This is a genomic window from Enterococcus sp. 2STP (assembly GCF_032465635.1).
Lineage (GTDB): Bacteria > Bacillota > Bacilli > Lactobacillales > Enterococcaceae > Enterococcus_B > Enterococcus_B lactis.
In genome coordinates this window covers 1-57,671 of the sequence record NZ_JAWDJH010000001.1, presented here as the reverse complement: position 1 = coordinate 57,671, position 57,671 = coordinate 1, and the positions used below count along the sequence as shown (strand labels likewise).

51 protein-coding genes, 3 pseudogenes and 1 riboswitch (1 of these 55 running past the window's edge) are annotated in these 57,671 nt (G+C 38.9%); of the genes and pseudogenes, 13 read left to right on the top strand and 41 right to left on the bottom strand.

Annotated features, from left to right (window positions below; translation table 11 throughout):
• The 12 genes from typA to chvE all read right to left on the bottom strand — a co-directional run.
• On the bottom strand, nucleotides 1–1,238 hold the 5' portion of the coding sequence (gene typA, locus RWU19_RS00265; protein WP_002292204.1) for a translational GTPase TypA. Its footprint begins 592 nt before the window's first position; 1,238 of the gene's 1,830 nt are visible here — the first part of the coding sequence; its start codon is at nucleotides 1,236–1,238; its stop codon lies off the left edge, out of view.
• A gap of 166 nt (nucleotides 1,239–1,404) precedes the next feature.
• Complete coding sequence (locus RWU19_RS00260) at nucleotides 1,405–2,172, bottom strand: inositol monophosphatase family protein (protein ID WP_086286067.1); 768 nt, start codon at nucleotides 2,170–2,172, stop codon at nucleotides 1,405–1,407.
• 5 nt (nucleotides 2,173–2,177) lie between these two features.
• A complete protein-coding gene (locus RWU19_RS00255; RefSeq protein WP_002292206.1) occupies nucleotides 2,178–2,453 on the bottom strand; it encodes a UPF0223 family protein in 276 nt (91 codons plus the stop codon).
• Nucleotides 2,454–2,613: 160 nt separating this feature from the next.
• The gene (lpdA, locus tag RWU19_RS00250) at nucleotides 2,614–4,020 is read right to left on the bottom strand and encodes a dihydrolipoyl dehydrogenase (RefSeq protein WP_002289686.1); all 1,407 of its coding nucleotides are present in this window, start codon (nucleotides 4,018–4,020) and stop codon (nucleotides 2,614–2,616) included.
• A gap of 7 nt (nucleotides 4,021–4,027) precedes the next feature.
• Complete coding sequence (locus RWU19_RS00245; RefSeq protein WP_002335658.1) at nucleotides 4,028–5,671, bottom strand: dihydrolipoyllysine-residue acetyltransferase; 1,644 nt, start codon at nucleotides 5,669–5,671, stop codon at nucleotides 4,028–4,030.
• Between the two features lie 24 nt (nucleotides 5,672–5,695).
• A complete protein-coding gene (locus RWU19_RS00240; protein ID WP_002292208.1) occupies nucleotides 5,696–6,673 on the bottom strand; it encodes an alpha-ketoacid dehydrogenase subunit beta in 978 nt (325 codons plus the stop codon).
• A 2-nt stretch (nucleotides 6,674–6,675) separates the two neighbouring features.
• On the bottom strand, nucleotides 6,676–7,785 hold the full coding sequence (gene pdhA, locus RWU19_RS00235; RefSeq protein WP_002292209.1) for a pyruvate dehydrogenase (acetyl-transferring) E1 component subunit alpha: 1,110 nt from the start codon (nucleotides 7,783–7,785) through the stop codon (nucleotides 6,676–6,678).
• A gap of 460 nt (nucleotides 7,786–8,245) precedes the next feature.
• Nucleotides 8,246–9,670, bottom strand: a complete 1,425-nt coding sequence (locus tag RWU19_RS00230; protein WP_123838097.1) for a PLP-dependent aminotransferase family protein — start codon at nucleotides 9,668–9,670, stop codon at nucleotides 8,246–8,248.
• Nucleotides 9,671–9,804: 134 nt separating this feature from the next.
• Nucleotides 9,805–10,782, bottom strand: coding sequence for a GMP reductase (guaC, locus tag RWU19_RS00225; protein WP_002287992.1), 978 nt, complete (start codon nucleotides 10,780–10,782; stop codon nucleotides 9,805–9,807).
• A 256-nt stretch (nucleotides 10,783–11,038) separates the two neighbouring features.
• Nucleotides 11,039–12,244 (bottom strand): multiple monosaccharide ABC transporter permease, encoded by a 1,206-nt coding sequence (gene mmsB / locus RWU19_RS00220; RefSeq protein ID WP_123838098.1) that lies wholly within the window; start codon nucleotides 12,242–12,244, stop codon nucleotides 11,039–11,041.
• Between the two features lies 1 nt (nucleotide 12,245).
• Nucleotides 12,246–13,772: a multiple monosaccharide ABC transporter ATP-binding protein gene (mmsA, locus tag RWU19_RS00215; protein WP_002336378.1), complete on the bottom strand. Its 1,527-nt coding sequence runs from the start codon at nucleotides 13,770–13,772 to the stop codon at nucleotides 12,246–12,248.
• 53 nt (nucleotides 13,773–13,825) lie between these two features.
• The gene (gene chvE / locus RWU19_RS00210; RefSeq protein ID WP_002306852.1) at nucleotides 13,826–14,914 is read right to left on the bottom strand and encodes a multiple monosaccharide ABC transporter substrate-binding protein; all 1,089 of its coding nucleotides are present in this window, start codon (nucleotides 14,912–14,914) and stop codon (nucleotides 13,826–13,828) included.
• A gap of 219 nt (nucleotides 14,915–15,133) precedes the next feature.
• Here chvE and RWU19_RS00205 point away from each other — a divergent pair, with 219 nt between their 5' ends.
• From RWU19_RS00205 to RWU19_RS00195, 3 genes are read left to right on the top strand one after another with little or no spacing between them, the layout of a single operon-like run.
• A complete protein-coding gene (locus RWU19_RS00205) occupies nucleotides 15,134–16,150 on the top strand; it encodes an ABC transporter substrate-binding protein (RefSeq protein WP_024635303.1) in 1,017 nt (338 codons plus the stop codon).
• A gap of 13 nt (nucleotides 16,151–16,163) precedes the next feature.
• Nucleotides 16,164–17,615 carry a sensor histidine kinase gene (locus tag RWU19_RS00200; protein WP_002342667.1) on the top strand — a complete coding sequence of 484 codons (1,452 nt, stop codon included), beginning with the start codon at nucleotides 16,164–16,166 and terminating at the stop codon, nucleotides 17,613–17,615.
• Entirely contained in the window at nucleotides 17,608–19,173 is a 1,566-nt protein-coding gene (locus tag RWU19_RS00195; RefSeq protein WP_123838099.1) for a response regulator, read from the top strand. The genes RWU19_RS00200 and RWU19_RS00195 overlap by 8 nt, the downstream gene beginning before the upstream one ends.
• Before the next feature lie 134 nt (nucleotides 19,174–19,307).
• Here RWU19_RS00195 and RWU19_RS00190 read toward each other — a convergent pair whose 3' ends face one another.
• The 10 genes from RWU19_RS00190 to purC form a co-directional block, all read right to left on the bottom strand.
• Nucleotides 19,308–20,222: an aldo/keto reductase family oxidoreductase gene (locus RWU19_RS00190; RefSeq protein WP_086286074.1), complete on the bottom strand. Its 915-nt coding sequence runs from the start codon at nucleotides 20,220–20,222 to the stop codon at nucleotides 19,308–19,310.
• Between the two features lie 122 nt (nucleotides 20,223–20,344).
• Entirely contained in the window at nucleotides 20,345–21,619 is a 1,275-nt protein-coding gene (gene purD / locus RWU19_RS00185; protein ID WP_002292221.1) for a phosphoribosylamine--glycine ligase, read from the bottom strand.
• Nucleotides 21,620–21,634: 15 nt separating this feature from the next.
• Complete coding sequence (purH, locus tag RWU19_RS00180; RefSeq protein WP_024635308.1) at nucleotides 21,635–23,170, bottom strand: bifunctional phosphoribosylaminoimidazolecarboxamide formyltransferase/IMP cyclohydrolase; 1,536 nt, start codon at nucleotides 23,168–23,170, stop codon at nucleotides 21,635–21,637.
• Nucleotides 23,167–23,745 (bottom strand): phosphoribosylglycinamide formyltransferase, encoded by a 579-nt coding sequence (gene purN / locus RWU19_RS00175; protein WP_123838100.1) that lies wholly within the window; start codon nucleotides 23,743–23,745, stop codon nucleotides 23,167–23,169. The genes purH and purN overlap by 4 nt, the downstream gene beginning before the upstream one ends.
• On the bottom strand, nucleotides 23,742–24,794 hold the full coding sequence (purM, locus tag RWU19_RS00170) for a phosphoribosylformylglycinamidine cyclo-ligase (protein WP_185022579.1): 1,053 nt from the start codon (nucleotides 24,792–24,794) through the stop codon (nucleotides 23,742–23,744). The genes purN and purM overlap by 4 nt, the downstream gene beginning before the upstream one ends.
• 22 nt (nucleotides 24,795–24,816) lie before the next feature.
• Nucleotides 24,817–26,256: an amidophosphoribosyltransferase gene (gene purF, locus RWU19_RS00165; RefSeq protein WP_123838101.1), complete on the bottom strand. Its 1,440-nt coding sequence runs from the start codon at nucleotides 26,254–26,256 to the stop codon at nucleotides 24,817–24,819.
• Entirely contained in the window at nucleotides 26,241–28,463 is a 2,223-nt protein-coding gene (gene purL, locus RWU19_RS00160) for a phosphoribosylformylglycinamidine synthase subunit PurL (protein WP_123838102.1), read from the bottom strand. Before purL ends, purF begins: the two co-directional genes overlap by 16 nt.
• Nucleotides 28,464–29,135: a phosphoribosylformylglycinamidine synthase subunit PurQ gene (gene purQ, locus RWU19_RS00155; RefSeq protein ID WP_070770610.1), complete on the bottom strand. Its 672-nt coding sequence runs from the start codon at nucleotides 29,133–29,135 to the stop codon at nucleotides 28,464–28,466.
• A gap of 1 nt (nucleotide 29,136) precedes the next feature.
• Nucleotides 29,137–29,391: a phosphoribosylformylglycinamidine synthase subunit PurS gene (purS, locus tag RWU19_RS00150; RefSeq protein ID WP_002309490.1), complete on the bottom strand. Its 255-nt coding sequence runs from the start codon at nucleotides 29,389–29,391 to the stop codon at nucleotides 29,137–29,139.
• Nucleotides 29,391–30,119 (bottom strand): phosphoribosylaminoimidazolesuccinocarboxamide synthase, encoded by a 729-nt coding sequence (purC, locus tag RWU19_RS00145; RefSeq protein WP_002292230.1) that lies wholly within the window; start codon nucleotides 30,117–30,119, stop codon nucleotides 29,391–29,393. The genes purS and purC overlap by 1 nt, the downstream gene beginning before the upstream one ends.
• A gap of 255 nt (nucleotides 30,120–30,374) precedes the next feature.
• On the opposite strand from purC, the gene RWU19_RS00140 reads away from it, so the two are divergent.
• Entirely contained in the window at nucleotides 30,375–30,752 is a 378-nt protein-coding gene (locus RWU19_RS00140; RefSeq protein WP_002329120.1) for a hypothetical protein, read from the top strand.
• A 180-nt stretch (nucleotides 30,753–30,932) separates the two neighbouring features.
• Here RWU19_RS00140 and purB read toward each other — a convergent pair whose 3' ends face one another.
• From purB to RWU19_RS00070, 14 genes are all read right to left on the bottom strand, one after another.
• Nucleotides 30,933–32,228 carry an adenylosuccinate lyase gene (gene purB, locus RWU19_RS00135; RefSeq protein WP_002306865.1) on the bottom strand — a complete coding sequence of 432 codons (1,296 nt, stop codon included), beginning with the start codon at nucleotides 32,226–32,228 and terminating at the stop codon, nucleotides 30,933–30,935.
• A gap of 12 nt (nucleotides 32,229–32,240) precedes the next feature.
• The gene (gene purK / locus RWU19_RS00130; protein WP_002309493.1) at nucleotides 32,241–33,365 is read right to left on the bottom strand and encodes a 5-(carboxyamino)imidazole ribonucleotide synthase; all 1,125 of its coding nucleotides are present in this window, start codon (nucleotides 33,363–33,365) and stop codon (nucleotides 32,241–32,243) included.
• The gene (gene purE, locus RWU19_RS00125) at nucleotides 33,358–33,846 is read right to left on the bottom strand and encodes a 5-(carboxyamino)imidazole ribonucleotide mutase (protein ID WP_002315162.1); all 489 of its coding nucleotides are present in this window, start codon (nucleotides 33,844–33,846) and stop codon (nucleotides 33,358–33,360) included. The genes purK and purE overlap by 8 nt, the downstream gene beginning before the upstream one ends.
• A gap of 232 nt (nucleotides 33,847–34,078) precedes the next feature.
• A complete protein-coding gene (locus tag RWU19_RS00120; protein WP_002292241.1) occupies nucleotides 34,079–35,386 on the bottom strand; it encodes a nucleobase:cation symporter-2 family protein in 1,308 nt (435 codons plus the stop codon).
• A gap of 2 nt (nucleotides 35,387–35,388) precedes the next feature.
• Complete coding sequence (locus RWU19_RS00115; protein WP_002292242.1) at nucleotides 35,389–35,970, bottom strand: xanthine phosphoribosyltransferase; 582 nt, start codon at nucleotides 35,968–35,970, stop codon at nucleotides 35,389–35,391.
• 114 nt (nucleotides 35,971–36,084) lie between these two features.
• A riboswitch (purine riboswitch) is annotated at nucleotides 36,085–36,182 on the bottom strand.
• 352 nt (nucleotides 36,183–36,534) lie between these two features.
• A complete protein-coding gene (locus tag RWU19_RS00110) occupies nucleotides 36,535–37,827 on the bottom strand; it encodes a Gfo/Idh/MocA family protein (RefSeq protein WP_123838103.1) in 1,293 nt (430 codons plus the stop codon).
• On the bottom strand, nucleotides 37,824–38,447 hold the full coding sequence (locus RWU19_RS00105; protein WP_104866741.1) for a hypothetical protein: 624 nt from the start codon (nucleotides 38,445–38,447) through the stop codon (nucleotides 37,824–37,826). Before RWU19_RS00105 ends, RWU19_RS00110 begins: the two co-directional genes overlap by 4 nt.
• Nucleotides 38,448–38,449: 2 nt before the next feature.
• Nucleotides 38,450–39,286: a carbohydrate ABC transporter permease gene (locus RWU19_RS00100; RefSeq protein WP_002292245.1), complete on the bottom strand. Its 837-nt coding sequence runs from the start codon at nucleotides 39,284–39,286 to the stop codon at nucleotides 38,450–38,452.
• A 15-nt stretch (nucleotides 39,287–39,301) separates the two neighbouring features.
• Nucleotides 39,302–40,189 (bottom strand): sugar ABC transporter permease, encoded by an 888-nt coding sequence (locus RWU19_RS00095; RefSeq protein WP_316002785.1) that lies wholly within the window; start codon nucleotides 40,187–40,189, stop codon nucleotides 39,302–39,304.
• Nucleotides 40,190–40,204: 15 nt separating this feature from the next.
• The gene (locus RWU19_RS00090) at nucleotides 40,205–41,488 is read right to left on the bottom strand and encodes an ABC transporter substrate-binding protein (protein WP_123838105.1); all 1,284 of its coding nucleotides are present in this window, start codon (nucleotides 41,486–41,488) and stop codon (nucleotides 40,205–40,207) included.
• Between the two features lie 940 nt (nucleotides 41,489–42,428).
• Complete coding sequence (locus RWU19_RS00085; RefSeq protein ID WP_002293277.1) at nucleotides 42,429–43,118, bottom strand: hypothetical protein; 690 nt, start codon at nucleotides 43,116–43,118, stop codon at nucleotides 42,429–42,431.
• A gap of 17 nt (nucleotides 43,119–43,135) precedes the next feature.
• Entirely contained in the window at nucleotides 43,136–43,753 is a 618-nt protein-coding gene (locus RWU19_RS00080) for a glycoside hydrolase family 73 protein (protein WP_002315168.1), read from the bottom strand.
• A gap of 9 nt (nucleotides 43,754–43,762) precedes the next feature.
• On the bottom strand, nucleotides 43,763–44,587 hold the full coding sequence (locus RWU19_RS00075; protein ID WP_002329114.1) for a D-alanyl-D-alanine carboxypeptidase family protein: 825 nt from the start codon (nucleotides 44,585–44,587) through the stop codon (nucleotides 43,763–43,765).
• Nucleotides 44,580–45,140: a hypothetical protein gene (locus tag RWU19_RS00070; protein ID WP_002293272.1), complete on the bottom strand. Its 561-nt coding sequence runs from the start codon at nucleotides 45,138–45,140 to the stop codon at nucleotides 44,580–44,582. The genes RWU19_RS00075 and RWU19_RS00070 overlap by 8 nt, the downstream gene beginning before the upstream one ends.
• Nucleotides 45,141–45,313: 173 nt before the next feature.
• Here RWU19_RS00070 and RWU19_RS00065 point away from each other — a divergent pair, with 173 nt between their 5' ends.
• A complete protein-coding gene (locus RWU19_RS00065) occupies nucleotides 45,314–46,270 on the top strand; it encodes a Gfo/Idh/MocA family protein (protein WP_002293271.1) in 957 nt (318 codons plus the stop codon).
• Between the two features lie 430 nt (nucleotides 46,271–46,700).
• Here the strand turns inward: RWU19_RS00065 and RWU19_RS00060 are convergent, their stop codons facing one another.
• Complete coding sequence (locus RWU19_RS00060) at nucleotides 46,701–47,657, bottom strand: aromatic acid exporter family protein (RefSeq protein ID WP_002315171.1); 957 nt, start codon at nucleotides 47,655–47,657, stop codon at nucleotides 46,701–46,703.
• Nucleotides 47,658–47,761: 104 nt separating this feature from the next.
• Between RWU19_RS00060 and RWU19_RS00055 the strand changes: the two genes are divergently transcribed.
• On the top strand, nucleotides 47,762–48,364 hold the full coding sequence (locus RWU19_RS00055; protein ID WP_010732731.1) for an FUSC family protein: 603 nt from the start codon (nucleotides 47,762–47,764) through the stop codon (nucleotides 48,362–48,364).
• A gap of 86 nt (nucleotides 48,365–48,450) precedes the next feature.
• Here RWU19_RS00055 and RWU19_RS00050 read toward each other — a convergent pair whose 3' ends face one another.
• Together RWU19_RS00050 and RWU19_RS00045 are read right to left on the bottom strand one after the other, a co-directional pair.
• Entirely contained in the window at nucleotides 48,451–49,950 is a 1,500-nt protein-coding gene (locus tag RWU19_RS00050; protein WP_002292923.1) for a flotillin family protein, read from the bottom strand.
• Nucleotides 49,951–49,965: 15 nt separating this feature from the next.
• Complete coding sequence (locus RWU19_RS00045; RefSeq protein ID WP_002292922.1) at nucleotides 49,966–50,490, bottom strand: NfeD family protein; 525 nt, start codon at nucleotides 50,488–50,490, stop codon at nucleotides 49,966–49,968.
• Between the two features lie 298 nt (nucleotides 50,491–50,788).
• Between RWU19_RS00045 and RWU19_RS00040 the strand changes: the two genes are divergently transcribed.
• The 7 genes and pseudogenes from RWU19_RS00040 to RWU19_RS00015 all read left to right on the top strand — a co-directional run bounded on the left by RWU19_RS00040 (nucleotide 50,789) and on the right by RWU19_RS00015 (nucleotide 56,324).
• Nucleotides 50,789–51,538 (top strand): histidine kinase, encoded by a 750-nt coding sequence (locus RWU19_RS00040; protein WP_042958814.1) that lies wholly within the window; start codon nucleotides 50,789–50,791, stop codon nucleotides 51,536–51,538.
• Nucleotides 51,529–52,308, top strand: a complete 780-nt coding sequence (locus tag RWU19_RS00035) for a sensor histidine kinase (protein ID WP_047937444.1) — start codon at nucleotides 51,529–51,531, stop codon at nucleotides 52,306–52,308. The genes RWU19_RS00040 and RWU19_RS00035 overlap by 10 nt, the downstream gene beginning before the upstream one ends.
• Nucleotides 52,283–52,998 (top strand): annotated as a pseudogene (locus RWU19_RS00030) (response regulator). The gene RWU19_RS00035 and the pseudogene RWU19_RS00030 overlap by 26 nt, the downstream one beginning before the upstream one ends.
• Nucleotides 52,999–53,588: 590 nt before the next feature.
• Nucleotides 53,589–54,440 carry an Rgg/GadR/MutR family transcriptional regulator gene (locus tag RWU19_RS00025; protein ID WP_123838107.1) on the top strand — a complete coding sequence of 284 codons (852 nt, stop codon included), beginning with the start codon at nucleotides 53,589–53,591 and terminating at the stop codon, nucleotides 54,438–54,440.
• Nucleotides 54,441–54,914: 474 nt separating this feature from the next.
• Entirely contained in the window at nucleotides 54,915–55,679 is a 765-nt protein-coding gene (locus tag RWU19_RS00020; protein ID WP_123838108.1) for a hypothetical protein, read from the top strand.
• Nucleotides 55,680–55,713: 34 nt separating this feature from the next.
• A complete protein-coding gene (locus tag RWU19_RS13955; RefSeq protein WP_123838109.1) occupies nucleotides 55,714–56,118 on the top strand; it encodes a thioredoxin family protein in 405 nt (134 codons plus the stop codon).
• A 32-nt stretch (nucleotides 56,119–56,150) separates the two neighbouring features.
• A complete protein-coding gene (locus RWU19_RS00015) occupies nucleotides 56,151–56,324 on the top strand; it encodes a hypothetical protein (RefSeq protein WP_185022592.1) in 174 nt (57 codons plus the stop codon).
• 145 nt (nucleotides 56,325–56,469) lie between these two features.
• On the opposite strand, the pseudogene RWU19_RS00010 reads toward RWU19_RS00015, so the two are convergent.
• Nucleotides 56,470–56,821: pseudogene (locus RWU19_RS00010) on the bottom strand (hypothetical protein).
• Nucleotides 56,814–57,368: pseudogene (locus RWU19_RS00005) on the bottom strand (type VI secretion protein ImpB); the annotation flags it as partial. The pseudogenes RWU19_RS00010 and RWU19_RS00005, both read right to left, overlap by 8 nt.
• Nucleotides 57,369–57,671 lie beyond the last annotated feature (303 nt).

The following is a 57,671-nucleotide window of genomic DNA, read 5'->3' as shown; positions in this document are numbered from 1 at the left end:
TCTGGTGTATCGATTTGTACGCGTTCAAACGGTTCGCATTTTACACCGTCGATTTCTTTTTCAATAACTTCTGGACGAGATACTTGCAATTCGTATCCTTCACGACGCATGTTTTCAATCAAGATAGACAAATGCAATTCTCCACGACCAGAAACAGTCCAAGCATCTGGAGAGTTTGTTGGTTCAACTCGCAAAGATACATCTGTTTGAAGTTCTGCCATCAAACGTTCTTCAATTTTACGAGCAGTTACGTATTTCCCTTCTCGACCGGCAAATGGTGAATTATTAACTAAGAAAGTCATTTGCAATGTTGGTTCGTCAATGTGAAGGATAGGTAACGCATCTTGATGATCCACAGGAGTAACTGTTTCACCGACAAAGATGTCTTCCATACCTGAGACAGCAATCAAGTCTCCAGCTTTTGCTTCTTGAATCTCTAGACGTTTTAGTCCAAAGAAACCAAATAATTTCGTTACACGGAATTTCTTAACTGTTCCGTCTAATTTAATTAATGCTACTTGGTCGCCTACTTTGATTGTTCCTCTAAATACACGTCCGATTCCGATACGACCTACATAATCGTTGTAGTCAAGTAATGAAACTTGGAATTGTAATGGTTCGTCGCTATTATCGACAGGAGCAGGAATTTTTTCAATAATCGTGTCAAAAATAGGTGCCATTGTTGGTTCTTGATCTGCTGGGTCGTCTGATAAGCTTGACGTACCATTCAGTGCAGACGCATAAATCACAGGAAAGTCTAATTGATCATCATCTGCTCCCAATTCGATGAATAGTTCAAGAACTTCATCTACAACATGCTCAGGACGAGCAGAAGGTTTGTCAATCTTGTTTACGACAACGATTGGTGTGATATGTTGTTCCAATGCTTTTTTCAATACAAAACGTGTTTGAGGCATTGTTCCTTCATACGCATCTACGACCAACACAACGCCGTCAACCATTTTCATGATCCGTTCTACTTCGCCACCAAAGTCCGCGTGTCCTGGAGTATCCATGATGTTTACGCGAATTCCTTTATAGTCTACAGCTGTGTTTTTGGCTAAAATCGTGATACCACGTTCTTTTTCTAGCGCATTTGAGTCCATCGCACGTTCTTGCAATTGCGTATGTGCGTCTAATGTATCTGATTGTTTTAATAGTTCATCAACTAATGTTGTTTTTCCGTGGTCAACGTGGGCAATAATTGCGACGTTACGGATATCGTTTCTATAATTCAATGTAACTAACTCCTTTTTTATTGGTTCTTTATGACAGGGCAAATTTTACTCGACTGCTAATTATAGCAGACTTTTTTCATGAAATATAGTAAAATGTTTTCATTTTTTCGAGAAAATTAATCTTTTGCCCGTTTTTATCATTTTTGTGAATGATTTCTACCTTTTTTCAGCCTTCTTTTTTCAAAAGGTCTGCGATTTCTGCATATGCACAAGGAGTACCTGCTAAATAGTATTCCCTTTTGTCAAATGTCAAAGGAGTGCCAAAAAGACCGCTTGTTACCATACCAAACTCTTCCAATAAAACATTCCCCGCTGCATAATCCCAAGGGCTGAGGTTCGAAATGTAAGCAATATGGTTTCCTTTCAAGATTGCGGCTAGTTCAAGCCCTGCACACCCGTACATACGTGTTCCCATGCTGCTTTCCGCAATCTCTCGGATTCCATATTTATTATGACCGAAAAGATAGCTATTCACACCAAGTAAGCCTTCTGATAAAGATTTATTTGCTGGTCTAGGCATTGGTTTATCATTTTTATAGACACCTATTCCTTTTCCACCCCAAAAAAGCTCATTTCTCATGACGTCATAAATGAAACCAAGTTTTCCAACACCGGATTCATAAACAGCGAGCATGATACAAAAATTTTCCCCTTCAATCACGAAATTCAATGTGCCATCAATAGGATCAATGATAAAGACTCTTCCATCGAGATCTGCTAGTTGATTACACCCTTCTTCTTCTGCCAATATTTTCGCCTCTGGATCATAGGAATGGATTTTTTCGATTAGAAAATTCTGGATGTTTCGGTCGACATTTGTCACTAGATCCGTTCGATTTGATTTTTGCGAGATCGTTAATGTTTGTTGAGAAGATTTGATTTTCTCACCAGCTTCTTCTAGCCAGGATTTGATATGATCAATCATCTGTTCCATTTATCTCACCCGTTCATTCTCAAAGTTTTGTTTGGATTTTTTTTTGCTTGCTGCACTGTTCGATATAAGGAGTACCCGGAAGCTTTTTCAAATTCCCGTCCCAACCGTTTTTCTTCTCCGATGGATTTGACAACTGTTTTGAACTGCTGATAGGTCTTCAAAAAAGCTTCATTGTTTATCCCTTTTTCATTCGCACGTTCCAGATCTTCCCACATCTTCATTACAATGACCATTTCATCTGTTGTCCAGTCTAAATCAAGTGGATACTGATATTCTTGCATCTTCAACTCTCCTATTTCATATTCTTCTTTAGTGTAGCATAGGAGACGGTAATAAACCAAGAAGTTGTCGTATTATTAAGTTTACATAATTAAATTATTGATAATAAAAAAGAAAAAACGCAACCGATTTCTCAGTTGCGTTTCGCCTGTATTATTCAAATCAAATATGGATTGGCAAGCCTAATGCTAATTCCGAAGCATCCATGACGATTTCGCCAAGAGATGGATGCGGATGAATCGTCAAGGCGATATCTTCAGCGTTCATTCCTGATTCGATTGCTAAAGCTAATTCAGAAACCATATCGCTTGCACCGACTCCCCCGATTTGTGCACCAATCAGCACGTTATCTTCGATCGTCGTAACTAGACGGATGAATCCTTCTGTTTTACCAAGCGATAATGCCCGACCGTTCCCTGAAAATGGGAATTTGTATGCTTTTGCTTCGATACCAGCATCTTTTGCTTCTTTGATCGTCATACCTACAGAAGCCAATTCAGGATCAGTGAAGGCTACTGCCGGCATTGCTTTATAATCTACAGCTACTTTTTTGCCAGAGATTGCTTCAGCAGCGATTTTTGCTTCATAACTGGCTTTGTGTGCTAATGCCGCCCCTGGAACGATATCACCGATGGCATAGATATTAGGTACGTTCGTACGTCCTTGTTTATCTACCGTAATCAATCCTCGTTCTCCTACTTCGACTCCTGCTTGTTCTAAGCCCATATCATCCGTATTCGGACGACGACCTACAGTGACCATCACATAATCAGCAGTAACGGATTCTTCTTTCCCGTCCACTGCATATTTCACTGTCACGCTGTCACCGTTATCGACTGCTTCTTTCGCCATTGCATTCGTTACGACTGTTACACCTTTTTTCTTGAAATCATCTTCTACTAATTTTACTAGATCTTTTTCGTAAGTTGGTAAAATTTGTGGTGAACCTTCAAGGATCGTTACTTCTGCTCCTAAGTTTGCGTACGCTCCGCCCAATTCGGCACCAATCACACCGCCACCGATGATCACAAATTTCTTAGGTACTTCTTTCAATGCTAATCCGCCAGTAGAATCTAACACACGTCCTCCGAATTTAAATCCTGGAATCTCGATTGGACGGGAACCTGTTGCGATGATTGCGTTATTGAACGAATAAGTTTGAGCTGAATCTGGATGGATGACGCGTAGTGTGTGATCATCTACGAAGAACGCTTCTCCTTCGATTGTTTCAACCTTATGTTTTTTTAATAGGAAACCAACACCAGAAGTCAACGTATGGACAACTTTGTTTTCTTTCCATTCTTGTGTTTTCGCAAAATCTAGTTTGACATTTTCACTAGTTACTCCAAACATTTCAGAATCTAGTGACTCTTGATAATGGTGTCCTGCAGCTATCAGTGCTTTTGAAGGAATACAGCCGACATTCAAACAAACACCGCCAATATACTCTCTTTCAATGATTGCTACTTTTTGTCCCATTTCAGCAGCGCGGATGGCAGCTACATAGCCACCAGGTCCCGCACCGATTACAACTGTATCTAATTCTACAGCAAAATCTCCAACTACCATTTGTTTATCATCCTTCCATCATTAATAGCTCTGGATCAGCTAAAAGACGTTTGATATTATTCATTGCTTGTTGCGCAGTTGCTCCATCTACGATACGGTGATCGAAACTTAATGACAGTTTCATCACACGACCGACAACGATTTCGCCTTCAGCATTTACGATTGGTTGTTGTGCAATCGTTCCTACACCTAAAATAGCTACTTCTGGATAGTTGATGACTGGTGTAAACCAACCGCCACCTACAGATCCGATATTGCTGATCGTAATCGTTCCATTGCGCATATCTTCTGCAGATAGTTTGCCGTCATGAGCTAATTTTGCTTTCTCATTGATTTCGTCTGCAATAGCAAACATTCCTTTGCGGTCTGCATCTTTCACATTTGGTACATATAGTCCGTGATCCGTATCAGTTGCAATACCGATATTGTAGTAATGTTTATAAACGATTTCTTGGTTTGCATCGTCGATAGATGCATTCAATACTGGGTATTTCTTAACAGTCGCTGTTAAAGCTTTCACGACATATGGCAAGAAAGTAAGTTTCGTACCATTTGCAGCAGCAACTTCTTTAAATCGTTTCCGATTATCCCATAGTTTAGACACTTCTACTTCATCATGCAATGTCACGTGTGGAGCTGTATGCTTACTGTTGACCATTGCTTTAGCAATAGCTTTACGTGTTGGTGTCATTGCTACACGTTCTTCCAAGTCTCCTAAGTTGGACTTGAATGGTTTTGCTGGTGCAGATGGTTTGCTTTCTGCTGCAGGAGCTGCTTCTTTCGGCGCTGCCGCTTCTGGCGCTTCCGATTTCGCTGGTGCACTGCTTGGACCACCTGTCAAGAAGTTTTCGATGTCCTCTTTTGTTACTCTGCCACCTTTTCCAGTTGCAGTTACTTGTGAGATATCTACATCTTTTTCGCGGGCAAATTGACGAACAGATGGCATAGCCAATACACGTTTATTTGGATCGGCAGCTTCAACGACACTTGCTGAACCTGATGTTTCTACTTTTTCTTTTGGTGCTTCAGCTGATGGCGCACTAGTTGATGGTGCACCATTGTGTCCAGGAGCATCGATTTCTACTAACACGTCCCCAACATTTGCTACTGTGCCTTCTGGGACAATCACGTTTTTAACTGTCCCGGTTACGGGTGACGGGATTTCTTCTACTGATTTGTCGTTTTGAACTTCTAATAGTGTATCATCTTCATTGATCGTATCTCCTGGTTTGACGAACCATTTGACGATTTCACCTTCTGCAATTCCTTCACCGATATCCGGTAACTTGAATTGGAAGACTCCTTCGCTTGACGATCCAGCTGATTCTGTATCAACAGTTGGTTCAGCAGCCGGGTTAGCTGGAGTTTGGGATTCTGCGGCTACACCACTGTCCCCTTCATTGTCTTCGTGTCCTGGTGCATCGATTTCTACCAATACATCCCCAACATTTGCTACTGTACCTTCTGGAACAATGACATTTTTAACCGTTCCTGTTACAGGTGAGGGGATTTCTTCTACTGATTTGTCGTTTTGAACTTCTAATAATGTATCATCTTCATTAATCGTATCTCCTGGTTTGACGAACCATTTGACGATTTCACCTTCTGCAATTCCTTCACCGATATCCGGCAATTTAAATTGATAAGCCATGACTTTGTTTCGTCCCTTCTTTTCTTAAAATTCCGCGATTTCTTTTACTTTGTCTTCGATATCTTTTGCATTTGGTAACCAAACATTTTCTGCTTGTCCAAACGGGAAGACTGTATCAGGTGCAGAAACTCGTCCGATTGGGGCTTCTAATGAAAGGATAGCGCGTTCTGAGATTTCAGAAACTACTTGCGCAGCAACACCCGCTTGTCGTTGCGCTTCTTGGACAACGACTACGCGACCTGTTTTTTCCACGGATTGAATGATCGTTTCTACATCTAATGGCGCAACTGTACGAAGATCAATGATTTCAACAGAGATATTTTCTTTTGCAAGATTGTCTGCTGCTTTGATTGCTTCACGCACCATTGCCCCGTATGTGATAACAGATACATCTGTTCCTTCACGAGTAACTGCTGCTTTGTCCAAAGGAACTTCGTAAGCTTCATCCGGCACTTCTTCTCGGAATGAGCGATATAGTTTCATGTGTTCTAGGAAAACAACTGGATCGTTACTTCTAATAGAAGAAATCAATAGTCCTTTTGCATCGTAAGGATTTGATGGGATCACTACTCGAATACCAGGAGACTGGGCAATCAAACCTTCTAAATTATCTGAATGCAGTTCTGGTGTATGAACACCGCCACCAAATGGTGAACGAATCGTGATTGGTAGATTTCTAGTACCGCTCATTCGGTATCTTGTACGAGCCATTTGAGCTACTACTTCATCCATTGCTTCGAAAATAAAACCAAAAAATTGGATTTCAGGAACTGGACGAAATCCTTCCAACGCAAGTCCGAAACTCAACCCTGCGATTCCAGATTCAGCTAAAGGAGTATCGAATACTCGGTCTTCTCCGAATTTTTCCTGCAATCCTTCAGTTGCCCGGAAAACTCCTCCGTTTTTCCCAACATCTTCACCAAAAACAACGACATTCTCGTCATTTTCTAGTTCAAGTGCTAAGGCATCGGTGATTGCTTGGATCATTGTTTTTTGTGCCATGATTATTTCGACTCCTTCGCTTCATAAATTGCAATTTGTTCTTTGATTGATTGTGGAGATACTTCGAACATGTTTTTCAAGAAATCTGAAACCTTTTGTTTTGGAACTTTGTCGGCTTCTGCGATAGCTGCTTTGATTTCTTCTTTAGTTGCTTCAATCACTTGTTCTTCTTTTTCTTCAGACCAAAGTCCTTTTTCCGTCAGATATTTACGGAAGCGGATCAATGGATCTTTTTTCTGCCATTCGTCATCTGTGTCTTTTGTACGGTAGCGGGTTGGATCGTCCCCAGATAGTGTATGTGGTCCGTAACGATAAGTTAGTGTTTCAATTAGGACTGGTCCATTTCCGCTGATTGCCCATTCCCGTGCCATTTTAGATACAGTATATACTGCAAGCGGATCCATTCCATCGACTTGAATTCCTGGAATCCCAGCTGCGACAGCTTTTTGTGCAAGTGTTTTTGCTGCGGTTTGTTTTTCACGAGGTGTAGAGATCGCATACCCATTGTTTTGGATATAAAATACAGCATTTGCATGGTAAGCACCAGCGAAATTGATTGCTTCGTAAAAATCACCTTGTGATGAACCGCCGTCACCAGTATAAGTGAAGACAACATTTTTCTTGTTGCGTTTCTTCAAACCTAATGCAACACCGGCTGCTTGTACATATTGTGCACCGATGATGATTTGTGGTGGTAGAGCTTTCAATTCTTCCGGATAAGAATTACCTGCAGCATGTCCTCTAGACCATAAAAATGCTTGTGATAAAGGTAAGCCGTGTTTTACTAATTGAGGGACATCTCGATAACCTGGAAGAAGAACATCTTCTTTATCAAATGCATACGCACTGGCCAGCTGACTTGCCTCTTGTCCGGCAGTTGGTGCAAAAAAGCCTAGGCGTCCTTGGCGGTTCAGCGCTGTGGAACGTTGGTCTAATACACGAGACCATACCATGTGAGTCATTAATTCAACGAGTTCATCATCGGATAAATCAGGTACTAAATCTTTGTTAACTACGTTTCCATCTTGATCAAGTGCTTGATATACTGGGAAATCTGCATTGACTTCATCTAGCAGTGCTTGGAAGTCGATCGGTGCTTTTTTGTTTGCCATTTGTCACACATTCCTCTCTCATCTATAAGAAAATCTCTTCATTCTGCGATTGAAACAGCGAATAAAACTGTATCACTATTTAACCGTCTTCATTAATAAATTATCATGGATTTATGAGAAATACAAGCTAAAAGCACAAATTTTCACGATGAAAGGAAATTATGCCAATCCGCATATTAACAGCATTAGTGAATATAATCACAATAAGGAAAGCGTTTTATATTTAGACTGTGTTTTTTCTATTTTCTAATCAAACTTATAATGATCTGTTTCTATTTAGAAACGCTGGTGTTATACAGTTTTGCTGCAACTATTTATTTTCTTAAGACATCGTGAACGGTTGTACAAAAAGTGCTTTTTTCCCTAATACTTTGTCTCGTCTTCTTTTTAAGAAAAAAAAGAAACAGCAGGAAATTTAAATCCCAGCTGTTATATTCTTTAATCTTTTTACCTTGTGAAATTATTCTGTTAACCACTGTTCTAAAATTTTCATCTTTGAATAAAACAACGATATGTTGGCTTCATCTAGACGACTGTAATTGATTCTGATTCCATTTATATCTTGCCCAAAAAGTAGACTTGGTGCGATTCCTAGACCCATATCTACTACTTTTTCTGCTAGTTGGGGGTCCAGCTTTTTTCCATCCCAAGTGATCCAAGCATAATAACCACCTAGAATCGAATGAAGCTTGAAAAACGATTGAGACTCCGCCCAAATACTTATCAGTTGGCTTTTTTCTTTCAATTTTTTTCTTACATCCAACATTTTCAAATCAATTGCTTCATCAAATACATTAGTGGCCGTGATTTGTGTAAGGATGTTCATCGGAAACTCCATCATTTCTTGCGCTTTAGCGAGTTGCAAGATAAAGGTCTCTGGTCCGATCAACCAACCGATTTTCGTTGTTTTTCCTAAAATCCTAGATAACGAACCGACATATAACACATTATCCGGATCAATCGTCCGTATAGGAAGAACTTCATCTTGCTTTAGAAATGAAAGGTCCGTAAATACATCGTCTTCAATAATCGGAAGCCGATACTGCCGACACAATTCTACTAGCTTTTCTCGTCGCTTTTGGCTCATCACTTTCCCTGTAGGGTTTTGAAAATTGGGGTTGATAAGCACTGCTTTCAATTTATTTTTATGGATCGATTCTTTCAGTTTTTCTAAGTCGATCCCTTCTTCATCCATCGGTATCCCAAATAAACGCGTTCCTGAAGCTTTGAAAAGAGGTAATCGGTAAAAAAAAGAAGGTGACTCTACAGCTATCCCCTCTCCAGCAGAAAGAATCGTTTGTAAGATCAAAAAGATTGCTTGCTGGCCACCACCAGTCACCAGAAGCTGGTTTAGGGAAAAGGTCAGTTCAAATTTACTTTCCAAATACCGTTTGATTTTGTTACGTAACGGAGTATAGCCTAAAAGATCCATTTCTTTTTCTTCCGCTAAGATTTCTTCAAGAGAATAAGAAGGAAACTCAAAATTCGGCAAAAGCTCATTTGGCATCTCACTCGCATATAAGTCAAGGAACAATGTTTTTTGGCTCTGCTTTGCTTCTTTTATTTTTTGTTCATACCAATCCGTCTGTTCATAGCGAGGTGAGATCATTTGTCGCCAATCGATTCTTGGAACGGCGAATTTCCCCCATTCAGTCTGATTGACGAACCAACCGCTACCACGTTTACTTGTTAATACGCCAAGCTCTCTAAGTTCTTCCAATGCATGAACAACGGTGGAACGATTTACACCAAAAAATTGCCCTAGTTTTCGTTCCGATTCAAGTTGATCTCCAGGATTGATTCTTCCACTTTCGATTTCTCTCATGATCTGTTCCATGATTTGACGATAAATCGGTCCTTGTTTCTTCTCTACTTTTTCCCACATAGTCCTCTCTTTTCTGTTGTCCATTCTTTCTATTGATTTTACCGAATTTACGAGAAAAAAGAAAAGCTTTTTTTGCAAAACATAAAAAACGGAAGGTTCTGTTATGAACCTTCCGCTGATATTTTGCTCATTATTTAGATCGTATCTCCGTTAAAAATCGAATTTTTCACGATGACATAATCAACTTTCCGAATGGCTTCCAGATCTCTTCCTCCAGCATACGAAATAGATGATTGAAGGTCTTGTTGCATTTCCACTAGTGTATCTTTCAAAGATCCTTTATGCTGGATCCAGATTTTCTTTCCTTCAACATTTCGTTTTTCACCTTTTTGGAATTCTGAAGCAGAACCAAAGTATTCTTTATATACAATTCCGTTTTCGACTTTTGTTTCGCCAGGAGATTCCTCGTGACCGGCAAACAATGAGCCAATCATAACCATTGTCGCTCCAAAACGGACAGATTTTGCAATATCGCCATGTGTTCTGATCCCACCGTCAGCGATGATCGGCTTGCGAGCTGCTTTCGCACACCATCTAAGAGCGGCCAGTTGCCAGCCTCCAGTTCCAAAGCCTGTCTTGATTTTTGTAATACATACTTTTCCTGGACCAATCCCGACTTTTGTTGCATCTGCGCCCGCATTTTCCAATTCACGGACGGCTTCCGGTGTACCAACATTCCCGGCAATCACAAAAGTTTCAGGCAAATATTTTTTAATATGCTGAATCATATCAATAACTGAGTTAGCATGTCCATGCGCGATGTCGATAGTGATATAATCAGGATTTAGCGATTCTTCTGCCAACTTCTCTATAAAGGAATATTCCTCTTTCTTGACGCCAACACTGATCGAGGTAATCAATCCGCGCTTTTTCATTTTTTTGATAAACGGAATTCGAGCTGCTTCATCAAACCGATGCATGATATAGAAATAACCATTTTCCGCTAAGAATTCTGCAATCGTTTCATCAATAATCGTCTGCATGTTGGCAGGCACTACTGGCATTTTGAATGTATGTTTGCCTAATGTGACCGTTGTATCACATTCAGAACGGCTATTTACGATACATTTATTAGGAATTAATTGAATATCTTCGTAATCAAATACTTTCATTACATTATCCTCCTGATGTTCACATCCAGCAAAACACGAACATTATTAATTTAATCAAGGCTTTTTTTAGCGCCCTATGTAATTTAACTCAATTAAGCGAAAAAATCAAGAGCAAAAAGAGAATTTATACGAATGGTAAAAAAACATACATTATTTTTAGTCTAAACAAACGAAGCAATGAATGTTCGCTTTTAGCGAAAAAAAGACTGTGACAAATGTCTTGTCACAGTCTTTTTTCTGAATAAACGGTGTTCTCCTACGCTGTCCGTTTTTTCTTGTTATACAAGTCTAATACAACGGCTAAAAGCAAGATCAACCCTTTGATTGCCTGCTGCCAATCTACCCCGACGCCTAAAATCGACATGCCATTGTTCAATACACCCATGACCAAGCCACCGACAATCGCACCCATAATCGTTCCGATGCCGCCGGATGTTGAAGCACCGCCAAAATATACTGCCGCCATCGCATCTAGTTCCATCGAAGTACCCGCTTGAGGTGTCGCCGCATTTAACCGAGCAGCTAAAACTAATCCAGCTAAAGCTGCCATGACTCCCATGTTGACGAAAACCCAGAACGTGATCCGCTTTGTTTTGATTCCTGATAATTCAGCCGCTTTTCGATTTCCGCCCGTCGCATAAATCTGGCGACCTGCTACTGTTTTATTTGTCAAAAAACCATATGCTGCGACGATCAAACCGAGAATGATCAAAATGATCGGATATCCTTGATAAGAGGCAAAGATGTAAGTTATCCCTAGTACAACGACTGCTGTAAATACCGCCTTTACCAAGAAAGCTGCTGGAGATTCCACTTCAAATAAATGATTTTTCCGACGATTTCTTGTTCGCCATTGTCCAACAACTAACACGATGGTGATGATCATTCCTAAAATCAATGTCAAGAAGTGAAGGTTGCTTCCTTTGCTTAAGTCTGGTAAATAACCCGTAGACATTTTTTGGAAAACAGCTGGAAAAGGTGCTAGAGATTGACCGCCTAGAACAACTTGTGTCAGTCCACGAAACATCAGCAATCCTGCTAAAGTCACGATAAACGCCGGTATCCCAGCATAAGCTACCCAAAAACCTTGCCATGCGCCGATCAGCCCGCCTACTGCAAGACAAGCGATGACTGTCACCCACGGGTTCATTTGGCGATTGACCATCATCATGCCCGCAATTGCACCAACAAACGCCATCACTGACCCTACCGACAAATCCACATGACCTAAGAGCACAACTAATAACATCCCTGCAGCTAGTACTAATATATGACTATTTTGCAAAACAAGGTTAGTTATATTCAACGGACGCCAGAAAATACCATCCGTCATCAATTGAAACGCAATAAGTAGTCCCGCTAAAATGATCACCATGCTGTAGCGACCAAAAAGATCAGCTGCTCTACTTTTCAAATTTAGTTTTTTCTCTTTTTTATCCGTAAGATTTTTTGCTTGTTCCAACTTAACCCACCTCTTCTTTCGTCATTAATTTCATCAAGACTTCCTGATCTGCCTCTTCTCGCGAGACTTCTCCTGTAATACGTCCTTCGTTCATCGTATAGATTCGATCACACATTCCTAAGATTTCAGGAAGTTCAGAAGAGATAAGACAGACAGCTTTGCCATTTGCTGCCATTTCTTCGATAATCGTGTAGATCTCATATTTTGCCCCAACGTCTATCCCACGGGTTGGCTCATCTAAAAAAAGAATATCGGGTTGTGTCATCAGCCACTTGGATAAAACGACTTTTTGTTGATTCCCACCACTAAGACTACTGACAATTTGATGGATGGAGTTTGTTTTTATACGCATCTTTTTCCGGAAATTTTCTGCCTCAGTTACTTCTTTTTCTTTATCTAATACTCCTTTTTGACTTATTTTATCCAAACTGCTCAGCGTCACGTTTTCCCGAATATCCATCAGCAGATTCAGTCCTAAAGATTTTCGATCCTCCGAGACATAAGCGAGTCCGTTTGCAATGGCTGAAGGAACGGTCTTAACTGATATCTCTGTCCCTTCCTTTAATATACGTCCGGATATCTTGCTTCCATAAGAATGTCCAAATAGACTCATAGCGAATTCAGTTCTGCCCGCTCCCATCAGCCCAGCTATTCCTACAATCTCTCCTTTTTTCAAATGCAAGTTGATATGGTCGTTTATGATTCGCTCATGATCAAGAGGGTGATAGACCGTCCAGTCTTCTACTTTAAAATAAACTTCTCCAATATCCGGTTTTCTTTCAGGATAACGATCAACTAAATCTCTGCCCACCATCCCGCGAATAATATGCTCTTCGCTGATCATTTCATTTTCTAGCGTCTCAATCGTCTGTCCATCCCGTAAAATGGTGATTCGATCTGCGATATCCACGATTTCATTCAGCTTATGTGAAATAATGATGGAGGTTACACCTTGCTCTTTCAATTCTCGTATCAATCTCAGCAAATTCGCGCTTTCTTCTTCATTCAATGCAGCGGTAGGCTCATCCAAAATCAACAGACGGACGGATTTTGATAATGCTTTAGCTATTTCAACTAGTTGCTGTTGCCCTACGCCGATCTGGGATACTAGAAGATTCGGGTCGATAGACAAACCGACTTTATTCAGCAATTCATACGTTTTCTTTTCTGTCAGTTCCCAATCAATCACGCCTCTTTCTGCTTGTTCATTTCCGAGAAAAATATTCTCTTTTATTGAAAGATAAGGACTTAGTGCTAATTCTTGATGAATGATGACGATGCCTTTTTCTTCACTATCTTTCAAATCTTTGAATTGACACAGCTTTCCATCATAAAAGATTTCCCCGTCATAGGAGCCATACGGATACAAGCCGCTCAAGACATTCATCAATGTTGATTTTCCCGCTCCGTTTTCTCCACACAATGCATGGATTTCCCCACGTTCAATCATCAGATTCACACAATCTAACGCTCGGATTCCAGAAAATTTTTTGGTGATATCTGCCATTTTTAAAATACAATCCGCCATAATTCTTATCCTCTCTCTGACTTAGATCTCTTTAGTTCCTTGTTTGGTTCCTCTTAATTTTTCAGATCGGATTCTTTATAATAATCTGTGTCGATCAGCTCTGCTTGATAATTATCTTTATCGACAGATACTGTATTTGCTAAATACGTAGGAACAGTTTTCACCCCATTATCATAAGTTTCAGTATCATTGACCGGAACCTCTTCTCCATCACTGATTGCTTTGATCATTTCAATCGTATTTTTTGCTAAGATACGTGTGTCTTTAAAGATCGTTTGTGTTTGTTCCCCGGCAATGATCGATTTGACGCCAGCAACTGTCGCATCTTGTCCAGTAATCACAGGTAAAGGTTTACTTTCACTCCCATACCCCACGCCTTTTAATGACGAAATGATCCCTAAACTTATTGGGTCATATGGCGACAAAACAGCATCCAATGTTTGGTCAGTATAATTTGCGCTTAACAGATTATCCATCCTTGCTTGCGCCGTAGAACCATCCCAGCGAAGCGTAGCGATTTGACTGAAACTCGTCTGTCCAGATGGCACGACCAACTGACCGTTGTCCATATATGGTTGTAAAACAGACATCACTCCGTTGTAATTAATTAGTGCATTGTTGTCGTCAGGCGAGCCACCAAATAATTCAATCGTGAATGGCCCTTTTCCTTCTTTCAATCCTAAGTGCTCCTCAATATAAGCTGCTTGCGATACACCTACTCCAAAATTATCAAAAGTCGCGTAGTAATCGACATTTTCTGAATTCATCAGTAAACGATCATAGGCAATCACCTTGATATCTGCTTCTTTTGCTTTAGCTAACACATCAGTTAAAGCCGAACCATCGATAGAAGCAATCACAAGTGTATCTACCCCTTTTGTAATCATATTTTCGATTTGTGCTACTTGATTTTCTACTTTATCTTCTCCATATTGAAGATCTGTTTTATAACCCAGTTTTTCTAATTCCGAGACCATGTTGTTCCCATCAGCGATCCATCTTTCTGCTGATTTGGTCGGCATAGCGATTCCTACATACCCCGTACTATCATCTGCAGATCCTGAATTGCCACACGCACTTAATAGAATGCTTGCGGTCAAAATAGCGATACTCCCAAGAATCTTTCTAAATTTGTTTTTCATTTTTTATCCCCCATTCCGATTGATACACCGAGTATAGCTAATAAAGAAAGCGTTAACATTGATTTTTTTATGGGATTTACTTTAAATTTTTTAGGTGTACTTTTTTTGTCTTGGATTTTTTTAAGTTTCTTGGATTTTTTTCGATTGATTCCTTTTGACTTTGATTTTCCCTTTTATCTGATAAGATAGTACTAACAAATCCAGATGGAGTGATCTAAAGTGAAACGTGTTTTATTTTTTTTAGCTCTTATTGTAATCGCTTACCAAATGATAGGGTGTACACCTAGTACAAAGGAAGCACCTGACCCACTAGTCGTTGGTTTTTCGCAATCAGGAACGGAGAGTAGCTGGCGGAAAAAGCATACTGAATCAATTATCACTGCGCTTGAAAAAGAAGATTACCAAGTTCTCTACCGAAATGGTTACATGAATCAGGAACGGCAAATCCAAGATATACGGACGTTCATTGCCTATAAAGTAGATATGATCATTTTTACTCCTTTGCAAGAATCCGGGTGGGACTCTGTATTAAAAGAAGCCAAGCGAGCAGGGATCCCTGTCATACTTGTCGACAGACATATTCAAACGAATGATCCCGAGCTTTTCGTCACCCACATCGGTCCCAGTTTCAAAGCAGAAGGAAATCGGGCGGGTTTATTTGTCAGCAATCACTTCACAAATTCAAAGAAACAGGAAATCAGAATCCTAGAACTTGCTGGTTCAGAGAACTCCACACCGACCAAGCTACGCTCCGAAGGATTTTTGGAATCAATCAATCGTAAACCAACCCTAAAAAAAGATGGAACCATCGACCATAAACCTCCAATGACTATTGTTCACCGAATTGTCGGTGATTTTATTCGGATGAAAGGAAAAGACCAGATGAAACGATATTTAGAAACAAATGATTTATCCGAAATCGATGTATTATACAGCCATAGTGATGAAATGACTCACGGTGCTTTAGCTGCGATAAAAGAAACATCAATCAAACCTGGAGAAGATTTGATCATTGTAACGATTGATGGACAAGAAGATATGATCGAGAAGCTACGCTCAGGAATCGTCAATTGCGTAGTCGAGTGTAAACCTGATGTCGGCTGGTATGTAGCCAATACCGTTACTCGTTATTTTGGAAATCTTCAAACAGGAAAAACATTACCTAAAGATATTTTTATTTCCGAGACTGTCTTTTCCCAGCAGAATATAGCTAACATCCCAACCAGAAATTATTGACTGGAGAAGTATCATGACCAAAAATTTAAGCATAAAACAGATTTTTGCCCAAGCAAACAAAGCCATGCTTCTATTTGCTGTTATCCCTTTGCTACTGAGCATACTGTTATATTCGCAACAGCTTTTGATTTATCAACAGACGATCGCAAATATCCAAAAAGCAGATGCAATTGCTTTGAAGGTTGATCAAAAAGTTTTGGAAAGTATGTGGGACTTGATTTCTGGCCAAGTAACCGTAGATGAGTTCAATGAGGAAAATATCCTAGAAGAACTTAGGAATGATATTCGAGAGATCAAAAATAATACAAATACACTTAAAGAAATTAGTACGTTAGATGTATCGTTACGTACGATCGATACATTGGAGGATTATCAAGCTGAGCTCATTCATCATATCTTGGCAGAAGATTTTATGGATACCAATGAACAGATCATCAATCAGGTCGATTCTGTCACTCAACTACTGTCAGATATTTTACAGGATTTTGTTCGTGTGGAAATCGACTTAGCAAGTCAAAAAAATACGACGCTTGTCCGCTCGCTCATTTTATTAACGATAGTCGAATTGGGGGTTCTTAGTACTATTTTTTTCTATGCGAAAAAGAATCGCCGCTTTTTAGAGCAGAAGGTCCAAGAGCCGATCAATCAGCTGATCACAATGTCCGAACAGCTTTCTTCAGGAAATCTTGGATTTCGTTTAAACATGCCAGAAACACAAGAACTACAGACACTTACCGCTAGTATGAACAAAATGGCGGAAGATCTAAACCAGTCTTTACGGGAGAACGCTTTGAAACAATACCATTTAGCACAAAGTGAAGTTCGTGTATTGCAAGCTCAGATCACTCCTCATTTTATTTATAACAGTTTGGATGCCATCATTTCTTTGATCGAACAAGACTGCTTTGAAGAAGCTCTGACTATGACCCATGCACTTTCCGGCTTTTTTCGTACGTCTTTAAGCAAAGGACAAGACTGGATTCCTCTTGAAAAAGAAATCAGCCATATCAATGATTATCTGGTCATTTTAAAAATAAGATACGGACATATGCTTGACTATAAGATTGATATACCAGAAACACTTTTTCCTGTTTCTATTTTAAAGATGATCTTGCAACCATTGATCGAAAATGCTGTGTACCATGGAACAAAGTACGTTCGTCACAAAGGATTTATTCGTATTACTGCATGCAAAATCGACGAAATGATCCAATTCAAAGTCATAGACAACGGTATTGGCATTCCTGTAGAAAAACTAGCAGAAATACGTAAAGAGTTAGCCAAAGGGATCGATTCAGATTTCAGTATCGGCTACGGGCTTTACAACGTAAACAAGCGTCTCCTTCTCTATTACGGAAATAATCAAAAACCTATCACGATTGACAGCAAATACCGAGAAGGGACAACTGTCACACTGACGATTCCTATATCTCCCAAAACAATTGGAGGAAACAAACATGTATAAAGTTTTTATCATTGAAGACGAATACCTCATTCGCAATAACTTGCGGGAACAAATAACTGCCCTTGGTTCTTATTATCCAATCACTTATGTCGGGGAAGCTGGAGATGGTGAGATGGCACTGTCTTCGATTATCGACTTACAGCCCGATATCATTCTGACTGATATCCAAATGCCATTCATGGACGGTTTGACTTTTTCAAAAGAAGCAAGGAAACTGCTTCCTTGGACTCGCCTCATATTTATTAGCGGATTCGACGATTTCGATTATATGAAAGGGGCAATCCAAGTACAGGCAGATGATTATCTACTTAAACCAATTAAAAGCAACGAATTGAAACAAGCAATAGAAAAAGCAGTGACTGCGTTAGACTTGCAGCAAAAAGAAACGCACCCTTCTTCTGATCTTGTTTTCGAATTGAAAAAAAATCATTTCTTGAACGGTTTGTTCAAAGGCTCACTTACGATCAGTGAAACATTGAAACTTGCTGAATCTTTCAATCGCTCTTTAGCAGGGAAAAAAATGACCGTATTATTAGCAGCAAACCAAGTCAGTACAGACTTTGAAGATTACGCTCATCTCAGTGATTATTTGAAGTTTTTATTTAGGGAGAATCAACAAGTGATTTTTTCTGCTGTTTCCTCTCGATTCATCAAATTTTTAATAGTTGATCCTCTTGAAGAAAATGTGATCGAGACCAGTTATCAGGTAGCCCAAACGTTGGTCCATGAATTAGAGAAGGGACAAAAAAATAATTTTTCAGTCGCCATCGGTCCTGTCGCAGAAAGAATCAGCGAATTACCTGCATCTTTTGAGATCACGCAGATGATACTTGAAACTGCCAGTTCCCTTAAAGATCAAATTATCAGCTATGAGGATTTGATTAAAGAAGCAAAACTTCCAGTTGATTCTGTCTTTTACTTTGATCTCTCACTTGATTTGTCTTCATTATCGAAAAACGAAGTATCTAAGTACATCGAACACTTGACGAAACCACAAGGCACACCAATCCGAACACGATTATATCGTTTATTTGTCTTGACTAAGCTACTCCAGCATGTCCGCCTGAAAGAAAAGGAAATCCCGCAAGAAATGGTTCATTGCACATCCACTAGCCAACGCTTAGCAATCAGCGCCGACGACTCGCTTTACCGTTCGACTGTTTATATGTTCATTTCTTTCTTAACTGCTCTGCCCTCACAGCCTTCAAGGAACAAATATCAGCCAATTTTGAACCATGCATTGGATTTTATCAAAGAAAATTTTACCGATCCAGATATGTCCTTAACTTGGGTCGCTCAACAAGTTGCATTAAGCCCCTCTCATTTCAGTACGATTTTTTCTCAATCGTTTAACCAAACATTCATCGATTATCTGACAGAACAAAGAATCGAATTAGCAAAAAAATTATTGCAGCAATCAGACTATCGTATCTCAGATATTGCTTTTGAGATTGGTTATAATGACCCTAACTATTTCAGTTATTTATTTAAGAAAAAACAAGGGATTTCCCCAAAAGAATATCGGACACAGCTTTTCCTTGAAAACAAAAATAAATAATAAATAAAATCCGTATAGCGATACTCTTTCCCGTTGGCAATAAAAAAAAGGCGGAATATCTCGAAGCTGAAAATAGCTTTCAAGATATTCCGCCTTTTTAATTGATCGCAACGTTCACCTGCTTATGACAACTTTTAAGGTAAAATGTTTCCAGCAGCACGGTACAATTCGTACCAATCTTCCCGAGACATATTAATTTCTGATGCTTGAGCGATTTCCTTGATTCGCCCTACGTTCATCGTACCGGCGATTACTTGCATATTGGCTGGATGGCGCAAAATCCAAGCAGAAGACAAGCCAGTTGGTGTCGTTTGATATTTAGCTGCTAGTTCTTCTAATGTTTGGTTTAATTCAGGGAATTTTTCGTTCCCGATAAATACACCTTCAAAAAATCCATACTGGTATGGCGACCACGCTTGGATCGTCATATCATGCAAACGGGAATAATCAAGTACACTACCATCATGGTCGATACTTGCTTCATCTGTCATATTGACATGAATCCCTTGATCGATCATTCCAGTATGTTTCAAGCCAAATTGCAGCTGATTAGCTACTAATGGTTGACGAACATATTTTTTCAGCAATTCGATTTGCATTGGTTTTTGATTGCTGACACCAAAATAACGGACTTTACCTGATCGTTCCAATTCATCAAACGCTTCAGCTACCTCTTCTGGTTCCACCAATGTATCTGGACGATGAAGAAGTAAAGCATCCACATAATCCATTTTCAGACGGGTCAAACTTTTTTCCACAGATTCAATGATATGTTTTTTAGAAAAATCAAACATCACACCTGGAACGATTCCACATTTTGTTTGAATAAAAAGATCTTCTCGTTTGATTGATGTTTTTGCTAGAGCATCTGCAAAGATTTCTTCACATTCACCGTTCCCATAAATATCTGCATGGTCAAAAAAATCAATGCCGTTTTCATAAGCTGTCTCAATCACTTTTACTGGATCTTCCGCATTGTTGATACGCATACAGCCTAAGATCACTGCAGCTGCTTTCTGATCAGAAGTACCTAATTGAATTTTTTTCATCTGAACTCCTCCTTATTTATATACACAACAAAAGTGTACCACACTCTTTATGAAAAGGCTTCACTAAAATCGGCGCTTCCGACTATATTTGTTGTATTTTTTTATAAATGGAAGCAGCTGATTTACTTCACGACCAGTTCGCTATTGGCAGCTTTTTCTCCAATATCTGTACGATAAAATGTTCCATCTGTCGTTTTATCCATTAACGCGGTGTAGATTTTTTCCTGTGCTTCTTTGATCGTCTCACCGTATGCTTCTACTAGATAGAGGCGTCCTCCTGTTCCAACTAGTTTGCCGTTATTTGAGGAAACTCCAGCATAGTAAACAGAAAGCTCTTCTTCCAGAAAATCTGGTAGAACCATTCCTGTCTCATATTCTTCGGGGTAACCGGCAGCTGCCACCACAACGCCTACATTGTATCCTTCTTGCTGCCACTTTAACTCTACTGCACGATTCTCTAATAAATCATCGATTACTTGTGCAAAGTCACTCTTCAACCGAGAAAGAACGACTTGCGTTTCAGGATCACCGAAACGCGCATTGAATTCGATCACTTTTGGTCCTTCCTTCGTAGCAATCAAACCCGCATATAAAACACCCGTGAAAGAGCGTCCTAGTTCTTTCATTCCCAAAGCCGCTGGTTTTAAAACTTCTTCCACAGCTTTTTCAATCATCTTTTTTGGAATTTGCGGTACTGGTGAATAAGCACCCATCCCGCCTGTATTTGGCCCTTTATCGTTATCAAATGCCCGCTTATGATCTTGCGAAATGACCATCGGATACACCTTGGTATCACGGACAAACGCCAAAAGGGAGAATTCTTCTCCTGCCAAAAACTCTTCTACGACGATTTTTTTGCTACTGTTCCCAAATCGATGCTGGTTCAACATTTGTTCTGCCGCATCCAGCGCTTCTTTCACTGTTGTAGCCACGACTACACCTTTTCCAGCTGCTAAGCCATCCGCTTTCACTACGATTGGCGCACCGTTTTCTTTGATATACGCTGCTGCTTTTTCGTAACATTCAAAACTTCTGGATTTAGCTGTCGGGATCTGATACGTCTCCATCAATTGTTTAGCAAAACTTTTCGAACCTTCGATCAGAGCTGCTGCTTTTGTCGGACCGAAGATTTTCAATCCTTCCGCCATAAAATCATCGACGATCCCATTTAATAAAGGAACTTCAGGACCAACGATACTCCAATCAATCGCCTCATTCTTAACAAAATGAATTAATGCTGAATGATCTTGTTCACTGATAGCGACACAATTGATGCCATCCTTTGTCATTCCAGGATTTCCTGGCGCACAATACACAGTATCCACCTTCGGACTGTCTAAAAGTTTTTTACTTATTGCATGTTCACGACCACCTGCACCGATCACCAAAATGTTCATTTATCCGACTCCTCTCTAATGTCTAAAATGCCGAACATCAGTAAAGACCATTGCTAGATCGTATTTATTCGCCATATCAATAGAATCTTGGTCTTTGATACTTCCACCTGGCTGAATGATTGCTTTTATACCATGTTTGGCTGCATATTCAACTGAATCATCCATTGGGAAATAAGCATCGCTAGCTAAAACTGCACCTTCCATTTTCTCTTGCGCTTGTTCAATCGCAATTTTTACTGAACCGACTCGATTCATCTGCCCGGCTCCGATTCCTACTGTCTGACGTTCGTTTGCCAGTACGATCGCATTAGATTTCACATGTTTGACAGCTTTCCAAGCAAACGCTAATGCTTTTGCTTCTGCTGGAGTCGGCTTACGTTTTGTCACGACTTTCCATTCTTCTTCGTTTTCCATTGCCAGATCTTGATCTTGTACAAGAAGTCCACCTAAGACTGAGACCGTTTCTTCTCGATTTTGATTTTCTTCTTGCGCAAAGTCTACTGTCAGTAATCGGATGTTTTTCTTTTTTTGCAGTAATTCCAAAGCTTCTTTTGTATAAGAAGGGGCAATGATGATTTCTAGAAACAGCTTATGCATCTGTTCTGCTGTTGGCAGATCTACTTCTCGATTCAAAACGATGATCCCACCAAAGATTGAAACAGGATCTGCTTCATATGCTGCTTCCCACGCTTCTAAAATCGTAGATGCTGTCCCAATACCACAAGGATTCATGTGTTTCAAGGCGACTACCGTTGGTTCGTCATATTCCTTCATGATCCGTAACGCAGCATCTGCATCTCGGATATTATTATAAGAAAGTTCTTTCCCATGGAGTTGTTTTGCTGCTGCAATCGAATATTTTTCCAAAAGAGCGGACTGATAAAAGGCAGCGGCTTGATGGCTATTTTCACCGTAACGAAGCGTTTGTTTTCGTTCATACGTAAGTGTCAATTTTTCCGGTTCTTTTTCTTCCACCCAATCCGTCAAGTATTGAGCGATCAGTGCATCATATGCAGCAGTATGACGAAAGACTTTTGCCGCTAGTTTTTGTCTGAAAGAAAGTGAAGTATGCCCATACTGACGTAATTCTGAAAGTACTTCTTCATAGTCAGATGGATCAACAACAGCGGTGACAAATTCATGGTTTTTTGCTGCACTACGGAGCATACTAGGACCACCGATATCAATGTTTTCAATAACTTCTGCTATTTCGACATCTGGTTTCATAATCGTTTCTTTGAAAGGATATAAATTGACACAAACAAAGTCGATTGGTTGGATATTTTCCGTTTCCATTGCCTCCATATGGCTAGAGAGATCGCGTCTTCCTAAAAGACCACCATGGATTTTAGGATGAAGTGTTTTGACACGGCCATCCATCATTTCAGGAAACCCTGTCACTTCTTCGATCGAAAGCGTTTTGATCCCAGCTTGATCCAACGCATGCTTTGTTCCTCCTGTTGAAATGATTTCTACTCCTTGTTCAACCAAACCTTGGGCAAATGCTACAATCCCAGTTTTATCTGATACACTGATCAATGCTCTTGTCATTTCAGATAGCCTCCATTTTCAATAATTTCACTAATCACTTCTGGATAGATCCGATGCTCTACTCTATGGATTTTTTCTTCTAAAGAATCGAACGTGTCCTCCTGTTCGATCCTCACTTTTTCCTGCCGGATGATTGGTCCAGTATCTACACCTTGGTCGATATAATGAATTGTGACACCCGTTTCTTTTACTCCAGCTTCAAATGCATCACGAATGCCATGCAAACCAGGGAATGCAGGTAAAAGAGATGGATGGATATTGATGATTCTTTTATCATAATTTTCCAGCAATACTGGTCCAATGATTCGCATGTATCCAGCTAATACGATCAAATCGATCTTTTTTTCTTTCAATTTATACAAAATCGCTTCTTCATACTCTTTTTTGGAGTCAAATTCTTTAGGTGAAAAACAATCTGCCGGTACATCCAATGCGACTGCACGTTTCAAAACATATGCTGCAGGCTGATCACAAAACAACCAGTCAATCGAAGCTTCCAATCCTTTTTTCGATAAATAATCGGCTAGCGCTTGAAAGTTGCTTCCGTTTCCAGAAGCAAAAACAGCGATCCTCATCGTTCTTCTCCTGTAAATACCACACGATGTTTTTCTTTGGCGATCACTTTTCCGATTTCATAAACTTTTTCGCCAGCTTGCTCAATCTCGTGTACGATTTCTTTTACTTTTGCTTCCTCGACTGCTAAGACCATCCCAATGCCCATATTGAATATTTCATACATCTCCATCATAGGAATCTCACCATATTTTTGTAAACAGCCGAAGATCGGAAGGATCGGCCATGTGCCAAGTTTGATTTCAGCAGCCATAGATTCTGGCAACATTCGCGGGATATTTTCTACAAACCCTCCACCGGTGATATGTGCAGCTCCTTTGATTTTCTTTTCTTTGATCAAGGGAAGCAAGGCAGAAACATAGATTTTCGTTGGTTCAAGTAATACTTCGCCAAGTGTTTTTTTCAATTCTGGCAGGTTTGATGATAAAGAAAGATGCTGCTGCTCAAAGAAAATTTTGCGAACAAGAGAGTACCCATTTGAATGGATTCCGCTAGATGCTATTCCAAGCAACACGTCTCCTGGGTTGATTGTTTCTCCTGTCAATAATTGAGATTTTTCAGCTATCCCTACAGCAAATCCGGCTAGATCATAATCATTTCCTGAGTACATACCGGGCATTTCAGCTGTCTCGCCGCCGATCAGTGCCATATTTCCTTGAACACACCCATCTGCTACACCTTTTACTACATTTTCTAAACGTGTCGGATCATTTTTCCCCGTTGCTAAATAGTCTAAGAAATACAACGGCTCTGCGCCTTGTGCTAAGATATCATTGACACACATCGCTACGCAGTCGATTCCGATCGTGTCGTGTTTGTCTGCTTCGATTGCCACTGCTAATTTCGTCCCTACACCATCGGTCCCCGAAACAAGGACTGGCTCTTTTAATTGAAAGACCGATAAATCGAAACAGCCGCCGAATCCTCCTATAGCGCCCATCACACCTAATCGTTCCGTTTTTTTGACATGCTTCTTGATCCGTTCTACTACTTCATATCCAGCTTCGACATCTACGCCAGCTTTTGCGTATGCATTTGCCATTGGCTTCATATGCTCCCTTCTTGATCTGCTTTTAAAAGAACGATACTTTTTCTTTTAGTGATTCCTGATATTTTTCTTCATAGTCATATAACGGCGTCGGATAATCTCCGTTGAAATAAGCCATACACAATCCTGAATACGGAGCATCTTTTTCCAGACCGATCGATTCGATCAGACCCTCTTCACTTAAAAAACCTAAAGAATCGGCACCGATACATTCTTTGATTTCATCAATCGTGTGATTGGCCGCAATGAGTTCTTTACGCGTTTGAATATCAATCCCATAAAAACACGGATATTTCAAAGGAGGAGAAGCAATCCTCACATGTACTTCTTTTGCTCCTGCTTCTTTCAAAAGATGGACGATCCGTCTGCTTGTCGTGCCCCGAACGATCGAATCATCAACCATGATCACCTTTTTCCCTTCCACTACCCCGCGTACAGCAGATAATTTCATTCGGACGCCTTGCTCTCTTAGTTCTGGCGTCGGCTGGATAAATGTTCGGGCAATGTATTGATTTTTTACTAATCCAATTTCGTAAGGGATACCGCTAGCTTCTGCATAACCGCTTGCGGCTGACAAAGAAGAATTAGGTACACCAACGACCATGTCTGCTTTTACTGGCGATTCTTTTGCTAAATTCCGTCCCATGTTTTTCCGTGCAGTATGCACATTGATCCCTGCGATATTTGAATCCGGTCTGGCAAAATAGATATATTCCATCGAACAAATAGAAAGCTGCGTGTCCTTCGTAAAGCAATCAATCTGGATTCCTTTGTCATTGATGATCACTATCTCACCAGGCTGGACATCTCTTATAAAACGTGCCCCAATAACTTCTAATGCACAAGTTTCCGAGGCAATCACATATGCTCCGTTTTTCATTTGTCCGATTGCTAATGGACGAAAACCATTCGGGTCCAAAGCGGCAATCATTGCCGTTTCTGTCATTAATAAATAGGCAAAGCCACCTTTGACTTCATTTAAAGCACTTTTCAATTTATTTAAAAAATCTGTTTCTTCACTTCGTCGGATCAAATGCATCAATATCTCCGTATCGGAGTTGGAATGGAAGATCGCCCCATTTCCCTCTAACTCTTTTCTAAGGGAACGAGCATTGATCAAGTTACCATTATGCGCTAAGCCGATCGACTGATCATGAAATTTGAATAGAAAAGGCTGAATATTGTCCACACTTCCATTGCCTGCTGTTGCATAACGTACATGTCCGATTGCAGCTTCTCCTGTTAACTGCTGCAATTTTCTTTGATCTTTGAATACCTCAGAAAGTAGACCCAGATCTCGATGACCCATGAGTTTTCCTCGATCATTGGACACGATACCCGCACCTTCTTGTCCTCGATGCTGAAGACTATGGAGCCCGAAGTATGCCACACTAGCGGCGTCTGGATGACCCCAAACACCGAAGATTCCGCATTCTTCATTTAAACTCTTCACTTCATAAGACATACGATTGCATCCTCCCAGCACTTTCTTGCTACTGCTGTTTCTATTTTGATTTGACCGTCAGTTGCTGAAATTTCGATTATCGCTTCATCCGTCACCTTACCTACTAAAAAAGCAGCATCTCCCATCATTTCTTCGAATCGTGTCTGGTTTTCCGGTGCAACTGTCAATACAAATCTTGATTGAGTTTCTGCAAATAATTGAGCAGAGGGCAAGCCAAACTGCACAGATAAACCTAACTGATATTTGAAAGCTGATTCTGCCAGTGCAATTGCCAAGCCACCTTCTGAACAGTCATGGGCACTTTCAATCAATCCGTTTTGGATGGCTGACAATACTAACTCCTGGTTTTTCTTTTCAACGGCTAGATCAAAGTTTCGAATCACCCCTTCGATTCTTCCAAGCTGCATCTTTTGCAATTCACTGCCATCAAAATCTGCAAACGTCTTGCCTAATATATAGATTAGATCCCCAGATTTTTTGAATTCTTGAGTAGTGATATGTTCATGATCCTCGATCAATCCGACCATACCGATCATCGGTGTCGGATAGATTGCTTGACCGTCCGTTTCATTATATAAAGAGACATTTCCTGAAATAACAGGAGTTCCTAACGTTTCACACGCAGCAGCAATGCCGTCAGCTGAAGTCGATAATTCCCAAAAAACTTCTGGTTTATCAGGAGAACCATAGTTCAGGCAGTCGGTGATCGCCAAGGGTCTGCCACCGCTAGCAATGATATTTCTAGCTGCTTCTGCCACTGCTATTTGTCCTCCGACTTTTGGATCCAAATAGAGATAACGAGCGTTGCAGTCTGTGGTCATCGCTAATGCTTTATTCGTCCCTCTGACTCTCATCACAGCCGCATCGCTTCCTGGACAGACAACTGTATTGGTTTGTACTTGTGAATCATAAGTTTCGTAGATTGAACGTTTCGAAGCAATCGTCGGTTGTTGCAACAGATCAAGCAATACTTGTCCAGGTTCTTCAATAACTGGCTGATAAGGAGTCAACTGCTGAAAATCTGCGATTCGAGCTGGTTCTTTCATCTCTTTATGATAGACTGGCGCATCTTCAGCCAGCGCATCGACTGGCAGATTCGCTACTTCTTTCCCTTGATGATATAGACGATATTGCCCGTCGTCTGTTACTTTACCGATAGTGACTGCATCTAGATCATACTTCTGAAATAGTTCTTGGATTTTTTCTTCCTCTCCTGATTTGACACAAATCAACATCCGTTCTTGTGATTCCGATAGCATCATTTCATAAGGCGTCATTCCAGTTTCTCTTTGTGGGACTTCGTCTAATGTCAATATAAGTCCTGAACCAGCTTTTGAAGCCATTTCCGCACTAGATGAAACAAGTCCTGCTGCTCCCATATCCTGTATACCTACTAGAGAATCCGAATGATGCAAGATTAATTCCAAACACGCTTCAAGCAGCAGCTTTTCCATAAAAGGATCGCCTACTTGTACAGCAGAACGTTGCTGTTCTTCTTCTTGGCTAAATTCTTCTGAGGCAAAAGTTGCGCCGTGGATGCCGTCGCGACCTGTTTTTGCTCCTACATACATGATTGAATTGCCGACACCAGCGGCTTGCCCTTTCTGGATATCTTTGTGTTCAATCAAACCTACACACATTGCATTGACTAATGGATTTCCTTCATAACAAGGATCAAATGCAATTTCGCCACCTACAGTCGGTATGCCGATACAATTGCCGTATCCGCCGATACCTGCAACTACTTCTTCTAGTAAATATTTTGTTCTTGGATTATCTAATTCGCCGAATCTCAATGAATCTAGCAGCGCAATTGGACGAGCCCCCATGCTGAAAATATCTCTGATGATTCCGCCAACTCCTGTCGCAGCTCCTTCATAAGGCTCCACGGCTGAGGGATGGTTGTGACTTTCTGCTTTGAAGACAACTGCTAGTCCATCACCGATGTCGACGATACCTGCGCCTTCTCCAGGGCCTTGCAAGACATGAGGTCCACTAGTAGGAAATTTGCGTAGAACCGGTTTAGAATTTTTATAGGAACAATGTTCGCTCCACATAACAGAAAACAGTCCAGTTTCCGTATAATTAGGTATTCTTCCTAAGATATCTTCTTCGATCATTCGATATTCTTCATCAGTCAATCCCCATTCGGCATAGATTCTTTTTTTCTTGATCTCTTCAGCTGTCGGTTCATTCAATGTTTTCATCTATACGGTCACCTTTCCGAAGTTTTTTAAAATGGAAGCAAAGAACCGTTTCCCATCTTCTGATCCTAGCAAGTCTTCTACTGCACGTTCTGGATGAGGCATCATTCCTAACACATTCCCCGCTTTATTCGTAATCCCTGCAATGTTTTCCACGCTGCCGTTGATGTTGTCATTATAAGTAAAGACGATCTGATTATTTTCCTTCAGCTCTTCAAGTGTTTCTTCGTCACAGAAATAATTTCCTTCCCCGTGAGCAACTGGAAGAGAGATTATTTCATCTGCTTCATATTCTGAAGTAAAGGCTGTCTTAGGGTTGACTTTCAATGGTACAGTTTTACAAATAAAATGCAAAGACTCATTTCGTCTCAGTACACCTGGCAACAGTCCAGCTTCTGTCAATATCTGGAATCCGTTACATGTACCGAATACGGGTTTCCCTTCTTCAGCAAAACGAATCACTTCTTCCATGATTGTAGAAAACCGAGCAATCGCACCGCATCTCAAATAGTCACCATAGGAGAATCCTCCCGGCAGTAAAACCCCATCAAATCCTTCTAAAGAGGACTCATCATGCCGTACAAATTCGGCATCAGCGCCCATGATCTCGCGAATTGCCCATAACATATCTGCGTCACAATTTGAACCTGGAAAAACGATGACCGCAAATTTCATGTTATACTTCCTCCATTTTTTTGATTTCATATCGGTATGTTTCCATATTTACATTTGCAAGCAACTTGTCACAAATCGTTTCAATCACTGTATCGATTGGTTCTTCTGTATCAGCAAGTTGTATCTCAAAGTATTTTCCGATACGGATATCTTCGATTGTTTCATATCCCATACGATGGACTGCTTTTTTTACTGCCTCTCCTTGAGGATCTAACACTGAATCTTTATAGGTTACATAAACTTTTACGAAATACATCATACTCGCTCCTTTTCTTCAGTTAGTTCCGATAGACGGTTATATACTTCTTGATAGACTGGAATCAGATCACCTAAGCCTCTGCGGTAAACGTCTTTGTCCATATGTTCATTCGTACGTTCATCCCATAATCGGCAAGTATCCGGTGTTACTTCGTCCGCAAGCAACATTTTTCCATTCGACCGACCAAACTCAAGCTTGAAATCCACTAAAACCAGACCAACCTTAGCAAATAATTCGATCAAAATTTTATTGATAGCTAATGCTTGGGTTTTCAGCTCACTGATTTCTTCCGGTTTTGCCAGTTGCAAGTAATAGATATGGTCTTCATTGACAAAAGGATCATCCAACTGATCATCCTTATAGTAGAATTCAACGATTGGCTCGATTAATTTTTTGCCTTCAGGAACACCTAGACGTTTTGAGAAACTTCCTGCTGCAATATTTCGGATAACCACTTCCAGAGGGATGATTTGTACTTTTTTTACTAATTGTTCGGTTTTAGATAATTGTTCAATAAAATGATTTTTTATTCCTCGCTGGGTCAGATAGCGGAAAATCGTACTTGTGATTTGATTATTCAATTCTCCTTTCCCACTTATCTGATCTTTCCTCGCGCCATTCAACGCAGTCGCCTGATCTAAGTATTCTACCCAAATCAAGTTTTCATCAGAGGTAAGATATAATTTTTTGGCTTTTCCTTCGTACAGAAGTTCTTTTTTTTCCATGTCTGACTCTCCTTTTTATTTACATTGAAAGCAAATACATCGATTTTTGTTCGTGTTTTCACTTTGAATTTTAACAATCATCTTTTTAGAAATCAATATAAATATGTACATTAAAGGCATTAGATTCTTTTAATGTTCGTGTTTTGTTATAAGTACAAAAATCCCCTCATCAACAAGCGTTTACATTTATATATAATGATGGTATATTAAAATTAACTAAAAATTTGGATAACTGGATCGAGGAGGCACTTGCCGATGGAAGATGCAATAAAACAAGGTCAGCTTTTTTTATCAGAATTAACAGCTGAAGAACGTTCCTGTCTATATAATGATTTGTTGTCGATCAAAGACGTTTATTTATGCAATAAAGATACTAGTTTTTATACCTTTCGGAAAATCCGCCGAGCAGCTAAGCGTTGCGCTGAATGCCGTAAAAGGACTTTTAGTTATCGGACAGAACACAAAGGCGAACTTTTAATCAGTCAGATCCACGAGCAGAAACGTTTCAAAAATCACTACCGTATCCAGATCTTATTTAATGGACAAGAGATGGAATATGCTTTTCTCGAAAATTTGCTGCAATATCTCCATAACCAGCATTTTAGTTATAACAGCCAAGCCATTTACGCTTAATTCCTCTATTTTTTTGTATGTAAAGAGGCACGGTAAAGAGGTAGTCGCTTTTAAAATCAGGTTCCTATCATTGATAAGAAAACATAATAAACTAAAAGAAGCAGAACCGCTAACGGATCTGCTTCTTTTTTGGTTATTTTTGCTATTCTATTTTAATTGAACTTTGCAACTCACTCTTCTTTATTCCAAACCTACTCGTTTGAATATCACGTCAACGTTTTTCAAATGATGATGATAATCAAAGGCATCATCTATTTCTTCTTTAGATAATACCGATGTGATGGTCGGATCTTCTTCTAACAGCGGGCGGAACTGAACTTGGTTGTCCCAAGCGTACGCAGTTTTTGGCTGAACAAGATCATAAGCTTCTTCTCTTGTCATTCCCTTATCGATCAATTTCAGCATAACGCGCTGGCTATAAATCAAACCAAATGTTGCAGACATATTCCGCTTCATGTTTTCAGGAAAGACCGTTAGATTTTTAACGATATTGCCAAAACGATTTAACATGTAATTCAATAAAATCGTGGTATCAGGCAAGATGATTCGTTCGGCTGAAGAATGAGAGATATCTCTTTCATGCCATAATGTGACATTTTCATAGGCAGTGACCATGTGTCCGCGCACCACTCTGGCTAGACCAGCCATATTTTCTGAACCGATCGGATTCCTTTTGTGCGGCATAGCAGAAGAACCTTTTTGACCTTTCGCAAAAAACTCTTCTACTTCACGTGTTTCAGACTTTTGCAATCCGCGTATCTCTGTTGCAAAGCGTTCAATACTTGTAGCAATAAGCGCCATCGCTGAGAAATATTCAGCATGGAGATCCCGAGGGAGAACTTGAGTAGAGATTTCTTGCGGACGGATCCCCAATTGTTTACATACATACTCTTCAATAAATGGCGGGATATTTGCGAACGTCCCCACTGCTCCTGAGATTTTTCCTGCTTCTACTCCTTTTGCCGCATGTTCGAATCGTTCGATGTTCCGTTTCATTTCTGAATACCATGTGGCAAGTTTCAATCCAAAAGTAGTTGGTTCAGCATGGACACCGTGTGTTCGACCCATCATCACTGTATATTTGTGTTCTTTTGCTTTTTCGCCAATGATTTCCGTAAAACGTTTCAAGTCTTCCCGTAAAATATCATTTGCTTGCTTGATGAGATAGCCATAAGCAGTATCTACGACATCCGTACTTGTTAGACCATAATGGACCCATTTTCTTTCTTCTCCCAATGTTTCAGAAACTGCTCGTGTAAAAGCAACGACATCATGGCGTGTTGATTTTTCGATTTCCAAGATCCGATCGATATCAAATGATGCATGCTCGCGGATTTTTTTCACATCTTCTTGCGGGATTTCACCAAGTTCTGCCCAAGCTTCATCTGCTAAAATCTCGACTTCGAGCCACGCACGGTATTTGTTCTCTTCCGTCCAGATATTCCCCATTTCAGGGCGTGTATAACGTTCTAACATGTTTTTTCTCCTCTAATCCCAAATATTCGTTTGTTTGATTTCTTCCAGCGTTTGCTGGATGTCTTCTGTCAAGATAGTGATATGTCCCATCTTGCGACCTTTTTTCGCTTGTTTTTTTCCATAGAAATGGAATTGCCAGTCTGGCTTATTCTCAATCAAGCGATAGCTTTCCAACAGTTGTTCTCCCAAAACATTGACCATCACTGCATTGCTTGTCAGACGCACTTTTTCTCCTAATGGCCAGCCGCAAATACCTCGAATATGGGCATCGAACTGACTCATAGAACAAGCTTCGATAGAATAATGCCCAGAATTGTGAGGACGAGGGGCTAATTCATTCACATATAGCCCGCCTGTTTTTGTTAAAAACATTTCTACCCCTAGAGCACCTGAAAGGCTTACTGCTTCTGCAATCACACGGGCAATACGCTCAGCCTCCTCAATCACATCCTGATCAATCGCGGCTGGAGCAATCGTTTCGTGCAGAATGTTGTTTCGATGGATGTTTTCCACGACCGGAAAAGTTGTGAAATCTCCTTGTCCATTTCCTGCCACCATGATCGAAATCTCTTTTTCAAATGGGATCCAAGCTTCTAAAACACAGGTTCCTTCTCTTAAAAGATCCATTGCAGGGGCCAAGTCTGCACGACTTTTCAAAACATACTGCCCTTTGCCATCATAACCGCCTCGAGTGGTTTTCAAAACGCAAGGATAACCGATCCCGTCAATCGCATCTTGGATATCTGTCGGACTGACGATCGTTGCATAAGGAGCAATCACGATGTTGTTCGTTTCCAAAAAAGATTTTTCCAATAGGCGGTCTTGCGTAATCGCAAGCAAGTCTGTCCCTTGAGGAATAAATGACATGGGTAAGATCGCATTTAGCGCCTCTACACTGACATTTTCAAATTCATAGGTAATGACATCTGTTCTTCTAGCAAGCTCTTTCAGCGCAAAGGTGTCATCATAGACACTTTCAATGTGCCAATCTGCAACTTGTGCGGCTGGACAATCACTTACAGGATCCAGCACACCTACTTTAAAGCCCATTTCTTTTGCACTAATCGCCATCATACGACCTAATTGACCGCCGCCGACGATCCCGATCGTTGAACCAGGCAACAAAGGTTTAACCAAGTTGATCACTACTTTCTATAACAGTTTTAGCCAACATTGAACGTCTTTCAGCCAATTTAGCCTCCAATTCTAAATCATACATGGAAAGCATCTGTATCGCAAGTAGTCCAGCATTAATTGCTCCAGCTTTTCCGATTGCCGTAGTAGCCACAGGCACGCCTCCAGGCATTTGAACAATCGACAGAAGCGAATCTAAACCATTTAATGTTCGTGATTGGACCGGTACGCCGATAACCGGCAAAGTTGTTTTTGCCGCAACCATCCCCGGTAGATGGGCGGCTCCACCTGCTCCTGCAATAATGATTTTGATTCCTTTTTCTCGAGCGCTTTGTGCATATTCAAACATCAAATCTGGTGTGCGATGAGCAGAAACGACTTTTTTTTCATAAGACACACCGAATTCTTCCAATATTTGACATGCTTCTTTCATTGTTTCCCAATCTGAAGTACTCCCCATGATCACAGAGATTTTTGCTGTCATTGTTTTTCCTCCCAGTTTTTCTACACCCATATTTTAACAATCGTATTTTTTGATGTCAAAGAAATTTCGAATATTAATAAAGAAAATCATTTTATTGTTCGTATTTATCCAATACATAAAAAAAGAATGTGACAAAAGTGATGTCACATCCTTTTTAGTATAAATGGTATTCAATCAGCTGATCCTCGCTATTCACTCAAAACGCTGGTTTCACAACTTTTCTTTTACTTCATTATTTTTTGAAGGCTTCTTCTACTATTTCTTCATCTTTTTTTAAACCATTAAAGATCAGATTCAATATGATCGCCGTAATACTACTCATTACGATGCCATTGCCAGTGAACATTTGCAATGTTTGAGGCATTTGACTGAATAATGTCGGCGTAATATTGAAACCTAGCCCAAATCCAACAGAAACAGCAACAATCAATAGATTTTTATCATTGCTAAAATCAACTTCCAACAGCATACGGATTCCTTGGACTGCCACCATCCCGAACATGACTAACATTCCTCCACCAAGTACCGGCTCAGGAATGATTTGTGCTAACGCACCGATTTTAGGGAATAATCCTAAAACAATCAAGAAGAACGCAGAGAAGTAGATAGGTTTTCTCGTTTTGATACCCGAAAGTTGAACCAATCCGACATTTTGAGAAAAGCCTGTGTAAGGGAATGTATTAAAAATACCGCCTAAAATAACGGCAAGTCCTTCTGCACGATACCCTTTTTTCAATTCTTCTTCTCCAACATTCTTCCCAGTAATGTCACCAAGCGCAAAATATACACCCGTTGATTCTACCATGCTGACCATGGAAATGATGATCATCAGTAAAATCGACCATACATCAAAAGTTGGCTTACCAAAATAAAAGGGTTGTGGGACATGGAACAACGGTGCATCTCCAATCGCACTCAGATCGATCATTCCCATGAAAGCAGCTAAGATGCTTCCACCGACTAAACCAATCAATACCGCGATGGAACGAATGAAGCCTTTTGCCAACATTTGCACACCTACAATGAGGAGAATCGTCACAAATGCAAGTAGTAGATTTGTTTTGTCACCAAAATCAGCCGCTGTTGCATTACCGCCACCCATTTTTTCAATTGCTACTGGAATCAATGTCAAACCAATAACGGTGATAACCGTTCCTGTTACTAAAGGCGGGAATAATTTCTTGATTTTAGAAAAGATACCTGAAACTAACACGACAAAGATACCTGAAGCGATAATAGATCCGTAAATAGCTCCTACTCCTTCATTAGTTCCGATCAAGATCAGCGGCGCTACTGCTTGGATCGCACATCCTAAAACAACAGGCAAGCCAATTCCGAAAAATCGGTTAACGGTCAATTGCAATAATGTTGCTAATCCACACATAAAGATATCAATTGAAATCAAGTAAGTCATCTGTTCTTGATTAAAGCCTAGTCCTGTACCGATCAAAAGAGGCACCGCTACTGCTCCTGCATACATCGCTAATAGATGCTGCAGTCCTAAAACCGCGGCTTTTCCATTTTGTGTTTCTTTTTCCACGATTATGCGTCCTCCTCAAGAAACTCAACTTGTCCATTCGTCAAGGAAGCGATACGTGCAAGAGAAACGACTCTCAATCCCATTTCTTCAAGCAACTGACGTCCATCTTGGAAAGACTTTTCAATGACGATCCCGATTCCTTCTACTTGAGCTCCAGCTTGCTGGCATAATTCAATCAATCCTTTTGCCGCTTGTCCGTTTGCCAAGAAATCGTCAATAATCAATACTTTATCTTCTGAAGATAAGAATTTACGAGAAATAGAAATCGTACTTGTCACTTGTTTCGTAAAAGAATAAACAGAAGCCGTCAATAATTCTTCATCCATCGTCAAGCTTTTTGCTTTTCTGGCGAAGATCATTGGAACACCTAATTCTTTTGCAGCAAATAAAGCTGGTGCGATCCCAGAAGCTTCAATGGTCACAACTTTCGTGATTCCTTGTTCTTTAAATACTTCTGCAAACCGTTGTCCCATTTGTTCCATCAATACAGGGTCTACTTGGTGAGTGACGAAACTGTCGACTTTTAGTACGCCCTCGCCTAATATACGTCCGTCTTTTTGAATACGTTCAACTAATTCTTTCACTTTATTTGCTCCTTTATCATTTATTAATACCAAAAAACCGCTTTTGTGCAAAAACCTACTATGTTTCTGTTAAAGAAAAACACCCTCCACTTTATCATAAGAAAAGAAGGGTGAAATAGCCAATCTTTTACTTATAGTCCAGCATTTACGGTACTGGCTAGAAACTGTCATCCATATTATGACGATATATAAGTAGGTATGTAAAACTAATAATAGTGTAAAATCATTTTCTTGCAACTGTTTTGCACGTGAAGGCAGTTTGACATATTTGAATAAAGAATGTTGTTTCAAATATTGAAAATAGTCTAACACTACTTTCTGAAACTGACAACGTGGTTTACTTATTTTTTTGTAAAATCTAATGATTTTTAATGCATTACTCCTTTTTGTTCGGGTTTAAATAGTTATTTTTATTTTCACTTATCCAAAAATTCTATTCCACACAAAAAGGATTGTGAAAAAAACGTGTCACAACCCTTTCGAATAAATAGTGTTCCAAAGACAACCTACGGCAATAGCGCACAGATTTATAACGTACAGGAAATAATTTTCGTAAATTCCTTCTTATTCCTTGAAGCTGACAAGTTCGTCAATCGCCACTGCTTTTCCTGAAGCAATAGAGTGATTTGCTGCAATTCCTGTCAAGATCGACAGGATACCATCTACGTGAGTTGCTGCTCGATTCCACGGATCTTCTTCCTTTGCTTCGCCAAATAGATCATCCAACAAATGTGGATCTCCTCCGCCATGTCCGCCTGCTTCTTGTTCAACGATTACCTCATAGGGTTCACCGAACATCGGATAGACCTGGATGGACTGAAGAACGGCTGCTCCCTCGTCTGTTTTATCTCCACCAGCGTTGATATAGGACTTTTCGATCACTTTCATTTCGATCCGTCCTTTGCTGCCATTAAAAGAAACATTGAATCCTTCCCACGGCATATACGCATTTAGCGAATACGTCAATATCGTACCAGTCTCGTATTTGACCGTCACTCCTAACGTATCTTCAATAGAGATATCATCGGAAAATACACTGCGATCACGAATGTATCCACTGTCTTCTTCTGCTTCTAAATACATTTCTCGTAATTCCTCATTGGCTGATAGATCTATAGCAAATGGATCATTTTTGGCTAGTTCGCTTCCATAGCATCGACTGTAAAATGTTTCTACTCCGCGTTTTTCCGCATTATGCATTCCATAAAAATTCAATTCACCAAATGCGAATACCTTTTTTGGCTGGCTACTCAACCAAAAGTTCACCAGATCAAAATGATGGGTAGATTTGTGCACGAGAAGTCCGCCACTATTGTGTTTATTTCGATGCCATCTTCTGAAATAATCTGCCCCGTGCTGCGTATTCAGCAACCATTCAAAGTGGATAGAGAAAACATCGCCGATTATGTCTTTTTCCAGCAGTTCCTTTATCTTCGTGTGATATGGCGCATAACGATAATTGAAAGTGACTCGCAGATTCCTTCCCGTTTGTTTTTGGACAGTTATTATTTCTTGCGCTTTTTCCTCATCAATAGTCAGAGGTTTTTCGCAAATAACATCATACCCTTTTCTCATTGCACGGATGATATAATCATGATGCGTTCGATCTACTGACGTAATAATGACTTCATCTGGCCGTACATCATCCAGTAGCTGTTCAAATTGCGATGGCATACATGTCTTTACTTTCTTCTGTCCATACTTATTCACAAGTACTCGATTTGCATAATCCATTCTTGTTTGAGACACATCACAAAAACCGACCAGTTCACAAGTTTGATGATACGTAGAGGCAATTGCCTCATAAAAAAAGCGAGCTCTTCCGCCAAGACCGACTTGTACATATTTTTTCTTCATTTAAACTCATTCTCCTTTTCTTTTAACCAGCATGCCGTGACAAACGGCAGTCCAGGATACAGCAATGCAGCAAGTAAAAAATCATACTGTATACACCAAAACAGCCCATACAAAAGACAGAAATACCACAGAAACCCTTTGACGTTTTTTGACAACAGCCAGATATTCCTTTTGATCAAATAAATAAGACTATCTGCTTTCTCTTCTTTGCAGACATCAATTAGCGTACTAAAAAAACCATGGGATACAAAAAGCAACAGACACAATAGAAAAGGAATCAGATACCAAGCATCAGCCTTTTCTATGAACAAATACCAATCAGCTGCAAAAATAAGAACGAACAGCTGAAACAACGCAACAATGAAACATGACCTTTTGATTTTTTCTTTCCGCCAACCTACCTTCTTTTCCGCCAAATAATGGGCAGATAGATAATAAGCAGGATACATCATCAAAAAATAAATCAGATAGACAACATGAGCAGAAAGCGTTAATCCTAAAGTGAAAAAACATCCTAGGAAAAAAGCGAAAAGACCATGACTGATAAGACTGGTTAAAAAAATCCGACAGAAATAGTAGTTGATCTTGTAAAGAAACATCTCCTCTATTGGCTTTTTCATATTCAGCCTTTCAAGCCGCTTGTACTGATTCCTTGAACGAGATATTTATTGAAGAATAAGAAAATCAGAAAAACCGGCAGCAGAGACAGCGTAGACATCGCAAACATACTGGCGTAAGTCGTGCTAGATCCAGCATCTGCAAATAATTTGATGGCAATCGATACGGTATAAGATCTCGGCTTGTTCAAATAGATCAGCGGTCCCATAAAATCATCCCATTTCCAATAAAACTGGATAATGATCGTGGTGATGATCGAAGGTTTCAGCAAAGGAAAAATAATTTTGGTAAAGACACTATATTTGCTGCATCCGTCAATAATCGCAGATTCATCTAACTCTTTGGGGATACCAACCATGAATTGCATGATCTGGTAAATAAAAAATGCTTGTCCAAAAAAGTGCGGTAAAATCAGCGGCACATACGTACCAACCAAATTCAGCCGATTGTAAATAATAAACTGCGGGATCAAAATCACTTGTGCAGGAATCATCATCGTTACTAACATGACGACGAACCAGAACCTTTTTCCTTTGAAATCGATCCTCGATAATGCGTAAGCAATACAAGTCGAGCTCAGCACTGTCCCGATCGTTGATACCGCAGAGATGACAAACGAATTCTTAAAGAACGTGAAAAATGAGATTCCAGCAAAACCTGCCCATCCTTCTGCGTAATTTTCCCATCGAAAAGTTTCTGGAATCAAATTCAGTGAACCACTCAGAATCTCTTGATCCGTTTTAAAAGAACCTGCGATCATCCACAAGACTGGATAAATCATGACTAGACCTAATAGCAAAATAAACCCGTACTGGAACCATTTCATGACTGTTTTATTCATTTTTTCCTCCCTCGTTCACGCAACGACCCATTTTTTTGATGATTTGAAAATCAGAAAGGTGACAGCACCCATGATCAACAGCATGATCCACGAAATAGCACTAGCATACCCCATAGAATTAAAAGAGAATGCTTGGTTATACACATAAAGAGCATAAAAGTTCGTGGCATCATTCGGACCACCTTGGGTAATGATGAACGCTTGCGTGAAAGTCATAAACGCTGCAATCGTCTGCATGACCAAGTTATACAAAATGATTGGTGAAAGAAGAGGTAGCGTGATCTTGTAAAACGACTGCCATTTATTCGCTCCATCGATCTCTGCCGCTTCATAATACGAGGCTGGGATCTCTTTGATACCTGCAGCAAAGATGATCATTGCCGAACCGAATTGCCAAGCAGACATCAAAACAAGAGGGATCATGACCAATTTTTGATCGCCAAACCAGGAAAGTGCTGGTGCGCCTAGTCGTTCTAGAAAAATATTCACTAACCCATTTTTAGAAAACAATTCTCGCCACACTAGAGCAATAGAAATACTACCGCCAATCAAACTAGGTACATAATACAAAGAACGAAAGAAAGTTGTCCCTTTGATATTTCGCGTTAAAAGATAAGCAATCAATAGACCAAAGATCAGTTTCACAGGCACAGAGGCGAATACATAGAGAAAAGTAACTCGAATGGAGTTCAAAAAACGAGCATCACTTAGCATTTTTATATAATTATCCAAGCCGATCCATGAGACTGGATTCCCCAGACGATAATCGGTAAACGAATAATAAAGAGACAAGATCATCGGTATCACCGTTATCAATAGAAATCCTAGAATAAATGGAGAAGCAAATACGTAACCGACCACGTTATCTTGATTCATGAATCGTTTTAGTTTTTCTTTTTTCATGCTTTCCTCCTGTTACTATTCCAGAACGTTTGAAGCAAACTCATAAAAACTCTCTGCTGCTTCTTCTGCTATCATTTCTTCATAGATGACTTTTTCTACCAAAAGATTGTATTGATCTTGGATCTCTGGATTTAAAGCACTATCAAAAACATTTACTTCACCGTTGTCCATATCGGAGATCATTTCTAAATAGTCGAATGTCGCTTGTAAAGTTGTATCATCTGTCTGAGCGAGTTGTTCTCGAATATTGGACATGATTGGTACACCGCGTTCTCCTTTTAAAATCTCATTGGCTTCTTCACTGTTTTGGAAGAAATCAATAAATTTAGCCGCTTCTTCTTTGTGCGCTGAATTTTTTGCCATACTCAGCATTTGCGAAGAACGTAAAGGAATACCAGATTCTCCATCTGCTTTTCTGCGAGGGGGATTAATCAATCGAATTTCCATGTCTTCAGGAGCGCCTGACAAAATTTCTGTCAACTGGTTACTTGATAGAAAAACCATCGCTGCTTCGCTATCTCTAACTGCCTGAAAAGACAGATCTGTCGTACTTGCAGCTCCTCCACCCGGTTCTGGATGGGCACCTTTGTCTACCAGATTTTTACGCAGCTGGAAAAAATCTGTTAAATAATCCGGATTTTCGAATCCCAAGCTGTTAGATAAATCCTCCTGATTATAAAAATTCAATCCTTTCTCAACTTGCGGTATTTGAATAATACAGCCAGCTATAAAATCTTCGAACCTTGAAATAGCATAGATCCCTAATTCTTCAGTGATTTGATAGCTGATTTGCTCAAATTCTTCCCATGTCCAATTGGAAGCAGGTTCAGGAATACCTAATTGTTCAAATATATTTTTATTGTAAGCAATCGCAAACGAGTTCACCCCGTTGGACAGTCCAACTAATTGCCCGTCGTAAATCGTCGTTGCCAAATAGGATTCATCTGCATTAGAAACATCAATTATCCCTTGCTCCACATATTCATCTAATGGTTCAATCTGATTGATGTATTGAGGAAACTGATTATTTAATTGAAAAATATCCCAGATATCATCTGATGCTGCTAGCGTACCTAATTTTGTGTAATATCCTTCATAATCATAGAATTCATACTCGATCGTCACATGAGGATTTTTTTCTTCGTAAAGCTCGATTACTTTTACCGTTGCATCGTGTCGAACTTGTGAACCCCACCAAGCCATGTTCAACGTGATTTTTTCGTCATCCTCTTGCCCACAAGCTGTCAAGAATAATAACATAACACTTAATGCTAAGATGATTCTCATTTTTTTCTTCATTTTCTACACCTCTACTTCCATTGATATTTTTCAATATACTGTATTTTTATACAGTATATATTTATAAAACCATCTTTTTTTAAGGCGAATAAAAACCAAGGCTTGCCTTTTTGTTCTGCCTAGGATGAACAACTCAATACTTTCAAGGAAAATTAGATAGTGCTGATTCTTTTTCCATCGCTACAAATACTTCTTGCTTCAATGATGGGAGGATAATTGCGCAAAGAAAAAAGGATATCAGACAACCGTCCAATATCCTTGACATAGCTAAATAAGCGTGCCGCTCTGCGTATATTATTCCCTAAAAAATCAGAAAAAATAACTAGTAATTCTGTATGAAATTAGGTACAATATACACGTCGATGCACAAGCATTGACTATGGCAACTTGATTGGTCAGTTCCCGCTGACTTTTCAAGCCCCGGTGATTTAGCTGCTACTAAATTGCCGGGTGCCTTTTTTAGTTTTTATTCGTTTTTCATTCTATAGAAAGCGCTTCAATAAATCAAGACATTTTTTTGACGTAATGCTAATAATAACAACATATTCCGACCATTTATATGTACATTACAGATAAAAAAACAAAAAAATCTTCTTTTATTTCTGAATATCGAACAAATAGGACCAAGTATAAAAGAGGTCGTGAGCCTGCCGTTCAGCCCCGAGTCACAAGGAACAATTTAAAAAAAACAGCTTCCCATGTTTGATGAATATTGTGACTTGTGACCGAGGAATTGGTAGGAGAACACCGTTTATCCGGAAAAAGAGCGTGGGACAAAAGTAAAGAACACTTTTGTCTCACGCTCTAAATACGTATAAACGACGGAAGCAGAAGCAACTCCTTCGGAAATAAGCTGAAATTCACAAAAATTTGAAAAGCAAATTTCGTGAATTCCTTCTTATTTCTTGGAGTTAAACGCTTCTGTCCCAGCCTCTACTTCTTACCTGTTATCCATGTTTCCTTTTTCAGTTTCCCGATATTTTTCCATTTTACGACTAAAAAGCTCTCCGCTACTTGGCGGCGTATACGTGATGGCATTTGCTCCTGCTTGAATGGTCTCAGCAATACTTTCTTCCGTTGGTCCGCCTGTCGCAATAATAGGAAGTTCAGGATACTTTTTACGAAAATGACGTACTGCTTCTGCAGTTTCTTTTCCCGCACTGATATTGATAATCGAAATACCAGCTGCTAGCTTTTCATCAATTTCTGTATATTTCGATGTTACCGTACTGATAACTGGGATATCAACTACTCGACAAACTTCTTTTACTGTCTCTAAAGGCGTAGGACCATTCAAAACGACCCCTAAAGAACCTTGCGCTTCTGCAAACATGCTCATGTAAGAAGAACGAGCACCTTGTGTCAATCCGCCTCCTACACCGGAAAAAACCGGAATATCAGCTGCCTCAATGATACTTTTAGTAATTGCTGGATGTGGTGTAAAAGGATACACAGCAATTACTGCATTCGCATTTGTATTTCGTATGATTGCGATATCCGTAGTAAAGATGATCGAACGAATCAATTTTCCAAATATCTTGATCCCGCTTGCTTCTAAAATGATTTCCGGTACTCTTACGATATCTTTTCTCAATTCCGTCATGATTTCCGGCGTAAATTGTTCTGCCATCAGCCACTTCTCCTTTGCTATCTCCGGTCATACTGATTCAACTGGTACGTCTCGATGACCTGGATGATTTTTTGCGCATAACCGGGGTCTGTCGCATAACCTGCATCTTGCAATGCTTGTGCGGCTTCCTGATAATTGGTGGCCGTAATCACTTTTTCATACAGTGCAGGATTCCAATCTACTCCTTGGACGAACAGTTGTGTATGGTCATCCATGGACTGTTCCCATGAATCATACACTTTGAAGTCTCCTTGGATAGTTATCCATTCTTCGTTAACAAATTCCTTTGTTTCCAGGCTTACTTTCTTCTGATCCCCATAAGCCTTGATCCCGAAAAGATTATTGTATTTGCTAGCCAAGGTACTTTTTCCCCAATTCGATTCTAATATAGCTTGTCCTAAAATGATACTAGGAAGCACTCCATAACCATCTTGTAGTTCTTGGGCATGTGGAACAAGCCGTTCAATAAATTGCTGATGGGATTGCGCTTCATTTTCTTGCTGATTATCAGTAAAAGGAGAAGACAGATTCTTCAAGGAAAAAACAAAGGCTAGGAGTATCACTACTACACCGGCAACCACTGCTGGCCAACGGATATTCTTACGCTTTTGCTTTTTCCACTTTTTTTTCGCCATGATCAATTCCTACTTTTCATTTAATTCATTCAGATATTCTTCTAGCGTCAATTGGTGTTTGGTGATATACTCAGCATTTTCTTTACCGACATAACGTAAGTGCCAAGGTTCATATGTGATTTTAGTTATATCTTCGCGTCCTTTTGGATAACGAACGATAAATCCATACTGCGCAGCATTCTCTGCAATCCATTTAGCTCCAGGCTGATCTCCGTAACTTGCATCCAATACAGTAGAAGGATAACTGTTGTACCAGTTTTGATCAACGACATCGACTGCCAGACCTGTGTGGTGTTCGCTGTATCCTGGCTCCGTAATCGTTTCTTTAGTGATTTTTGTCGCCTCCTCTTCTGATACACCTTGGCGACTCATCACATCTTGGACATTTTGTTCGAAAACTTGTTGTTGGGATGATACAGACCGGTAAGCTGAAACCATAACTAACGGAAACCCAGCTTCTTCGGCAGCTTTAGCAAATGCTTCATATTCCGGAGCAATACGTTTGTCGATCAAATATCCATTACTCAATGATGCCAATTGAGTAGACTCATCGATTTCTTTTTCTAATTTGTGATCTGGACCAACCAAAACTAGCTGCCAATCGTCTGTTTTAACATCTGGCAATTGTTTGGATGTACGATCTTGTGTTTCTTTGTCCTTTGCCTTGCTGCTTGTTGTTTGACTGTTCTTTTCTTTACTAGCAGTTGTTTTGGTGCTTGTTCGTTCGACCGTTTGATTGCCGGCTTGAACATGCGCGTCATCATCGCTAAAAATAACATAGCCCATTGCTGCGATCATAATCACAACTGCTCCAATTCCTAAAAATTTATTCACTTGAAAAATCCTTTCGTTGTTCTTCACGTTCCCCGTTCGTATCATGAACGTAAGTTTCTTCCAGATTTTCATTCACCCAATCAAGAAGTTCGATTTTTTCTCCTTCAATCTGTTTTTGAACATCTGCTGGCAGACGAAAATTCAAAATATCGTCATAGCCCCATTCATCATATTGAATACTTACTTTCAAGTCAAGGTACCTACCAGCCTGCTGATTGTTTTTCAAAGGGATCAGCTCGACTTTTGCTGCTTTGCTGCTTAGCCATTTTTGCGCGATACGTGTTTTAATTTGTTTATACTCTGCAACAGCAATATTTCGTTTCTCGGGAAAAATAATCGTTTGACGCAAAATCTTTTGCGTAAGCATCCATTCATAATCAGTGAAAAGATTTTTTACTTTCTGCATCGCTTCAGAAGGCAAATTTTTCTCGCCATCTTTCCATTTTTGCCATTGTTCTGGGCTGATCAGCAAGTATTCATCTAAAAAGTTTTTTTCAGTTTCAAACTGTTCCAATAATACACTCATAATAAGATCAATATATACTTGATGCACGTTTATCCCCTCCTTTTAACTATTCTACTTAAGTTTTAGTCAAAAAGCACCTGTTAAATCGCTGCTTTCATTTTTTTTAATGTTTCAAGTCCTCTCCCCTTCATTCTTCGTGATTTTTGTTATAATGATAGACAGAAAAGAATCTCAATCCAACTATGAAGGAGCGTTTTCAGATGAAAAAATATCAATGGGGAATCGTTGGTCTAGGTACCATCGCACATGAGTTTGCCGAAAGCTTCAATCAAGAGACAAGTGAACTAACAGCGGTTGCTTCCAGAACTTCAGAAAAAGCGGAAAAATTCGCACACCGTTACAATATTCCAAAAGCTTACGGAAGCTATCAAGAAATGTTAGACGATGCTGAAATCGACATCATATACATTGCTGTACCAAATAAACAGCATATCGACCATATCTTGGCAGCATTGGAAGCAGGCAAACACGTCTTATGCGAAAAAGCCATCACGATGAACAAAAAAGAACTGGCTGACGCTATGCGTTTAGCAGAAGAAAAGAATCTGATTTTAGCAGAAGCCATGACTATCTTCAACATGCCGCTTTATCAGCAATTACGCTCAATAATGGATACAGGAAAACTAGGGGCTTTAAAAATGATCCAAGCACCTTTCGGCAGTTATAAGGAACCAGATCCAGAAAACCGATTCTTCAATCCTGAATTAGCTGGTGGAGCTCTATTGGATATCGGTACGTATGCGGTATCTTTCGCTCGTTTCTTTTTGAGTTCTCAGCCTGAAGTAGTTGCCTCTACAATGGTCCCTTTTGAAACAGGCGTAGACGAGCAATCAGTCACTATTTTGCGTAACAAAGAAAATGAACTTGCTGCTGTCAGCTTGACTTTTCAGGCAAAAATGCCAAAAGTCGGGATCGTTGCCTTTGAAAACGGCTATGTGACGATTGCTGATTATCCTCGTGCGGATCGTGCGGAGATCCTATTTACAGACGGTACGAAGGAATTCATCGAAAGCGGGCGTACTTCTGAAGCCATGAATTACGAAATAAACAATATGGTACACATGATCGAAGGTGACTTGCCAAATCGTTCTCTCTTCTTGACAAAAGATGTCATCGACATCTTGGATCAAATGCAAGTTTTATGGAAAAATATGTAATTTTAAAAGGTCGTGAAAAAGCTGGTCTGCATCAAGTAATAAGAACAGCCAAACAAAAATAGCTCCTCCTATTTTTCGTTTGGCTGGACTTATTGCCGCAGATGCAAGCTTTTGAACACCGTTTAAAGAAGAGGTTGTGAAAAAGCCGCTTAGTTTCGAGTATTAAGAAAAATTTTGTGAAAATGGCTTTCCACATTTTTGCATAAATTTGGCTTAATACCGAGAAACTGGCTTTTTGAACACCGTTTATACCAAGAGGTCGTGAGCCTGCCGTTCAGCTCCGAGTCACAAGGAGCAGTTTCAAAAAAACAGCTTCTCATGTTTGTTGAATATTGTGACTTGTGACCGAGGAGTTGGCAGGAGAACACCGTTTAAAGAAGAGGTTGTAAAATCAGCGTTTTGACCTGAGTATTAGCTGAATTCAAAACCTCTATTTTTTGATTTTTTGTTGGGAGAATTCTGCCTTGATTTCAATAAAACTTTTAAAAGACTGCAAAAACTGAAACAATTCTGCTCGGTCCTCGAATTCAGGGCGGCTAGTCGGCAGAGGCATTTGCCGATACAATACATAAACTTCTTCAATACGTGCTAATATTTGTCTGCCATCATTTGACTCTGAAAATGTTTCTGCCGTATAAATCAATAAACCGTAGATATGTTTTCCATAATAAGCCGGTTGTTGGATCCGCTCTAGATTTTCCAACATGTCTTTAATCACATTGACCTGTGCTCGTCTCATAGAGAAGTAAGTTTCATAGTATAGCGGCTGTCTGAGCCAGTAGTTTTCTTGATGTTCTCTGGCATCTTCTTGGCTTTCGCGAATGAATGTCAGCAAATGTTCGCATTTAATCTGCACATCTCCTTTATTTTCCGATAAAAGAAATTCTGCCATTTGTCTCAAGATATTCCGAAATTCTTTTTCAATCTGTATTTGGTTTTCCTTCAGCTGCTTCGTACGATCTGGCATATAGACATTCGCAAGCAAAGCAAATACTAATCCAATCGCCATTAATCCCGCTTCATTGCCGATCAGCTGCCAAGACATGTTTTCCTCCACTAAATAATGAGTGACCAAAACCGAATTTACGACGATTCCTTCAGTTAATTTGAAGCGAGAGGCAAGCGGGATGAACAGGAATAAAAAAAGACTGAAGCCAAAAATAGTATACCCAACAGCAAAAAAACTGAACAGCGCTGTTGCCGTAGCTAATATAAAGGCTGCGATTCGATTCATCCCTGTACGCAATGTAGAGCGTTTTGTATTTCCCACACTCAATAATGCAATGATTCCTGCAGCTGGCCAATACAATAGCGATAAGCTACCCGCTGTGACCATTGAAAAGAAGACACTGATCACCGTTTTGATTGTTCGCATTCCTATACGCATTTACTCCCCCCTTTTTCTGTTTTAATTATACTTGAATAATGAAAAACTAGCTATCAGACAAAAGTTTAGGTATGATGGTAAAAAGAACAAAAAGGAGAATCTCTATGCAATTTGGCCGTTTTCGACTAGGTATGCGTACGATCAAAAGTGCCTTAGCTGTTTTTTTATGTATCTTGTTTTTTCATTTGACTCAACGAGGAATCCCAATGATTGCTGCATTATCTGCTGTTTTTTCTTTGCGTCAGGACTTGACTACAACCGTTTCTTTTGGAAAATCTAGGATCATTGGCAACACATTAGGTGGTACACTAGCTATCATTTATTTTTTTGTCAAAAGCTATTTTCACAATGATTTTTTGGTAGAATTGATCCTGCTTCCTATTCTAGTAATTATTGTGATTGTCGTGTCAGACGGCATCAACAATAATTCCGGCATCATTTCCGCAATCGCTACGTTATTGCTGATCGCATTGAGTATCCCTCAAGGTGAATCTGCTTTGTACGCGATCCAACGAGTACTAGATACTTTTATAGGAACATTCATTGCAATCGGTATCAATTTCTTTCTTCGTCCGCCTGAAACAGAAAAGAAGGAAGAACTATCAGAAGATTTAGTCGAACTCCAAAAGAAAGAACAATTGCTGCGAACAAGTTTACAAGAGATAGAAGCTAAGATCCAAAAACAAAAGAAAAATAGCGAGGACTGATTTTCTTTTGAAATAACATAAAAAAATGGAGAGAAGAACTTGAAAAGTCTTCCTCCATTTTTTATTGATCGGTGAAGTATACTACTTTATTCTTCCTTCATCGAGTGTTGTTCTGCCTCTTTTGGTGCTTCATACATATTTACTTGGCTAGTAGTCCCACGTGTCGACAAATTCTCTACGATTTCCTTCAAGTCAAGTCCTGTTGTCGCTTTTAATGTTTCTTGAGTAGTAGAAAGCAAGTTTGTGGCATAATTTGTCACTCGGTTCGCTCCACTGGTTTCTCCTGAGCTGCTTCCTGTATCGACAACAGAGATTTTTTCGATATTTCCTAGCGGCTGTGCTGCTTCGCGCATCAATTGCGGTAGCATATCGATAACCATACTCAAGACAGCTGCTTCGCCATATTCCTTGAAGGCATTGGCAATTTTTTGTTTTGCTTCGGCTTCTGCTTTTCCTTTTGCTAATGCTGCTTCTGCTTCTGCCTGTCCAGCTAACCTTGTCTTATTGGCTTCCGCTTCTGCTAGTGCTTCCACACGGAAACGTTCGGCTTCTGCTTCGGTCACTTCTTTGACTTTTTGAGCTTGTGCTTCTTGTTCTTTAGCGTAACGATCGGCATCTGCTTTTTTCTTCACTTCCGAATCGTATTGCTTTTCTCGACGTGTAATTTCTTTTTCTTCTAATTCGATTTGTTTTTGACGTTCTATGATTTTGATTTGCATTTCTTGCTCGATTACTTGTTGTTGTGCTCTGGCACTTTCCAAGTTGTAGGCTTGGTCTGCTTTCGCTTTAGCAACATCTTGTTCTTGTTTGTAGGTTGCTAGTTTCAATTCTTTTTCTTTCAATGATTCTGCGATTTCTGTTTGTCGTTGTAATTCAGCTGCTTGTGATTCTTTTTCTGCTTGAGCTTTTTTGATACGCGTTTCTTTTAAAGCTTCTGCTTCTGCTATATCTGCATCTCTTTTGACTTGGGCGATTCTTGGTTTCCCTAAAGAGTCAAGATAACCATTTTTGTCTCTGACCTCTTTGATAGTGAAAGAAACAATGATCAATCCCATTTTTGCAAGGTCTACAGAAGCGACTTCTTGTACGCTTTGACTGAACTTATCACGATTTTGGTAGATTTCTTCTACAGTCATAGAACCTAGAATCGAACGTAAGTGACCTTCCAATACTTCTCTTGCTTCATTCTCCAATTCTTCTCTAGTCTTACCTAAAAACTGTTCTGCTGCTGTAGCAATCTCTTCTACAGAAGAACCAATTTTAATGATCGAAGTACCGTCACACATCACCGGTACGCCTTGTTCTGTATACACTTCTGGAGTAGAAACGTCCAATTTGCTAGATAATAGACTGATTCGATTCGAACGTTGGAAAACCGGTAAGACGAACGCTCCGCCACCTCGCACGATTTTGATTTTGTTGTCACTTTCATCTTTGTGTACATTTTTGCTTCCTAAATAACTTCCACTGATGATCAACGCTTCATCTGGTTTTGCTGTTTGGTACTTCGCTACAAAGACGATCAGTAGCATCAGCAAAATCAACGCTGCGATTGCGATCGCGATAAAAACAACTGGTATTCCCATTTAACACACGCTCCTTTAAGCTTTTATCATGCTTTCATAAGGCATGACATAACAGATTCTTTCCTTGATCTCAATGATCAATACTTTCGTTCCCCGCTCCGCTATCTGTTCTTGGGGGCTGTAGAAACAAGCAGGACGACTAATGGAACCGGTAACACTTTTTAATTGGATTTCTCCCATGCCCCGTACAGGGATTGGTGTGATCACAACAGCTACTTGCCCTTCCAAAGTCTTTTCAGAAGACGACATCGTTGATTCGGCATGTTTCATCGGCATCAATAGATAGAAATTAAGCAAAAATACCAAAACTGTCGATATGGCTCCACTGGCAATAAATAAAAATAAAGAGGATTGATCCGTTAGACGCTCACCAAGAAAACCAAACAAACTTGTAAAAGTTAGCCAAGGGATAATAAGCATTGGATCAAGTGGGCCATCAAAGTCGAAGACATCTCCAAAAATAATCAAAAGAACTGCCAACCCCGCACAAATCAGCAATGTATACCAATAAATCGTCTCAAGTGCGATTCCCCCTATCATATACACGCCTCCTTCCCTTTCTACGTCTATCATACCAATGTTTGAAAATTCTGTATAGCTTCTTTCACCGATTCAAAGGTATTTATTCATAGAAAGCTTCTATTTATCAATGCCAATTTGTTAATTTTCATTTTTCATGTTAAAATTTTCACAATAAATTCTTTCGAGGTAGCCTATGTTTCCTTTCCTTAAGAAAAAACCATTAAAGCTCCAAAATACGATCATTCTTGTCGTTTGTTTCTCCACATTCGTTTCTTTGATTGTTTCTGCCATATTGATTAGGAATTTTATTCTTTCGATGAACCGATCTAGTGTGTCAGATAGAATCTCTAGCATCGCTAAAATCGTTGCCAGCGATAAACTCATCCAAAAAAAGCTTCAGACTGGTGATCCGACACATGTGATTCAAGGAATCACGAATGAAATCATGGTGGCATCGAATTTAGATTTTATTGTTGTCATGGACCCTGAAGGCATTCGATATTCTCACGCAGACCCAAGTTACATCGGCCTTCCTTTCTCAAGTCATGAAGATGTGAAAAAAGTGATTGGAGGACAAGAATTTTTCTCTGAAAAAGAAGGAATGTTAGGGTTCGGCTTCCGCTATTTCGTCCCTATTTATTATGATCAAGAGATTATTGGTGCAGTTTGTGTTGGCTTGACGAACAACACGATCGACAATCAGGTCAAAGATGGACAAAAAATGATTGTTTTTTCATTGATCATCGGACTTAGCGTAGGCATCATAGGCGCCGTTTTTCTTGCCCAAAAAATGAAAAAAGTACTGCTTGGACTTGAACCACAAGAAATAGCGGAACAGTTAAGTGAAAAAACGATTATCGAAAATGAAGTAGATGAAGGAATATTGGCCATCTCTTCTGATAAAACTATCCTCTTGATCAATACACCTGCAAAAAATATTTTCTATCAAACAAAACGGCTGTCGGATTTCGAAGTAGGAAAAAAATCAGCGATAATCTATATGACGTATTGTTTAAAGAGACAATCGAGCACCAAACGACTGTTCGGACTCAATCCATGTATTTAAATGGGATAGAAACTATTTCTAGCGTTACACCTCTTTTTAGCAATGACCGTTTTTTAGGAGCAGTCGCAACTTTACGAAATCGATCAGAAGTAATGAAATTAATGGAGGAGCTCGGGGGGACGAAACAATATATAAACTCTATGAGAGCTCAAACTCATGAATTTATGAATAAACTTCACGTCATTTCTGGCTTGATTGACTTGAAGAAATATGAAGAAGTCACCCATTTTATCCAACAGCTAAATCAAAATTATAAAAAAGAGATTGGTCAAGTCTCAAATCTGATCAAAGTCCCTGCGATTGCCGGTTTTTTATTAGGAAAAATAAACGAAGCCAAAGAACAATCTGTTGAAATGTTGTTAGAAAGCGATTCTTTTATCCCTAAAATGGAGATGGACGACTCCATCCATTCACTTTTGCAAGTGTTAGGGAACTTACTTGATAATGCTAAAGAAGCCGTACTTCAAATGCCTGAAAGAAACGGACAGGTTCGGCTCCATTTAAACTATGACACAGAAGCGGAAGTATTCATCGTGACCGTCTGCGATGACGGTGTCGGAATATCAGAAGAAATCTCAGAAAAAATATTTACGCTAGGTTTTTCGACGAAAGGAATCAATCGTGGATATGGGTTGAATATCATCCATTCAATTGTCAAACGTCACGGTGGGATCTTAGAATTTTCCAAACAAGCAAATGGCGGTACAATCGTCTATCTAGAATTACCAAAAAAGGAAGATCAAAATGATGACAAATGTCCTAATAATTGAAGATGATCCAATGGTTGCAGAATTGAATCGTACGTTTGTGGAAAGTATACCTAATATGAACGTAATCGAAAGTTTCAGAAATGTAGAAGAAGGAAAAAAATATTTCAGACAAAAAAACGCAGATCTGCTGTTGCTTGATGTATATATGCCTGGCGAAAGTGGTATCCATTTTTTATCTTGGCTGAGACAGCAAGGAAACGATATCCCAGTGATCTTGATAACCGCTGCAGATGATATCGAAACCATAAAAAATGTGATCCGATATGGTGCCTTAGATTATTTGATCAAACCCTTCACTTTGCAACGTTTCCAGTTGGCGATTGAAAAATACCTTGCTTTCTCTCAGACGATCCAAACGGCTGAAAAAGCAGATCAGAAATTGATCGATCAAGTATTCAATCATACTACTCCCATTCACGAAGCATCTTCATTCATTGATTTGCCTAAAGGTCTGTCAAAACTGACTTTAAAAAAAATCAGTGCATCTATCCTAAAAGAAGAGACTATTTTTTCAACAAAAGAACTGGCTCAAAAAAGTGCACTTTCACGTATCTCCGTCAAGAAATATTTAAATTTTTTGGTGGAACAAGATATACTGAATGAAAGAATCAGATATTTGGAGATTGGTCGACCACTAACCTGTTATGAATTGACAAAGAATGGGCGAAAAAACTCACGGATTATTGTTGAGTCATCGAGTTATCTAATACTAAATAAAGGCTGTGAAAAAAGTCTTGTCACAGCCTGAAAGTAGAAAAGTATACCAGTATACTTTTCTACTTTTTTAATTAATTTTAAAAGAAGTGTGTTAACAAATTACTTTTATACTCCTTGATTTTAGGAAGTAATTGCTGAATGCTATGTCTAAAAGATTTATCTTCCTTTTTTCATATATCTTTTTAAGCCTAGAGACAACCAGGCGATCTGCATTTTCTATTCTGGCCATTTTAAAGGAGTATTATTGGCCCAAAAAGCCGGCCGATATAATGTCTGTTTGTTTTTTTACAAAAAAATCTAGGGCCGACAGAAAATTCTATCAGTCCTAGAAATTATAGAGTCAGTATAACTCATTTGTTTAAAAAATATACCCGTGATACGAGGTTATATTACTAATGTTATATACCTTTATTCTACCTCAATTTCCCATGGTGGTAGAACGTCATATGATAAAAACATCTAAATAATCCCCCTTTCAATTGTTTTATTTAGATATAGTATAATTTCTACCAACGTTATATAATAAAACGTGTACAAAAATGCGTCTAAGAAGGTGAAAGAACATGAATCAAGCTAATTTATTTAAAAAACTAAGGATAGAACGAGGATATACACAACAAAAACTATCCGAAGGTGTTAGTTCAAGAACTACTCTTTCTTCATTTGAGAACCGAGGTACAGAGTTGTCTAGTCATACCCTATTTCTATATTTGGACAAGATGAATATTAGACTAGAAGAATTTCAAATAATGTTAAACGATGGAGAGTTTACTAAAAAACGACAGTTGGCTTACCGCTTTTCAAAACAATATTATAAAGATGTCATAGATAATAATTTAATTGCTGAAATTGAAGAAATATACCAAGAAACACAAGATATTTACTATTATGTTCTATGGTTTGAAGCATTGACTATGTTAGATTTCAAAAAAGATAATTTTTCACCTAATAAATATAAAAAAGAAATCTCTATTATTTGTGACTACTTATTTAAAATTGAAAAATGGCAACATTTTGAACTAACAACTTTTATGAATTTAATGTTCGCATTTTCTGATGAAATGATTATTGCATTGTTTAATAGCTCCAAAGATATTATTTTAGCCAATTCCTCTAATCCTTATTACCAGTCCTTGATGACAAACTTCTTTTTAAATGGTACGGTACTTGGTTTTGAAAGACAGAACAAAGATATTATCAACTTATTTTTTAACGGATTAAAAAAAATTGCTGAGTTTCCCCAATGTATTTATGGAAGAATCATGGTTTTGTACTTTGAAAATCTCTTAGAAACTATTGAAGGGCATATTGATGTAAATTTTGATGATTTTTATTCACTTTTAAAGATATTGAAAATGGAAAAAAAGATTATCGAACTAAAAGAATTTCAACTTAAGATTCTACATAAGTACTAGTTTTTTCAGTTATGCCATTTAATTGTGGAAAGATAGAAATATTGTGACTCTATAATAAAAAAACAAAAAGATAATAGTAGCCTGAATATGTGATGGTTTCAAACTGGAAGCTTCTGAAGTTGAAACTGTAATTGCCAAATAAAAAAGTTATAGTTTTAATATTTAGAAAATACATTAACTCTAAACTAGACTTAATATGCCTAGTTTTTTTGCTATATATACCCGTTTAATTAGAATAGATATTTATTATATTACATAATTAGAATACCCGTGACGCATTTTTGTTCATTTAATCCAACACATTTTCTTAGATAGTAAACTTAGTTTAACAAAATAAATGAAAGGAGTTATGAAAATGTAACCTTATACATGGTAAGATAATCTGTTAGTGTAGCATTGTTGTAGCAAAATATAAAAAATATGGAGGAACAATAAAATGACAAAATTTTTGAACTGAAAAAAGTTGTTAAAATAATGCTAGTTACTATTTTACTGGCATTAGCACTACCTGTAGCAAGTAATATTGTAAATGCTGAGGCGGTTAAACCAACAGAAGGAGTAGCAAGTAATGGTTCTAAAAAATTAAATACTTCTTTTGATAAAATGCAAAGTATCGCTAATCGTTCACAAGAAGTTACTGATCCAGCAATTGTTACAGCGACAAGAAATCTAGCAATGAATAAAATCAATAGCAAAAAAATAATTATTAATGGTGAAAATACTACTCTAGCTTGGAACGACTCAAAAGTGTTATCAATTGAGAAAGATGGTATGATATTCAAATCTATTTCTGTTCCAGTAGAAGGAGAAAAATATAGTTATTTTAGTAATTTAACAATAGTATTCGATAAGAATGAAAATGTAGTAACTTATTCTGAATCTTTAATCACAAAGAGCAAAAACAATAAGTTTGTTATTAGTTCTTATATCGAAGGTAATAAAACAAGTACCCAGCAAACAGACCTAGATTATGTAGATAATTCTGCGTTAGAAGAAGGTCTAGTTAGCCTTAAAGAAAATGTAAGAGAAAGTAGAGAAGTAAATGATAGAGGTATTGGAGCAATTGCTGGGTGCATAGCTGCAATTGCTGGTATAAATGCAACAGTTGCTTACTTAATTGCTGGAACTTGTATAGCTGCTTGTCCTGCTGTAGCACCTATTTGTGCTGCTTGTATTGCTGGTGTTTGTACGATAGGTGCTGCAGATATTGCTGGTGTTATAGCTTGTTTTAACTTATAAAAGGGAGTACGTTTATGATAGTGAAAAAAAAAGTATTATTTTTATACTAACACTTACTATTTTAATAAGTAGTATACTATTTTTCTATTGTAATCAAAAAAATTTCGGACCTTTAGTTAACACAAACAATGAACAAATTCAAAAGTTAATTGATAATAAAGGCAGTGGCTATGTATATGTAGGTAGACCTTCATGTGAAGAATGTCAAAAGTTTCTTCCAAATTTAAAATCAGTGTTAAATAGTAGGAAAGAAACAATACTTTATTATGACACTGATAAAGCACGAAAAGAAGATCAAGATAAACTAGTGGAGGAATTAAATAATTTAGATATAAAAGTAGTACCAGCAATTCTTTATGTTGAAAAAGGAAAAGTTAGTAAAAAACAAGAAGGCACAATTAGTAAAAGCCAGATAGAAAAATTTTTATCTAATGGTTGAAATTGAAACTTTATTATATGGAGGCACTAGTTATGAAGAAAAAAGCATTTGGAGTGGGAATAGTCAATTTTTTATCAGCACTATTTATTTTAATCTCTAAATTTAATCACATGCACCCATTATATATTTTTATTATTGGATGGCTTCTTGTAAATACTATTTTTCTCTTTACTATTTCTGATAAAAGGAAATTCGAAAAAGACTAGTTATAGCCCGTCCCAAAGTTAGATTTTTAGCGTAACTTTGGGGCGGACTATATTTTTTTAGTTTCTACATTTTAGTTCGTTATATTACTACGATTCTATAATACTGTACATGTTATATACTTTAACTCATATTGCTGAATTATGTTCATTCTAAGTGACTCCATTTATATTCCTGGTAAAATTCGATATGACGTATTTCGTCGTAGTGAACTTTATTATCACCCACGTAGATACCAAGTTCATCACCGCCTAAGATTTTCCCTACAATGTCATCTGGATAATCCCCCTCAACGTTTCGTTCTTCTTTTTGGATACAGACAGATCTATTTTTTATTAGCGCCGTCTTCAATATTTTTGAAATCTCTTCAGTCGCCATTTGTTCTTTTGCTAAGTTTTGATTTGACTCGCTGCTCATTGTCCGCATCAATTTCTTCCGTGTGATCTGATAAATAGAACCCTGCCCATTTCGACCGTCCTCGATCGTTATAGTCAATCATTTTTAAGCCCCCCTGCGCCGCCTGCATGGCCACCAACCAATGTACTTCTAGTAATACTACGAGCGCCTTCTAACATCGAAGAAGCATGTACAATTGACGTAAAACCATACTTCTACCTAATTTTATCTATTATTTTGTCTAGTTTTTCGTCATCAATCTGTTTTTGTGGATCACTAAACAAATCCAGCTGAAGCGAATCAGTATAAACTAGCTTGCTGTAAGTGATTCCGACGTGGCGGACTTCTTGTCCTTCATAATACTTATCAAATAAGAAAAGACAATAATTCTGCAGTTCCTTCGTATTATCCGTAACAGGTATTTTCATTTGGTGTGAGAACCCTGGTCTCGTTTCTAAGATCGATGTACCAATGTTTAAATGGACACATCCCGTTTTACAATTATGCTGTCTAATGCGTATTGCTACTTGTTCCGCCATTTCTTTTACGACTAGTTCAATCTCATTTTTCCTGGTGTAATCCCTAGGCAAAACTTGTGAATTACCATAGGATTTCTCTTTGGTTGGTGCTGATGGGATCGCTATGTCTGTGTAGAAAAGTATACCAGTATATCGACGTTCATCACGATGAACTCTGTATATAGGATTTAATACAAAATTAGGCTCATTATTTTAACTCTTCCATTACTTCTAAGCGTATCCTACCTAAGTACCCGAATAAAAACTAAAAAACATGTTATTTTATTAATTATTAAAATTTCTATTAAAAATTAATTATCATCTACATAATAAATTTAAATTATAAGTTTCTAATAATAAAAAAATTTAAAAAAACTTTTTTAAGCTTTATTATTTAGGGAAAATAAGGGTTGAATTAAATAAAATCATATATAT

Excerpts from the sequence above, each read along its gene's own strand:
- pdhA (WP_002292209.1), bottom strand. The coding sequence starts at position 7,785 with ATGGCAAACAAAAAAGCACCGATCGACTTCCAAGCACTGCTAGATGAA.
- RWU19_RS00025 (WP_123838107.1), top strand. The coding sequence starts at position 53,589 with ATGAATCAAGCTAATTTATTTAAAAAACTAAGGATAGAACGAGGATAT.
- RWU19_RS00015 (WP_185022592.1), top strand. The coding sequence starts at position 56,151 with ATGAAGAAAAAAGCATTTGGAGTGGGAATAGTCAATTTTTTATCAGCA.
- RWU19_RS00090 (WP_123838105.1), bottom strand. The coding sequence starts at position 41,488 with ATGAAGAAAAAAATGAGAATCATCTTAGCATTAAGTGTTATGTTATTA.
- RWU19_RS00200 (WP_002342667.1), top strand. The coding sequence starts at position 16,164 with ATGACCAAAAATTTAAGCATAAAACAGATTTTTGCCCAAGCAAACAAA.
- RWU19_RS00140 (WP_002329120.1), top strand. The coding sequence starts at position 30,375 with ATGGAAGATGCAATAAAACAAGGTCAGCTTTTTTTATCAGAATTAACA.
- purS (WP_002309490.1), bottom strand. The coding sequence starts at position 29,391 with ATGTATTTCGTAAAAGTTTATGTAACCTATAAAGATTCAGTGTTAGAT.
- lpdA (WP_002289686.1), bottom strand. The coding sequence starts at position 4,020 with ATGGTAGTTGGAGATTTTGCTGTAGAATTAGATACAGTTGTAATCGGT.
- mmsA (WP_002336378.1), bottom strand. The coding sequence starts at position 13,772 with ATGGCGGATTGTATTTTAAAAATGGCAGATATCACCAAAAAATTTTCT.
- RWU19_RS00085 (WP_002293277.1), bottom strand. The coding sequence starts at position 43,118 with ATGGCAGAACAATTTACGCCGGAAATCATGACGGAATTGAGAAAAGAT.
- purN (WP_123838100.1), bottom strand. The coding sequence starts at position 23,745 with ATGAGGATCGCTGTTTTTGCTTCTGGAAACGGAAGCAACTTTCAAGCG.
- RWU19_RS00080 (WP_002315168.1), bottom strand. The coding sequence starts at position 43,753 with ATGGCGAAAAAAAAGTGGAAAAAGCAAAAGCGTAAGAATATCCGTTGG.
- RWU19_RS00240 (WP_002292208.1), bottom strand. The coding sequence starts at position 6,673 with ATGGCACAAAAAACAATGATCCAAGCAATCACCGATGCCTTAGCACTT.
- RWU19_RS00035 (WP_047937444.1), top strand. The coding sequence starts at position 51,529 with ATGTATTTAAATGGGATAGAAACTATTTCTAGCGTTACACCTCTTTTT.
- purE (WP_002315162.1), bottom strand. The coding sequence starts at position 33,846 with ATGACAGCAAAAATCTCTGTGATCATGGGGAGTACTTCAGATTGGGAA.
- RWU19_RS00105 (WP_104866741.1), bottom strand. The coding sequence starts at position 38,447 with ATGAAAAAGCCAATAGAGGAGATGTTTCTTTACAAGATCAACTACTAT.
- purF (WP_123838101.1), bottom strand. The coding sequence starts at position 26,256 with ATGTCTTATGAAGTGAAGAGTTTAAATGAAGAATGCGGAATCTTCGGT.
- RWU19_RS00255 (WP_002292206.1), bottom strand. The coding sequence starts at position 2,453 with ATGCAAGAATATCAGTATCCACTTGATTTAGACTGGACAACAGATGAA.
- purC (WP_002292230.1), bottom strand. The coding sequence starts at position 30,119 with ATGGAAAAAAAAGAACTTCTGTACGAAGGAAAAGCCAAAAAATTATAT.
- RWU19_RS00060 (WP_002315171.1), bottom strand. The coding sequence starts at position 47,657 with ATGCGTATAGGAATGCGAACAATCAAAACGGTGATCAGTGTCTTCTTT.
- RWU19_RS00110 (WP_123838103.1), bottom strand. The coding sequence starts at position 37,827 with ATGAAGAAAAAATATGTACAAGTCGGTCTTGGCGGAAGAGCTCGCTTT.
- RWU19_RS00050 (WP_002292923.1), bottom strand. The coding sequence starts at position 49,950 with ATGGGAATACCAGTTGTTTTTATCGCGATCGCAATCGCAGCGTTGATT.
- RWU19_RS00040 (WP_042958814.1), top strand. The coding sequence starts at position 50,789 with ATGAACCGATCTAGTGTGTCAGATAGAATCTCTAGCATCGCTAAAATC.
- RWU19_RS00100 (WP_002292245.1), bottom strand. The coding sequence starts at position 39,286 with ATGAATAAAACAGTCATGAAATGGTTCCAGTACGGGTTTATTTTGCTA.
- RWU19_RS00045 (WP_002292922.1), bottom strand. The coding sequence starts at position 50,490 with ATGATAGGGGGAATCGCACTTGAGACGATTTATTGGTATACATTGCTG.
- RWU19_RS00195 (WP_123838099.1), top strand. The coding sequence starts at position 17,608 with ATGTATAAAGTTTTTATCATTGAAGACGAATACCTCATTCGCAATAAC.
- RWU19_RS00020 (WP_123838108.1), top strand. The coding sequence starts at position 54,915 with ATGCTAGTTACTATTTTACTGGCATTAGCACTACCTGTAGCAAGTAAT.
- guaC (WP_002287992.1), bottom strand. The coding sequence starts at position 10,782 with ATGAAAGTATTTGATTACGAAGATATTCAATTAATTCCTAATAAATGT.
- purM (WP_185022579.1), bottom strand. The coding sequence starts at position 24,794 with ATGAAGCCAATGGCAAATGCATACGCAAAAGCTGGCGTAGATGTCGAA.
- RWU19_RS00230 (WP_123838097.1), bottom strand. The coding sequence starts at position 9,670 with ATGTGGGAAAAAGTAGAGAAGAAACAAGGACCGATTTATCGTCAAATC.
- purL (WP_123838102.1), bottom strand. The coding sequence starts at position 28,463 with ATGAAAACATTGAATGAACCGACAGCTGAAGAGATCAAGAAAAAAAGA.
- RWU19_RS00095 (WP_316002785.1), bottom strand. The coding sequence starts at position 40,189 with ATGAAAAAAGAAAAACTAAAACGATTCATGAATCAAGATAACGTGGTC.
- purH (WP_024635308.1), bottom strand. The coding sequence starts at position 23,170 with ATGACAAGAGCATTGATCAGTGTATCAGATAAAACTGGGATTGTAGCA.
- chvE (WP_002306852.1), bottom strand. The coding sequence starts at position 14,914 with ATGAAAAACAAATTTAGAAAGATTCTTGGGAGTATCGCTATTTTGACC.
- RWU19_RS00055 (WP_010732731.1), top strand. The coding sequence starts at position 47,762 with ATGCAATTTGGCCGTTTTCGACTAGGTATGCGTACGATCAAAAGTGCC.
- RWU19_RS00260 (WP_086286067.1), bottom strand. The coding sequence starts at position 2,172 with ATGGAACAGATGATTGATCATATCAAATCCTGGCTAGAAGAAGCTGGT.
- purD (WP_002292221.1), bottom strand. The coding sequence starts at position 21,619 with ATGAACATTTTGGTGATCGGTGCAGGTGGTCGTGAACATGCAATAAGT.
- purB (WP_002306865.1), bottom strand. The coding sequence starts at position 32,228 with ATGTTAGAACGTTATACACGCCCTGAAATGGGGAATATCTGGACGGAA.
- RWU19_RS00190 (WP_086286074.1), bottom strand. The coding sequence starts at position 20,222 with ATGAAAAAAATTCAATTAGGTACTTCTGATCAGAAAGCAGCTGCAGTG.
- RWU19_RS00065 (WP_002293271.1), top strand. The coding sequence starts at position 45,314 with ATGAAAAAATATCAATGGGGAATCGTTGGTCTAGGTACCATCGCACAT.
- RWU19_RS00245 (WP_002335658.1), bottom strand. The coding sequence starts at position 5,671 with ATGGCTTATCAATTTAAATTGCCGGATATCGGTGAAGGAATTGCAGAA.
- purQ (WP_070770610.1), bottom strand. The coding sequence starts at position 29,135 with ATGAAATTTGCGGTCATCGTTTTTCCAGGTTCAAATTGTGACGCAGAT.